At 41.2% G+C, this 57671-nt stretch carries 52 protein-coding genes, 2 tRNA genes and 1 other annotated feature (1 of these 55 running past the window's edge); of the genes, 25 read left to right on the top strand and 29 right to left on the bottom strand.

All coding sequences use genetic code 11. The annotated features are described in order from the left end of the window. Positions 1 to 320: 320 nt before the first annotated feature. Positions 321 to 980: a ribonuclease T gene (gene rnt / locus Xentx_RS06415; protein WP_074019443.1), complete on the top strand. Its 660-nt coding sequence runs from the start codon at positions 321 to 323 to the stop codon at positions 978 to 980. Between the two features lie 71 nt (positions 981 to 1051). Here the strand turns inward: rnt and Xentx_RS06420 are convergent, their stop codons facing one another. Continuing rightward, a complete protein-coding gene (locus Xentx_RS06420) occupies positions 1052 to 1426 on the bottom strand; it encodes a Grx4 family monothiol glutaredoxin (protein ID WP_074019444.1) in 375 nt (124 codons plus the stop codon). Between the two features lie 361 nt (positions 1427 to 1787). Between Xentx_RS06420 and sodB the strand changes: the two genes are divergently transcribed. Together sodB and purR are read left to right on the top strand one after the other, a co-directional pair. Further along, positions 1788 to 2366 (top strand): superoxide dismutase [Fe], encoded by a 579-nt coding sequence (gene sodB, locus Xentx_RS06425; protein ID WP_074019445.1) that lies wholly within the window; start codon positions 1788 to 1790, stop codon positions 2364 to 2366. Between the two features lie 493 nt (positions 2367 to 2859). After that, a complete protein-coding gene (gene purR, locus Xentx_RS06430; protein ID WP_074019446.1) occupies positions 2860 to 3885 on the top strand; it encodes an HTH-type transcriptional repressor PurR in 1026 nt (341 codons plus the stop codon). Positions 3886 to 3888: 3 nt separating this feature from the next. Here purR and punR read toward each other — a convergent pair whose 3' ends face one another. Beyond that, positions 3889 to 4797 carry a DNA-binding transcriptional activator PunR gene (gene punR, locus Xentx_RS06435; RefSeq protein ID WP_074019447.1) on the bottom strand — a complete coding sequence of 303 codons (909 nt, stop codon included), beginning with the start codon at positions 4795 to 4797 and terminating at the stop codon, positions 3889 to 3891. A gap of 123 nt (positions 4798 to 4920) precedes the next feature. Between punR and punC the strand changes: the two genes are divergently transcribed. After that, complete coding sequence (gene punC, locus Xentx_RS06440; RefSeq protein WP_074019448.1) at positions 4921 to 6102, top strand: purine nucleoside transporter PunC; 1182 nt, start codon at positions 4921 to 4923, stop codon at positions 6100 to 6102. Positions 6103 to 6419: 317 nt separating this feature from the next. Then, on the top strand, positions 6420 to 7571 hold the full coding sequence (gene cfa, locus Xentx_RS06445) for a cyclopropane fatty acyl phospholipid synthase (protein WP_074019449.1): 1152 nt from the start codon (positions 6420 to 6422) through the stop codon (positions 7569 to 7571). Between the two features lie 110 nt (positions 7572 to 7681). Here the strand turns inward: cfa and Xentx_RS06450 are convergent, their stop codons facing one another. Next, positions 7682 to 8326: a riboflavin synthase subunit alpha gene (locus Xentx_RS06450; protein WP_074019450.1), complete on the bottom strand. Its 645-nt coding sequence runs from the start codon at positions 8324 to 8326 to the stop codon at positions 7682 to 7684. Between the two features lie 323 nt (positions 8327 to 8649). Between Xentx_RS06450 and Xentx_RS06455 the strand changes: the two genes are divergently transcribed. From Xentx_RS06455 to Xentx_RS06465, 3 genes are all read left to right on the top strand, one after another. Then, positions 8650 to 10023 (top strand): MATE family efflux transporter, encoded by a 1374-nt coding sequence (locus tag Xentx_RS06455; protein ID WP_074019451.1) that lies wholly within the window; start codon positions 8650 to 8652, stop codon positions 10021 to 10023. A gap of 170 nt (positions 10024 to 10193) precedes the next feature. Continuing rightward, a tRNA-Val gene (locus Xentx_RS06460) sits at positions 10194 to 10270 on the top strand. A gap of 34 nt (positions 10271 to 10304) precedes the next feature. Then, a tRNA-Val gene (locus Xentx_RS06465) sits at positions 10305 to 10381 on the top strand. A 16-nt stretch (positions 10382 to 10397) separates the two neighbouring features. Here Xentx_RS06465 and Xentx_RS19335 read toward each other — a convergent pair. Beyond that, positions 10398 to 10550 carry a hypothetical protein gene (locus tag Xentx_RS19335; RefSeq protein ID WP_208607549.1) on the bottom strand — a complete coding sequence of 51 codons (153 nt, stop codon included), beginning with the start codon at positions 10548 to 10550 and terminating at the stop codon, positions 10398 to 10400. A 355-nt stretch (positions 10551 to 10905) separates the two neighbouring features. Here Xentx_RS19335 and pykF point away from each other — a divergent pair, with 355 nt between their 5' ends. Both pykF and Xentx_RS06480 read left to right on the top strand, forming a co-directional pair. Continuing rightward, positions 10906 to 12315: a pyruvate kinase PykF gene (gene pykF, locus Xentx_RS06475; RefSeq protein WP_074019452.1), complete on the top strand. Its 1410-nt coding sequence runs from the start codon at positions 10906 to 10908 to the stop codon at positions 12313 to 12315. 539 nt (positions 12316 to 12854) lie between these two features. Next, positions 12855 to 13091, top strand: a complete 237-nt coding sequence (locus Xentx_RS06480; RefSeq protein ID WP_047770169.1) for a major outer membrane lipoprotein — start codon at positions 12855 to 12857, stop codon at positions 13089 to 13091. Positions 13092 to 13162: 71 nt separating this feature from the next. Here Xentx_RS06480 and Xentx_RS06485 read toward each other — a convergent pair whose 3' ends face one another. From Xentx_RS06485 to ydiJ, 3 genes are all read right to left on the bottom strand, one after another. Then, positions 13163 to 14230, bottom strand: a complete 1068-nt coding sequence (locus tag Xentx_RS06485) for a L,D-transpeptidase family protein (protein ID WP_074019453.1) — start codon at positions 14228 to 14230, stop codon at positions 13163 to 13165. A 166-nt stretch (positions 14231 to 14396) separates the two neighbouring features. Next, positions 14397 to 14810, bottom strand: coding sequence for a hotdog fold thioesterase (locus Xentx_RS06490; RefSeq protein ID WP_074019454.1), 414 nt, complete (start codon positions 14808 to 14810; stop codon positions 14397 to 14399). Then, complete coding sequence (gene ydiJ / locus Xentx_RS06495) at positions 14807 to 17878, bottom strand: D-2-hydroxyglutarate dehydrogenase YdiJ (RefSeq protein ID WP_074019455.1); 3072 nt, start codon at positions 17876 to 17878, stop codon at positions 14807 to 14809. Before ydiJ ends, Xentx_RS06490 begins: the two co-directional genes overlap by 4 nt. Positions 17879 to 18092: 214 nt before the next feature. Here ydiJ and ydiK point away from each other — a divergent pair, with 214 nt between their 5' ends. Further along, positions 18093 to 19202 (top strand): AI-2E family transporter YdiK, encoded by a 1110-nt coding sequence (gene ydiK, locus Xentx_RS06500; RefSeq protein WP_074019456.1) that lies wholly within the window; start codon positions 18093 to 18095, stop codon positions 19200 to 19202. A 440-nt stretch (positions 19203 to 19642) separates the two neighbouring features. On the opposite strand, the gene ppsA is transcribed toward ydiK, so the two are convergent. Continuing rightward, positions 19643 to 22021, bottom strand: coding sequence for a phosphoenolpyruvate synthase (ppsA, locus tag Xentx_RS06505; RefSeq protein ID WP_074019457.1), 2379 nt, complete (start codon positions 22019 to 22021; stop codon positions 19643 to 19645). A 191-nt stretch (positions 22022 to 22212) separates the two neighbouring features. Between ppsA and ppsR the strand changes: the two genes are divergently transcribed. The 7 genes from ppsR (at position 22213) to Xentx_RS06540 (ending at position 30458) form a co-directional block, all read left to right on the top strand. Continuing rightward, positions 22213 to 23076, top strand: a complete 864-nt coding sequence (gene ppsR, locus Xentx_RS06510) for a posphoenolpyruvate synthetase regulatory kinase/phosphorylase PpsR (RefSeq protein ID WP_074019458.1) — start codon at positions 22213 to 22215, stop codon at positions 23074 to 23076. Positions 23077 to 23232: 156 nt separating this feature from the next. After that, a complete protein-coding gene (locus Xentx_RS06515; RefSeq protein ID WP_074019459.1) occupies positions 23233 to 24279 on the top strand; it encodes a 3-deoxy-7-phosphoheptulonate synthase in 1047 nt (348 codons plus the stop codon). A gap of 389 nt (positions 24280 to 24668) precedes the next feature. Then, positions 24669 to 26702: a TonB-dependent hemoglobin/transferrin/lactoferrin family receptor gene (locus Xentx_RS06520; RefSeq protein ID WP_074019460.1), complete on the top strand. Its 2034-nt coding sequence runs from the start codon at positions 24669 to 24671 to the stop codon at positions 26700 to 26702. 75 nt (positions 26703 to 26777) lie between these two features. Further along, positions 26778 to 27851: a hemin-degrading factor gene (locus Xentx_RS06525; protein ID WP_074019461.1), complete on the top strand. Its 1074-nt coding sequence runs from the start codon at positions 26778 to 26780 to the stop codon at positions 27849 to 27851. After that, complete coding sequence (locus Xentx_RS06530) at positions 27848 to 28666, top strand: heme/hemin ABC transporter substrate-binding protein (RefSeq protein ID WP_074019462.1); 819 nt, start codon at positions 27848 to 27850, stop codon at positions 28664 to 28666. Before Xentx_RS06525 ends, Xentx_RS06530 begins: the two co-directional genes overlap by 4 nt. Beyond that, positions 28663 to 29664, top strand: coding sequence for a FecCD family ABC transporter permease (locus Xentx_RS06535; RefSeq protein WP_074019463.1), 1002 nt, complete (start codon positions 28663 to 28665; stop codon positions 29662 to 29664). Before Xentx_RS06530 ends, Xentx_RS06535 begins: the two co-directional genes overlap by 4 nt. Continuing rightward, complete coding sequence (locus Xentx_RS06540) at positions 29664 to 30458, top strand: heme ABC transporter ATP-binding protein (protein ID WP_074019464.1); 795 nt, start codon at positions 29664 to 29666, stop codon at positions 30456 to 30458. The genes Xentx_RS06535 and Xentx_RS06540 overlap by 1 nt, the downstream gene beginning before the upstream one ends. Before the next feature lie 115 nt (positions 30459 to 30573). On the opposite strand, the gene Xentx_RS06545 is transcribed toward Xentx_RS06540, so the two are convergent. Then, entirely contained in the window at positions 30574 to 31206 is a 633-nt protein-coding gene (locus tag Xentx_RS06545) for a hypothetical protein (RefSeq protein ID WP_074019465.1), read from the bottom strand. A 244-nt stretch (positions 31207 to 31450) separates the two neighbouring features. Here Xentx_RS06545 and Xentx_RS06550 point away from each other — a divergent pair, with 244 nt between their 5' ends. Then, positions 31451 to 31846, top strand: coding sequence for a helix-turn-helix domain-containing protein (locus tag Xentx_RS06550; RefSeq protein WP_074019466.1), 396 nt, complete (start codon positions 31451 to 31453; stop codon positions 31844 to 31846). Between the two features lie 109 nt (positions 31847 to 31955). Here Xentx_RS06550 and lplA read toward each other — a convergent pair whose 3' ends face one another. From lplA to Xentx_RS06645, 19 genes are all read right to left on the bottom strand, one after another. After that, on the bottom strand, positions 31956 to 32972 hold the full coding sequence (gene lplA / locus Xentx_RS06555) for a lipoate--protein ligase (RefSeq protein WP_074019467.1): 1017 nt from the start codon (positions 32970 to 32972) through the stop codon (positions 31956 to 31958). Between the two features lie 74 nt (positions 32973 to 33046). Beyond that, positions 33047 to 33526, bottom strand: coding sequence for a C40 family peptidase (locus tag Xentx_RS06560; RefSeq protein WP_208607551.1), 480 nt, complete (start codon positions 33524 to 33526; stop codon positions 33047 to 33049). Between the two features lie 64 nt (positions 33527 to 33590). Further along, entirely contained in the window at positions 33591 to 33977 is a 387-nt protein-coding gene (arnF, locus tag Xentx_RS06565) for a 4-amino-4-deoxy-L-arabinose-phosphoundecaprenol flippase subunit ArnF (protein WP_074019468.1), read from the bottom strand. Beyond that, the gene (arnE, locus tag Xentx_RS06570; protein WP_074019469.1) at positions 33974 to 34324 is read right to left on the bottom strand and encodes a 4-amino-4-deoxy-L-arabinose-phosphoundecaprenol flippase subunit ArnE; all 351 of its coding nucleotides are present in this window, start codon (positions 34322 to 34324) and stop codon (positions 33974 to 33976) included. The genes arnF and arnE overlap by 4 nt, the downstream gene beginning before the upstream one ends. Further along, positions 34321 to 35982, bottom strand: a complete 1662-nt coding sequence (gene arnT / locus Xentx_RS06575) for a lipid IV(A) 4-amino-4-deoxy-L-arabinosyltransferase (RefSeq protein WP_074019470.1) — start codon at positions 35980 to 35982, stop codon at positions 34321 to 34323. The genes arnE and arnT overlap by 4 nt, the downstream gene beginning before the upstream one ends. Positions 35983 to 35987: 5 nt before the next feature. Continuing rightward, on the bottom strand, positions 35988 to 36881 hold the full coding sequence (gene arnD / locus Xentx_RS06580) for a 4-deoxy-4-formamido-L-arabinose-phosphoundecaprenol deformylase (protein ID WP_074019471.1): 894 nt from the start codon (positions 36879 to 36881) through the stop codon (positions 35988 to 35990). A 41-nt stretch (positions 36882 to 36922) separates the two neighbouring features. Then, positions 36923 to 38908 (bottom strand): bifunctional UDP-4-amino-4-deoxy-L-arabinose formyltransferase/UDP-glucuronic acid oxidase ArnA, encoded by a 1986-nt coding sequence (gene arnA, locus Xentx_RS06585; RefSeq protein ID WP_074019472.1) that lies wholly within the window; start codon positions 38906 to 38908, stop codon positions 36923 to 36925. Continuing rightward, positions 38908 to 39885 (bottom strand): undecaprenyl-phosphate 4-deoxy-4-formamido-L-arabinose transferase, encoded by a 978-nt coding sequence (gene arnC / locus Xentx_RS06590; RefSeq protein WP_074019473.1) that lies wholly within the window; start codon positions 39883 to 39885, stop codon positions 38908 to 38910. The genes arnA and arnC overlap by 1 nt, the downstream gene beginning before the upstream one ends. After that, positions 39886 to 41031: a UDP-4-amino-4-deoxy-L-arabinose aminotransferase gene (gene arnB / locus Xentx_RS06595; protein ID WP_074019474.1), complete on the bottom strand. Its 1146-nt coding sequence runs from the start codon at positions 41029 to 41031 to the stop codon at positions 39886 to 39888. It abuts the gene before it with no gap. 154 nt (positions 41032 to 41185) lie between these two features. Beyond that, entirely contained in the window at positions 41186 to 41953 is a 768-nt protein-coding gene (btuD, locus tag Xentx_RS06600; RefSeq protein WP_074019475.1) for a vitamin B12 ABC transporter ATP-binding protein BtuD, read from the bottom strand. 51 nt (positions 41954 to 42004) lie between these two features. Beyond that, entirely contained in the window at positions 42005 to 43000 is a 996-nt protein-coding gene (gene btuC, locus Xentx_RS06605) for a vitamin B12 ABC transporter permease BtuC (protein WP_083600896.1), read from the bottom strand. Between the two features lie 95 nt (positions 43001 to 43095). Continuing rightward, positions 43096 to 43392, bottom strand: coding sequence for an integration host factor subunit alpha (gene ihfA / locus Xentx_RS06610; RefSeq protein WP_038233943.1), 297 nt, complete (start codon positions 43390 to 43392; stop codon positions 43096 to 43098). A 4-nt stretch (positions 43393 to 43396) separates the two neighbouring features. Next, the gene (gene pheT / locus Xentx_RS06615; RefSeq protein WP_074019477.1) at positions 43397 to 45784 is read right to left on the bottom strand and encodes a phenylalanine--tRNA ligase subunit beta; all 2388 of its coding nucleotides are present in this window, start codon (positions 45782 to 45784) and stop codon (positions 43397 to 43399) included. 14 nt (positions 45785 to 45798) lie between these two features. After that, positions 45799 to 46782 carry a phenylalanine--tRNA ligase subunit alpha gene (gene pheS / locus Xentx_RS06620; protein WP_074019478.1) on the bottom strand — a complete coding sequence of 328 codons (984 nt, stop codon included), beginning with the start codon at positions 46780 to 46782 and terminating at the stop codon, positions 45799 to 45801. An 81-nt stretch (positions 46783 to 46863) separates the two neighbouring features. After that, positions 46864 to 46988, bottom strand: a sequence feature (Phe leader region). 131 nt (positions 46989 to 47119) lie between these two features. Next, positions 47120 to 47476: a 50S ribosomal protein L20 gene (gene rplT, locus Xentx_RS06625; RefSeq protein ID WP_010847342.1), complete on the bottom strand. Its 357-nt coding sequence runs from the start codon at positions 47474 to 47476 to the stop codon at positions 47120 to 47122. 42 nt (positions 47477 to 47518) lie between these two features. Continuing rightward, complete coding sequence (gene rpmI, locus Xentx_RS06630) at positions 47519 to 47716, bottom strand: 50S ribosomal protein L35 (RefSeq protein ID WP_006118955.1); 198 nt, start codon at positions 47714 to 47716, stop codon at positions 47519 to 47521. 94 nt (positions 47717 to 47810) lie between these two features. Further along, positions 47811 to 48350 carry a translation initiation factor IF-3 gene (gene infC / locus Xentx_RS06635; protein WP_074019479.1) on the bottom strand — a complete coding sequence of 180 codons (540 nt, stop codon included), beginning with the start codon at positions 48348 to 48350 and terminating at the stop codon, positions 47811 to 47813. Positions 48351 to 48353: 3 nt separating this feature from the next. After that, entirely contained in the window at positions 48354 to 50282 is a 1929-nt protein-coding gene (thrS, locus tag Xentx_RS06640; protein ID WP_074019480.1) for a threonine--tRNA ligase, read from the bottom strand. Positions 50283 to 50889: 607 nt separating this feature from the next. Continuing rightward, positions 50890 to 51567 (bottom strand): transglycosylase SLT domain-containing protein, encoded by a 678-nt coding sequence (locus Xentx_RS06645; protein WP_074019481.1) that lies wholly within the window; start codon positions 51565 to 51567, stop codon positions 50890 to 50892. 300 nt (positions 51568 to 51867) lie between these two features. On the opposite strand from Xentx_RS06645, the gene Xentx_RS06650 reads away from it, so the two are divergent. From Xentx_RS06650 to Xentx_RS06670, 5 genes are all read left to right on the top strand, one after another. Further along, positions 51868 to 52782, top strand: coding sequence for a metal ABC transporter substrate-binding protein (locus tag Xentx_RS06650; protein WP_074019482.1), 915 nt, complete (start codon positions 51868 to 51870; stop codon positions 52780 to 52782). Continuing rightward, on the top strand, positions 52779 to 53690 hold the full coding sequence (locus Xentx_RS06655; RefSeq protein ID WP_074019483.1) for a manganese/iron ABC transporter ATP-binding protein: 912 nt from the start codon (positions 52779 to 52781) through the stop codon (positions 53688 to 53690). The genes Xentx_RS06650 and Xentx_RS06655 overlap by 4 nt, the downstream gene beginning before the upstream one ends. Next, positions 53687 to 54562, top strand: coding sequence for a metal ABC transporter permease (locus tag Xentx_RS06660; protein WP_074019484.1), 876 nt, complete (start codon positions 53687 to 53689; stop codon positions 54560 to 54562). Before Xentx_RS06655 ends, Xentx_RS06660 begins: the two co-directional genes overlap by 4 nt. After that, a complete protein-coding gene (locus Xentx_RS06665; protein ID WP_074019485.1) occupies positions 54559 to 55455 on the top strand; it encodes a metal ABC transporter permease in 897 nt (298 codons plus the stop codon). The genes Xentx_RS06660 and Xentx_RS06665 overlap by 4 nt, the downstream gene beginning before the upstream one ends. A 132-nt stretch (positions 55456 to 55587) precedes the next feature. Continuing rightward, positions 55588 to 56451: a fructosamine kinase family protein gene (locus Xentx_RS06670; protein WP_074019486.1), complete on the top strand. Its 864-nt coding sequence runs from the start codon at positions 55588 to 55590 to the stop codon at positions 56449 to 56451. A gap of 154 nt (positions 56452 to 56605) precedes the next feature. Here Xentx_RS06670 and Xentx_RS06675 read toward each other — a convergent pair whose 3' ends face one another. Next, positions 56606 to 57163, bottom strand: coding sequence for a YniB family protein (locus tag Xentx_RS06675; RefSeq protein WP_074019487.1), 558 nt, complete (start codon positions 57161 to 57163; stop codon positions 56606 to 56608). A 207-nt stretch (positions 57164 to 57370) separates the two neighbouring features. Between Xentx_RS06675 and hxpB the strand changes: the two genes are divergently transcribed. Further along, positions 57371 to 57671, top strand: the 5' portion of a protein-coding gene (gene hxpB / locus Xentx_RS06680; RefSeq protein ID WP_074019488.1) for a hexitol phosphatase HxpB. It continues 368 nt past the right edge of the window; the window shows 301 of its 669 coding nt (coding positions 1-301); its start codon is at positions 57371 to 57373; its stop codon lies off the right edge, out of view.

Genomic DNA, 57671 nt, shown 5'->3' on the forward strand with positions numbered 1-57671 from the left:
TCTGGCAAGCATGAGTAACCCCGTTCCTCGCGTACGGATGTCCCGATGTATGTGGTTCAAAGCAAGTTGTTGTAATGTAATACGTTCTGGTTCAGACAGGGTGATATTCGATTTCATAAGAACAGGCAATAAGTCATCTGATTACCGATTATAACACCAATGCAGATAGTTTATCTGATCAACTTACTTAAATAAGGGCATATTGCCCTTTAATTCCCCTTCGGATAAGCATTACTTCTGCAAGACACACCAAATTTTGTCATAATATCCGCTATTACAGAATCAAAAACAGAATCCTAAAGCTAAGAACTGAAAATCAGATGTCTAATCAAAATGATCAAAATATGCTAAGTGGACGCTTTCGTGGCTACTACCCCGTTGTCATTGATGTCGAAACCGCTGGTTTTAATGCGCGCGCAGACGCTTTACTTGAAATTGCTGCAATTACTTTAAAAATGGATGAAGAGGGTTGGCTAACACCTGCCAATACACTGCATTTTCATATCGAGCCTTTTGAAGGAGCTAATCTTGATCCTGCCGCTCTCGCTTTCACTGGCATTGATCCTACGAACCCCTTGCGAGGCGCTGTCAGTGAATACACTGCCTTGCATGCAATTTTTAAAATGATCCGTAAAGGCATGAAAGACACGAATTGTAACCGTGCGATTATAGTCGCTCATAATGCCAATTTTGATCACAGTTTTGTTATGGCTGCTGCTGAACGTGCTGGTTTGAAACGCAATCCATTCCATCCATTCGCTACTTTTGATACCGCTGCACTCAGTGGCTTGGTTCTCGGTCAAACAATTCTTGCCAAAGCCTGCATCACAGCGGAAATTCCGTTTGACAGTAATCAGGCCCATAGCGCTCTTTATGATACTGATCGAACGGCTCTACTTTTCTGTGAACTGGTTAATCGCTGGAAACGACTAGGTGGTTGGCCGCTACCATCTACTGATAGCCCTAACTGCGAATCCTAAAAAAGCAAGCCCCATACCTGTCAAAATATGGGGCTATAAAAAGTAGCCATTATTCAGATGAATGACTGACCTTATTCCTGCTCACGATACTTATCGGCAGTCTCTTTGATCAGTGTTTGTAGTTCACCGCGTTGATACATCTCAACAAGAATGTCACAACCTCCCACCAACTCACCATCAACCCAAAGCTGAGGAAAAGTCGGCCAATTTGCATACTTAGGTAATTGAGCACGGATATCTGGATTTTGCAGAATATCCACATAAGCAAAACGTTCACCACAAGCTGATAAAGCCTGAACTGCCTGTGCAGAGAAACCACAGCTTGGCAGTTTTGGTGAACCTTTCATGTACAACAAAACTGGGTTTTCTCTGATCTGACGTTCGATTTTTTCAATAACTGCATCAGCCGTTGTATCAGTAATCGTGTTAGTGTTTGTATTAGTCATTTTTGCTTCCTTAAAAACTGCAAGCGCTATTTATTAGCATAAGATAAAGATTGATTCAGAATACCACTTTCTACGCTAATTTTTCTACCGTGAACTTTATATGGCAAATTTTTGCCATGACTTACAGCAAGTGATCATTAAATATTTTCACTCCAACTGACTGTATTCAATCCATGTTGAGTTCAGTTCTGCACCAGTTCGCAGCGTAATAGCATCTTTTTCCCTGTTATTTAGCAGAAAAGTTGTTAAGATAATTATCAAAATAGTAACACGATAATAAGCTTAAATTTGCCCTGCCCATGGTTAGTGTCTAAACCATGGTTTGCGGAGCCAAAAACCCGATATTAAAAAGGAGCATGCAATGTCTTTTGAATTACCAGCATTACCTTATGCCAAAGATGCCCTGGAACCACACATTTCTGCAGAAACCCTGGAATACCACTACGGCAAACATCACAACGCTTATGTTGTAAACCTGAATAATCTGATTAAAGATACTGAGTTTGCCGGAAAATCTCTGGAAGAAATTATCAAAACATCTGAAGGGGGTATCTTCAATAACGCAGCACAAGTTTGGAACCATACTTTCTACTGGCATAGCTTGTCACCAAATGGTGGTGGCGAACCAACCGGAAAAGTAGCAGACGCTATCAACACTGCCTTCGGCTCTTTTGCTGAATTCAAACAGCAATTCACTGACGCAGCCCTGAAAAACTTTGGTTCTGGTTGGACTTGGTTAGTCAAAAAAACTGATGGCACTCTGGCTATCGTTAACACCTCTAATGCCGCAACCTCATTGACTGGCGAAGATAAGCCAGTACTGACCGTTGATGTTTGGGAGCACGCATATTACATTGATTATCGCAATGCACGCCCTCAATATTTGGAGCACTTCTGGGCTCTGGTTAACTGGAAATTTGTTGAAGAAAATATGGCTTAATATCTTATATTAGCTTGAAATAATAAGGGCAGGTTTTCCTTCATTCGCACAATCTTGCATGCTGGAAAACCCGCCCTTAAAGTAAGTGGGCTATAAATTCTTCTTTTAGATCTTGGTCAACTCAGACAGAGGCTCCCCAGAAGAACAATCATGATTAATGCACTACCGGCGGCCAATAATCCCAATTTCAGATCTGTATCCATAGAACATCCTCAATGTGAAAATTAAGACACCTCAACACCATAAATTTTAGGCGATTATTTGTCATATTATCGAAAAATCATACCGCAACATTTAATCCATACTCTTTATAGCATCGATTATTACTTTCACTTTTGAGTTAGATCAGACAAAATTCAAAGTTTACCGCTAAATTATTGCCAACCATCACCCTGTATATAAATATATTGGTAAACGATTAACAAATAGCTATACCCGACGAGAAAGATAAAGGGTATATAAATTAGACCAGAAGGTCAGGAGTCCTTTTTTCATGGCAACGATTAAAGATGTGGCCAAACGCGCTGGTGTTTCGACCACAACCGTATCCCATGTTATCAATAAAACCCGTTTCGTCGCCGAAGATACAAAGGCCGCAGTTTGGGCTGCTATTAAAGAATTGAATTATTCTCCCAGTGCCGTTGCCCGCAGCTTGAAAGTTAACCACACCAAATCCATTGGATTGCTGGCAACATCAAGTGAGGCACCCTACTTTGCTGAGATCATAGAATCTGTTGAAAATAGCTGTTATAGCAAAGGTTATACACTGATTTTATGTAATTCTCATAACAACATTGACAAACAGAAAGCTTATCTCGCGATGCTGGCGCAAAAACGAGTAGATGGTTTGCTGGTAATGTGTTCAGAATACCCTGAGCAACTTTTGAGTATGTTGGAAGACTATCGTAATATTCCTATGGTAGTCATGGATTGGGGAGAATCCAGAGGCGATTTTACCGATGCAATTATTGATAATGCCTTTCATGGTGGTTACCTGGCTGGTCGTTATCTCATTGAACGCGGCCATCGTGATATTGCATCTATTCCTGGATCATTAGCAAGAAATACTGGAGGGGGGCGCCATCAGGGTTTCCTCAAAGCACTAAAAGAAGCCAATATCGCTATTCGGGATGAGTGGATTGTACAAGGTGATTTTGAACCTGAATCCGGTTATCAAGCCATGTACAAAATCCTGAATCAAAAACATCGTCCAACTGCTGTTTTTTGTGGTGGAGATGTCATGGCTATGGGAGCGATATGTGCAGCAGATGAGTTGGGATTGCGCGTTCCACAAGATATTTCAATCATCGGTTATGATAATATTCGCAATGCCCGCTATTTTACGCCAGCATTGACAACCATCCACCAACCCAAAGAGCGTTTAGGCCAAATGGCCTTTTCAATGTTACTGGACAGGATAGTCAATAAACGTGAGGATGCACAAACTATCGAAGTCCACCCACGCCTTGTTGAACGGCGCTCTGTTGCAGATGGACCTTTTATCGATTATCGCCGCTGACGGTTAATTTTCTTGCAGCCATTCGGCATTAAGCGTTTCGCTATCCCCCAGATAATCAAGTAACCAGCTTAATGCCGGTGAGTGGCTTTTTTGCGACCATGTCAAGCAGCATGGGCTGTCAGGCAATGGTTGTTCAAGCTCAAGTGTAATCAACTTGCCTTTACGGATCAGTGGTAGCGCACGGTGTTTGGGCACCATGCCTACACACAGTCCATCCATCAAGCAACTTAATCCAACATCCCAATCAGGAACAATTAATCTCCGCTGATTATCCAAAGCCCATGTATCACGCTTAGGTAAACTGCGCGAAGTGTCTTCGAGACATAAACTGGGATAAAGCCGCATTTGATCATCATTCAATTTTCCCGATATTGCTGCCAGTTCGTGTTCAGGGCTGGCTACACACAGCCAAGGCATGAACCCCATATCCCTGAAACTATATCGCTCACCAACAGGGGAAGCACGTGTCGCTCCGACGGCGACATCCACACGTCCATCCACCAGAGCATCCCATACGCCATTGAAAACTTCAGGATAGATAAGTAACTCAATATCTGGAAAATGGCGATAAAAATCCAAAATTAGCCGAAGCGTTCGCTCTGGCTTCACTACCTGATCAACCGCAATACTAAATTGTCCCCGCCAACCATTGGCAACTTGTTGGCACTGATGTCGAGTGTGATTCATTTTTTTGATAACAGAACGAGCTTCTTTGACAAAGATTGCCCCCGCATCTGTTAAATCGACATCACGATGACGACGTTCAAACAGAGGTACAGCCAGCCATTCTTCAAGCTGTTTTACCGTATAGCTGACAGCAGAGGGCACACGATGGAGTTCTGATGCAGCCGCACTGAAACTTCCTGTTCTGGCAACAGCATCAACAACTTCCAGAGAGTATTCAGACCACATATATCTTCCTTTCAATTTTTTTCACAGCATGGTGCAAATATTACCGTTTCACAAGTAAAAATCATGCTATATAGAATAAACCCAATATTTCCTTATCCATTACAAAACCAAGTTACTAACATAATGACAACAAATAAAAACTCCATTCCATTTATGTCTTATCTCGCAGGCTTAAGCATGTTAGGCTATTTAGCCATCGATATGTATCTGCCTGCTTTTGATGCAATGAAAGCAGAATTAGGAACATCAACTAATGCTATCAGTGCGAGCCTTAGCATTTTTCTTGCCGGATTTGCTTTTGCCCAACTTTTATGGGGTCAATTATCTGATCGTTTAGGCAGAAAACCTGTTCTTATTATCGGACTATCCCTGTTTTCCATTAGTTGTTTAGGTATGCTCTGGATAACGGGCCCTATCCAGTTACTGATATTGAGATTTATGCAAGCGGTTGGTGTTTGTTCTGCTGCGGTGACTTGGCAGGCTTTAGTCGTTGATAGATATGATGCAGAACGAACCAAACGTGTTTTTGCCATGATCATGCCTTTGGTTGCCCTTTCTCCTGCTCTTGCTCCTTTGCTAGGCGCATGGCTATTAACGCATAATGGTTGGAGAATCATTTTCCTTGTTTTAATGATCGTAACGATATTATTGTTAATACCAACATTTTTTCTGAACAATAAGCGTACTAATATCGAAACTCACGCTGATAAAAAAGCAGTTTCTTTCTTTACGTTATTAACTTCCCCAGTTTTTAGCGGAAATGTATTGATCTATGCATCTTGCAGTGCAGGTTTTTTTGCCTGGCTAACGGGTTCACCAACAATTTTGAAAGATATGGGTTATGATCCTACCGATATTGGCTTAAGTTATATTCCCCAAACTCTGGCATTTATGGTTGGCGGGTATGGTTGCCGTATCTTATTGGAAAAAGTGAAAAGTGAAACGGTATTCCCATTTCTGTTAGTGGGTTATGCTGTAAGCATGATCATGATTTATTTGCTCTCCGTATTAAGTGAACCTTCATTTATCGCCATCCTTATTCCTTTTTGTGTGATGGCGGCCATGAATGGTGCATCCTATCCAATTGCAGTAGCAAATGCTCTGTCTGTTTATCCTCAGGATAGTGGTAAAGCGGCCGCATTACAAAATGCCCTGCAATTGGGTCTCTGTTTTGTCGCGAGTATGATAGTCTCTGTATTTATGAAATACCCCCTTTTATCAACGACAACAATAATGACGCTTACTGTTATTCCAATGGCTGTCGGTTATTGGCTGCAAAAACAAGGTATTAAAAAAAGCCACTAAGCATAAATGCAACAATCTTCCAAAAAAATAATAGTTAAGAACATTATTATCTAAAGGTTGCACCATTATGTGACCTTTAGATGATTGTTTAAATACCATTTCACTAATATACTCATACGGTTTCATTATTCTAAAAATTCGGAATTTGAGGTATTTCAAGGCAGTGATGCGCTATTTAATTTCAGGATGAATAGGCAATATGTGCTTTTTAATACAATTTCTATATTATTTTCCAATAAACCTTCGAGGTTTTATATAATAAAAATCAGCTACAAAGTGACACCTCAAAATTCCATCACACAAATGTTGGAGAGTATATGAGTTCATCTTTCGTTGAAGGTAAAAAAACAATCACTAATCCTTGGCATAGGATCGCCCATGAATTGCTTCAGGAAGCTGATATTGATATCAATGGCAAGCGCCCTTTCGACATACGTGTTAAAAATCCTGACTTCTATAAGCGCGTATTGAAAGAAGGTTCCTTGGGTCTGGGTGAGAGTTATATGGATGGCTGGTGGGAATGTGATCGCCTTGATATTTTCTTTTACAAAGTATTACGGGCAGATTTAGAACATCGTATTCCTAAAAATGTTAAAGATATCTTCAAGATAATTATCTCTCGTATATTTAATTTACAATCTCCCAAACGGGCCTGGATTGTAGGTGAGGAACATTATAATTTAGGTAATGACCTTTTTACTCACATGCTTGATCCTCATATGCAATATTCTTGCGGTTATTGGAAAGATGCCAATACGCTGGAAGAAGCACAATCTCATAAGCTGCGCCTGATTTGCGAAAAATTACAGTTGTCTCCAGGCATGACTTTATTGGATATCGGTTGTGGATGGGGAGGTTTGGCAGCCTATGCGGCAAAAAATTACGGCGTATCTGTCACAGGAGTCACTATTTCAGCCGAGCAACAGAAATATGCACAGGAACGCTGCAAAGATTTAAATGTAAAAATTATCCTTGAAGATTACCGAAACCTTAACCTCCAGTTTGATCGCGTTGTATCCGTCGGCATGTTTGAGCACGTTGGCCCTAAAAATTATGACAATTATTTCAATATAGTGAAAAAGAATTTGAAATCAGATGGTTTGTTTCTTCTCCATACTATCGGTTCTAATATTGATAAATTAGGTTCCGATGCATGGATCAGCAAGTATATTTTTCCTAACGGCTGCTTACCCTCGATCGCTAAAATTGCCAATACAACCACTGGAAAATTTGTCATGGAAGATTGGCACAACTTTGGGGCTGATTATGACCGGACACTGATGGCATGGTATGAGAGATTTACTACCAGTTGGCATGAAATAGAGCATAATTACAGTCCGCGCTTTAAACGGATGTTTACTTATTATCTGAATGCTTGTGCAGGTGCATTCCGTGCAAGAGACATTCAGTTATGGCAGATAGTATTCAGTCCGCAGGGCATTGAAAAAGGATTGAGAGTACCTAGATAGTATTCCCCATAATACAACCCCCAGCTACAGAAATACCCTATTTCTGTAGCTTTTATATTTTATCGAATCGAGTTATTAAAATATCTACAGCACAATCTAGAAATATTTTTCTATTGTCCGTCAATCTGCAACAATAACTTTTCTTGTTCTTTCTGAGCCATAACCCGTTCAACGGTATTTACAATCGCTTGAGTTTGTGGATCAATTTCAATATTAACCTTTTCACCTAAACGTTTTTTTCCCAGAGTTGTGCGCGCCAATGTTTCTGGAATTAAATGAACACAAAAACGATTATTGACTACATCTCCAATTGTTAGGCTAATTCCGTCAATACCAACAAATCCTTTATGCAGAATATATTTCATTAATTGTTTATCGTGAATTCGAAACCATATTTCATGGTTATTTTCAGAAGTGAAGATCTTGGCGATTTCTGCTGTCGTAATAATATGACCAGACATCAAATGCCCACCAATTTCATCACCAAATTTAGCCGCCCTTTCTAGATTAACTAAATCACCTACCCTCAGTTCACCAAGGTTGGTTAGACGCAATGTTTCTTTCATTAAATCAAAACTGATTAAATCACCATCGATCTTAGTTACAGTCAGACAACAACCGTTGTGGGAAACAGAAGCGCCCGTTTCTATTCCGGATAATAATTCAGCCGGAAATTTAACAACATGAGTCCGAAAATGCATTTTTTCATCAATAGCAACTATCGGTGCTTTTCCCTGAACGATACCTGTAAACATGGGAACCTCTTTAATAATTTTATCTAGCGGATTAGTTTAACCCACTCACCACTTTTAAACACTATGCTGTTTAAACATCATTTTGTTTAAACATTACTCTGTTTAAATATCATTTTATTTAACACATTATTTTGATTGAGTTTAGTTTCAGTTGAGTGTTACTTCAATCATGTTGAGTATAAACATCGTGCAATGATTGGATTAATAAAATGAGTCCTATACAATATGGCAGCTTATAAGCGATATATTTTCCATTAACATCGTTTGCTCGCAAAGTATTTTTTATTTTTCTCGTTAATTTTCAATCAAAAAAGGTGTGGTACGTGCAGAAATATTTAAATGAAGCGCGTAGTTTGCTCGCTTTAGGGATCCCTGTTGTCATCGCACAGTTTTCACAAACTGCGATGGGTTTCGTCGATACCGTCATGGCTGGTAAAGCTAGTGCTGTTGAAATGTCAGCAGTTGCTGTTGGTACATCAATCTGGCTGCCAACCATTCTGTTTAGCCAAGGCTTATTATTCGCCTTAACACCAATCGTGGCACATATGAATGGCTCTGGCCAGAGAAAAAATGTTGCTGGCCAAATCCAGCAAGGGTTTTGGCTTGCAACCTTCCTCTCTATCTTGACCATCGCAATACTGTATAACAGCCGATTTATTATAGAAGCACAACATAATATCGATCCTGTATTGGCACAAAAAGCCACGGAATTTATCCATGCCATCATGTGGGGAGCGCCAGGTTATTTGTTTTATCAAGTTTTACGTGGTCAATGTGAAGGATTATCGAAAACCAAACCAGCAATGGTCATTGGCCTTGCCGGACTACTGGTCAATATTCCCGTTAACTATATTTTTATTTACGGTAAATTTGGTGCGCCTGCATTGGGTGGTGTAGGTTGTGGTGTTGCAACGGCAACCGTTTACTGGGTTATGTTCTTATTGTTGCTTATCTATGTGAAGCACTCGCCTTCCCAAAAAGATATCCAAACATTCAACAAATTTGCAGGCCCTGAATGGCATACGCAAAAACGTATTACACTGCTTGGCCTGCCTATCGCTTTAGCAATGTTCTTTGAGGTTACTCTGTTTGCTATCGTCTCATTGTTGGTTTCTCCACTCGGGGTTGTGGCCGTTGCAGGGCACCAAATATCACTCAACTTCAGCTCCATGATGTTTATGTTTCCGCTGTCATTGGGGATAGCTGCAACCATTCGCGTTGGCTACAACCTGGGCCAACAATCAACAGAAGGCGCTAAGATATCTGCATATACAAGTATTATTGTTGGCTTAATTATTGCCTGTGTGACAGCGACTTTCACGGTACTGTTTAGTGAACACATTGCGTTTATGTACAACGATAACCCTGAGGTCGTTCTTCTTGCCTCCCACTTGATGCTGTTTGCTGCTATTTACCAACTTTCCGATGCGGTTCAAGTCATTGGATCAGGGGTATTGCGCGGGTACAAAGATACACGTTCTATTTTCTTTATCACTTTTATTGCTTATTGGCTCTTAGGGCTGCCCAGTGGCTATATCCTGGCATTGACTGATTATGTAACTAAGCCGATGGGACCACAGGGTTTTTGGATTGGGTTCATTATCGGTTTAACCGCATCAGCATTCATGATGGGTTACCGTATTCTGTGGACACAAAAACAGCCAACCCATTATGTTCTGAAACGTTCTACTCGTTAAGTCAGAACACCTCAGTATCCTAATTTACCAATACAAGGGGAAAAAGTTGCGAATTCATGCTAAAAGATGTAAATGCGAGCAGTTGAACAAGAATTTGCATTTTTCCCCTTGCCAGAAAGCTCAGTGGCCGTTAATATTCGTCCCCGTTGTCAGCCACAGAATTTTAGATTGCGTCCGTAGCTCAGTTGGTTAGAGCACCACCTTGACATGGTGGGGGTCGGTGGTTCGAGTCCACTCGGACGCACCATATATTCGGTTGACAGAAAAAAGAATCTTGATGTGCGTCCGTAGCTCAGTTGGTTAGAGCACCACCTTGACATGGTGGGGGTCGGTGGTTCGAGTCCACTCGGACGCACCATGTATAACTTATCAACTCATACTTTCCTTATACTGTTTTTAATTTTTTCCAGTCTTTTCCATTCTATACTTTCTTTGCTCATGAACTGGATTGCTACCCAATCTACCTGTGTACTTAAAAATTCAATCATATCTTGTTTGCGCAACAACTCTCTGATTTCTTTAATCATGAACCATGGCTATCTCCTCTTTTCTGTATGGAAATCCTTTCAAGAGCTATTTTTTGATTCATTTCACAGAAATTAGTCTCTATAATACGCTTATGTCATAAGTTGAATGGTTTCAGCTAATTAATTTACCGAATCCAGAAAAAATTACAGATGATTGGTCGAACTAAATTCGTATACCTGCACATACTTAGCTTCACGCTGGAAAACCATTTGACGCTTACTGCTATCCATTTTTCTATTGCTAGCCGTTTTCCACTATGTTGCGCAACTCAAAACACCAGATGATGCTGGCATAAATGTTAATGGCTAACGATTTTCACTCTTTTAATCCATTAAAATTAGTAGATAGATTGTCATGAAAAAAACCAAAATTGTTTGTACTATCGGGCCAAAAACAGAATCCGAAGAGAAATTGACCGAACTGCTTAATGCTGGTATGAATGTGATGCGCCTAAACTTTTCTCACGGTGACTACGAAGAGCATGGCCAACGCATTAAAAACATTCGCGCGGTCGTAGCAAAAACTGGAAAAAAAGCAGCAATCTTACTGGATACTAAGGGCCCTGAAATCCGCACCATAAAACTGGAAGATGGCAACGACGTCTCTCTTACTGCGGGTCAAACCTTCACCTTTACAACAGATAAATCTGTTATTGGCAATCGAGATCGTGTCGCTGTGACCTATGCTGGACTGCCAGAAGATCTGAAACCAGGAAACACCGTATTGGTTGATGATGGTTTGATTGCCATGACAGTTAAAGAAACTACCGCGACCGAAGTCATCTGTGAAGTATTGAACAACGGTGACTTAGGTGAAAATAAAGGCGTTAACCTGCCAAATGTTTCCATCAACCTGCCTGCACTAGCAGAAAAAGATAAACAAGATTTGATCTTCGGTTGTGAACAAGGTGTGGATTTCGTTGCAGCGTCTTTTATCCGTAAGCGTTCTGATGTACTGGAAATCCGTGAACACCTGGAAGCTCATGGTGGCGAACACATCCAAATCATTTCAAAAATCGAAAATCAGGAAGGCTTGAATAACTTCGATGAAATTCTCGAAGCATCTGACGGCATCATGGTTGCCCGTGGCGATCTGGGTGTTGAAATCCCGGTAGAAGAAGTTATCTTCGCGCAAAAAATGATGATCGAAAAATGTAATGCAGCTCGTAAGGTTGTTATTACTGCCACCCAAATGCTGGATTCAATGATCAAAAACCCACGCCCTACCCGTGCTGAAGCCGGCGACGTCGCTAACGCTATTTTAGATGGTACAGATGCAGTGATGCTTTCTGGTGAAAGTGCGAAAGGAAAATATCCTGTTGAAGCCGTCTCTATCATGGCAACAATCTGTGAACGTACAGATCGCGTTATGAGCAGCAAAATTGAGCATACCAGGACTCAGAAATTGCGCGTTACCGAAGCCGTGTGCCGTGGTGCGGTTGAAATTGCAGAAAAATTGGAAGCGCCATTAATTGTTGTGGCAACATATGGTGGTAAGTCTGCAAGATCTATCCGCAAATATTTCCCTAATGCTCCAATCCTTGCGTTGACAACTAATGAAATCACTGCTCGCCAATTACTATTGATCAAAGGTGTTTCCACTCAGGTTGTCAAAGAAATCGCCTCTACCGATGATTTTTATCGTATTGGTAAAGAAGCGGCATTAGCAAGTGGTATAGCACATAAAGGGGATATCGTTGTCATGGTATCCGGTGCATTAGTACCAAGTGGTACTACAAACACTTCCTCTGTTCACGTTCTATAAGACTAAATAGGCCAACAACAGGCTGCCTAAACTTAGGCAATACTAAAATCATGAAAGAAGTCTGTATTTGTATTATGCAAATTGGGCTTCTTATTATATCTATGTGCACCATCATCATGGTGAACTTTACAATCTGTTATTTTTCTTTCAATTTGCTGCTCAATACAAAAATATTTCACTAGTTTCCCCATTTATGTTTGGGGTAAAGGATTTTTTATTTAACAATAATTCATGTTAATTTAACAATATTAATTCAATTATCTTTTTATCATTAAATTAATTAAACAAATAAGTGGTGCTATCGTTTATTATGGTGAAAAGATAAAAATGGAATAGACATCACTCAACAGTTAAGATTATTCTGGTTAAATCATTATTCGGCAATCCCTTATTGTCGATATCAAAAAAAGTTATTGGTTTATTTTGAAATAAAGAATGGTAAAAATTTTTTCATAGCAAAAATTTATTCTCTTTCTAAAATAGTTTGTGTAATACTTAGATGGCTACTTGGAGATTAACTTAATCTAGAGGGTAATGTGATGAATCGTACTAAAGTTGTATTTGGTGCAGTAATTCTGGCTTCTACTCTGTTAGCGGGTTGCTCAAGCGCAACTAAAGTTGAACAACTTGCCTCTCAGGTTCAAACTCTCGGTTCTAAAGTTGACCAGTTGAGCAGTGATCTCAGTTCTATTCGTTCTGATGTACAATCAGCCAGAGATGAAGCTGCTCGCGCGAATCAGCGCCTTGATAACCAAGTTCGTTCATACAAGAAATAATCTTTACAGTAGGGCAGTAAGTAGAAATTGTTGATAAAAAATGGCGTACCACCGTACGCCATTCCTATTTTTTAAGTTTCAGGTTGGGAAATCGGCCCTGGTTGATGTAATGGCGGTATCTTGGCAGGTTTAATTTCTGGGGTAATCGTTTCTTCCGTATCTTCAATTGGACCTAAAATCGCCTTTTCCGCTTGGCTATTGGTAGCCAGCCCTGTATTTACCTGTACTGGCATTCCTGAACGACGAATAATGGCTTGATCAACACGGAATTCATCTGTTTCACGATTATTAATGAACTTCACTAAGCCTTCAGAACGTGGGATAGGCATTATTTGCGGATCATCTGTCTCTTTATTAGAAAGCGGCTGATGAACTTCCACATAGCGCTTACCATCTGGCTCTATGGCATATTTCATCGGTTCATTAATAACTTGGACACGCGTTCCTCGTGGAACAGTCTGAAACAAGGCTTCGATATCATCAGGTCGCAAACGAATACACCCTGAACTGACACGCATACCAATGCCAAAATTCGCATTTGTACCATGGATCAGATATTCGCCACGCCCAGCGGCCAAACGTAGGGCAAAATCCCCCATTGGATTATCTGGACCTGCGGGTATTACGGCAGGCAAAATAATTCCCCGACTAGCATAATCCTTGCGAATATTAACGGTTGGTGTCCATGTCGGGTTTTTAATCAACTGACTGACTGACGTTGTCATAGTCGGCGTGTTGCGCCCAAGTTGACCGATTCCAATAGGATACACAACAACATAATTTTTTCCCTCTGGGTAATAATAAAGCCTAAGTTCGGCCAGATTGATAATAATCCCTTGACGAACAGTGTCTGGAAGCAGCATCTGTGATGGAATAATTAACTCAGTGCCAGGTTTAGGTAAATAAGGGTCAACACCAGGATTTGCTTCCAACATCGCCAGTAATCCTATTTGATATTTGGCGGCAATGGATTCTAACGGGCGCCCGTCATCAGGCACAATATAGGTAGAGTTTTTGCCAATCAGACGGCTATTAGCAGGAGGCAATGGATACTCGATAGCATGGGCGATATTAGTCAATCCACTTAACGACAACATGCCAATCAAGAACATGCCGATAACAGTTAAAAATCGCTTCATACGTGCTTCCTGAAAATGATACTTGAATGTTTGTGGTTAATTAATAGCCTATTTTGTAAAACTATTCTATCTCATTCGTAGTAATCAAAGAGGAGTCTATATTATCCGGCTGTTCCCGCCAGCCAAATACTGACAGGAACAAAAAACAACAAAACAGGTAGGATAGCTAAGATAAAACTGCCGTTGTCAGGCGAGATGTGCAACATAATTGTTGCTGATCATTGTAGATATCAATCTGCCAAACCTGATGTGAACGGCCAAGATGGACAGGTTTACAAACCCCTTTAACCATACCTTCACGAACAGATTTAAGGTGGTTAGCATTAATCTCTACTCCCACCACTTTCTGTTCGCCTTCAGAACAGAGATAACCTGCAATCGAACCGAGTGTTTCAGCCAATACCACAGATGCTCCACCATGCAAGATACCGAATGGCTGTTTAGTTCGTTGATCAACTGGCATTGTTCCTTCGATAAAATCATCGCCAAGTTGGGTAAATTCGATCCCTACATGTTTTACCATACACTCACCATTAAATTGATTAAGTGTATTTACATCTATATTACGTTTCCAAATCACGGCATTATCTCCAATAGGGCTTGTAATGGATGTTTAAGTAATTTTCCTTCTATGCGCTTCACCTGACTGCGACACGAATACCCTGTACTCAGGCAATGTTCTAAGGATAGATTTTTCAGGGCTGGAGCCCATGAAAGCTTGTAGATGCCAATGGATCTCTCCAGATTTTTCTTTTCATGACCATATGTACCCGCCATACCACAACACCCGACACTGACATGATTCAATTGATGACCAAAATGGCAGAAGATATCAGCCCACTGTTTACCGCTATTAGGCAATGCTGTCACTTCGGTACAATGTCCAAGTAGATACCAGTTATGTCTGGATATTGAATTATCGTTTTTCTCTTGTGACATTGTTTCCGGCAGAATGCTGGTTAGCCATTCATGTACCAACTGAACTTTAAAATTTCCCCTCCGCTTACCGAGAATAGCGTTGTATTCATCTCGGTAACACAGAACTAAAGCAGGATCGACACCTACCATAGGAATATTCAGGCGCGCTATCCGATTAAGGAAGTCAGCCGTTTTTCCCGCGGTTTTAGCAAATCGATTCAAGAACCCCTTGACATGCTGTGCTTTTCCATTGGGTGAAAATGGCAATAAGACCGGTTTATATCCCAACTTTTCTGCCAGCAAGACAAGATCGGTGACCACTTTCGCATCGTAATAACTTGTAAAAGGATCCTGGACAATAAGTACATGTTGGTCACGCTGTAGTGGTGATAAGCCTTCCAACTGTTCCAGCGTTGTCCTTGCAGCATAATGACCAGCAAGTTGCTGCTGCAATGTCGGAAAGGAGAGTAACGGCAGATCAGCCATGCCAATGGTATGCTGGCTGATTCTCTGTATCCAAGGTTGTTTCAGGAAAAAATTAAATACTCGCGGTGCTTTTGCCATCAATGGAGCACTGTGTTCAACATTAGCAACAATATGATCACGCAATGGGCGCAAGTAACGGCTGTGATACAACGCTAAGAAGCGTGAACGAAACGAAGGGACGTCGATCTTGATCGGACATTGTGTTGAACAAGCTTTACAGGCTAAACAACCTGACATTGCCTCTTTAACTTCATGTGAAAAATCATATTCGCCTCGCCACGCCTGCCAACTATGACGTGTCTTTTCAATCAGTCCCCGCAAACTGGGACGCGTTTGATCCAGTCCATGCTCCAGCAAATTGGGTTCAACCCCTTGTTCTGTTAAAAGCCGTAGCCATTCTCTCACCAAGGTCGCCCTGCCTTTGGGGGAATGTATGCGATGCTGGCTGATTTTCATTGATGGACACATTGGGCTTCTGACATCGAAATTGAAGCATAATCCATTACCATTACATTCCATCGCTCCGCGGAATGCATTCCTGACATTGACAGGAATGATGCGGTCGTAAGTCCCACGCTTGGCTGCATCAACTTTCATCATTGGGGCATCGACTCCAATTGGTGGACAGATTTTCCCCGGGTTTAGCCGATTGAGAGGATCAAACGCCGCTTTTATTCGGCGCAGTTCGTTATACAAGACCTCACCAAAAAAGGCAGGGCTATATTCTGCCCGAAAACCTTTCCCGTGTTCTCCCCATAACAAACCACCATATTTGGCCGTCAAATGAACAACTTCATCAGAAATCTGTTTCATCAAGATTTCCTGTTGAGGATCACACATATCTAACGCAGGACGCACGTGCAAAACACCTGCATCTACATGTCCAAACATGCCGTAATTCAGTTTGTGATTATCCAAAAGCTGACGAAATTCAGCGATATAATCGGCAAGATGTTGAGGAGGAACACAGGTATCTTCGACAAATGGAATAGGTTTAGCTGGACCTTTACTGTTGCCTAACAGTCCGACGGATTTTTTCCGCATGGCATAAATGCGCTCAATATCCCTTAAATCATGGCATATCTGATAGCCAATAATGCCTGCCTGATTTTTTTCCATCAATTCATCAAGGCGTAAGCAAAGCTCCTGCAAATGCTTATCAATTTTCTGTTCATCATTGCCACTGAATTCGACAATATTCAGCCCTTGCATATCCTTATCAGGCACATCAGTAATCAATTCTTTCACTGAATGCCAGATGATATCTTCACGCGCCAGATTGAGTACCTTCGAATCTACCGTCTCAACTGAGAGCGCCTTGGCTTCTACCATAAAGGGGGCATTACGCAGGGCAGAATCAAAGGAGTTATATTTGACATTTACCAGTCGTCTGACTTTAGGTAACGGCGTGATATCCAGTGTCGCCTCAGTAATGAAGGCCAGAGTACCTTCAGAACCTGTCAAAATACGGGTGAGATCAAAAGACTGCATATCGTCGCTAAATACATGGCGCAAATCATATCCCGTCAGGAATCGATTGAGTTTAGGGAATTTATCAATGATTAATTTCCGTTGTTCACGGCAACGTTCCAATACTGTTTTATAAACACGACCAGCTATACTCTCTTCTTGGGCAATCGATTCCGCCAATGCTGTGCTCATAGGACGGGTATCTAACATTTCCCCTCCCAATAAAACAGCACGTACACCCAGTACATGATCCGAGGTTTTACCATAAACCAACGATCCCTGACCAGAAGCATCCGTATTGATCATACCGCCCAACGTAGCACGATTACTGGTTGAAAGTTCTGGGGAGAAAAAATAACCGAAAGGTTTTAGATATTGATTAAGCTGATCTTTGATAACACCAGCTTCTACCCTCACCCACCCTTGCTCTGGGTTGATTTCCAGAATACGATTCATATAACGGGACATGTCCACCACAATACCATTGTTAAGTGATTGCCCATTCGTGCCAGTTCCCCCGCCGCGTGGGGTAAATGTCAGAGCCTTAAAACGCTCCTCTTCTGCTATTCTTGTTAGCAATACAACATCGGCACTGGAACGAGGAAATACAACTGCTTGTGGCAACAATTGATAAATACTGTTGTCTGTCGCCATGGTCAGCCTATCGGCATAGCTACTGGCGGTGTCTCCAGTAAAGCCAGCTTCTTTCAGTGCAGTCAAATAGTCCTGTGCCAGTTCACTGACATGGGGGGCTTGTGATATACGTGGGATCATTGGCTAATTGCCCCTTATTCTAATAAATATCCACATTGCTTTATCTGTATACTATCTTGGATAACGTAACTCAGACAATTTTCTGGTTTCTGAGCAGGCAGGTTTTCAACCATATCACAATATTTATCGATTTTGAGCAATCAGTGAAATAACGTTATATTTAATTACCGTTGTTACTGCCAACACTCTTTTTAATTACTTGAGAAATGATTTCATGGAAAAATCACAATCACGCCCAGATCTACCTAAGCTGTTATTTGCTCTATTCTTCATTTTATTGCTCATTACCACCAGCTTTTGGGTCTTAAGTCCCTTTATTTTAGGATTTATTTGGTCAGGAATGGTGGTTATCGCAACTTGGCCATTATTGGAAATATTACAACAACGATTATGGGGAAAACGCTGGATTGCGGTTTCTATCATGACATTACTATTAGTTCTGTTGTTTGTTATCCCTATTGCATTACTTGTCAACAGCTTAGTAGAAAACAGCGCTCCATTGATTGAATGGGCAAAATCTCCTTCCTCTTTCCAACTTCCACAGTTGGAGTGGCTCAATCGGATACCTGTCATTGGCGAAGATTTATATCTTAAATGGCAGGATTTGATTGCTGATGGTAGTAACATGCTTCTCAACAAAATTCCTCCTTACATCGGTAAAACAGCAACCTGGTTTTTTACCCAGGCCGCTAATGCAGGGCGTTTTCTTTTTCATCTGGTACTGATGGTAATGTTCAGTGTATTACTTTATTGGAAAGGTGATCAGGTTATGCTGAGTATCCGCCATTTTGCTATCCGGCTGGCAGATCAACGAGGTGATGCCGTAGTATTGCTGGCTGCCCGATCCATCCGAGCCGTCGCTCTTGGTGTGGTTGTAACAGCATTGGTTCAAGCCATTGCAGGCGGAATTGGGCTGACAATTGCCGGCATTCCGTATCCAATGATATTGACAGTACTGATGTTTGTATGCTGTGTTGCCCAGCTTGGGCCTCTGCTTGTTCTCGTTCCATCTATCGCATGGCTTTATTGGACGGGAGAAACAACCTGGGGAACCATTTTAATTATCTGGAGCCTGGTATTAACCACAATGGATGGTGTCCTGCGCCCTTTTTTGATCCGTCTTGGTGCTGATTTGCCTATGGTATTAATTCTTACTGGTGTAATCGGTGGGATCCTTTCATTGGGTGTCATTGGACTATTTATTGGGCCTGTTGTACTGGCTGTTTCTTACAGCTTACTATTGGCATGGATGAATGAAATTCCTAAACCCGAAGAAAAAATGACAGATATAAAAAAACATTTTGGGAAAAAGCACATCAAATAATCAAATCATTGCGCGAAAAAAATAATATTTTCGCGCAATTATAAAACTGGTGAATATATCAGTCAAATTCCACTCAAAATACAAAGTTATTTTTCGAAAAAAATAAGCCCTACTAAGAAAATTGTTGCAAAAAAGTTATTTTTACAAAGTTCCTTTTCTAATCTCTATTTATTAAGAGGATTCTTAATGAATAAACTCACCTATTAAATTAGTATTCACTTCATCGAAACAAATGTTTCCCAGAGTATTGCTACCTCAGCCTATAACGCCATAGGCTAGGTTCAATGAAGTAATATATATTGCTGTGTGTAGTCTTTGCCTGTCAGCCCATGATAGGCTTTTTTTTTGTATTCAAAAAATCATGTGACATAAAATATAAAAGCCTGAAAGTATATTAACAGGCTTTTATATTTAAATTAAATTCGATTAGTTATTTCCAGCTAATTGTTTTCAGCCAAAGCAATCCAAGTTTTCACAACTGTATCAGGATTCAATGATAAACTGTCAATTCCTTCCTTCATTAACCACTGAGCAAAATCCTCATGATCCGAAGGTCCTTGTCCACAGATACCAACATATTTTCCTTGCCGTTTAGCTGATTGAATTGCCATAGAAAGCAATTGTTTCACCGCTTCATTACGTTCATCGAATAATTCGGATACTACACCAGAATCGCGATCTAATCCCAAAGCTAATTGCGTCATATCATTTGAACCAATTGAGAAGCCGTCAAAATATTCAAGGAATTGATCTGCTAACAACGCATTCGATGGAATTTCACACATCATGATAACTTTCAAGCCATTCTCACCACGCCTCAAACCTTGAGATGCCAATTCCGCTATCACCGCTTCCGCCTGAGCAACGGTACGCACAAACGGGATCATCACTTCAACATTAGTTAACCCCATCACATTACGTACCCGCTTGATCGCCTCACACTCCAAAGCAAAACATTGACGGAAACTGTCAGAAACGTAGCGCCCTGCCCCACGGAAACCCAGCATTGGGTTTTCTTCATGTGGCTCATACGTGTCTCCACCCACTAAGTTCGCATATTCATTGGATTTGAAATCTGATAAGCGAACAATCACACGCTTAGGCCAAAATGCTGCCGCAAGCGTTGCAATCCCTTCCGTCAATTTTCCTACATAAAACTCAATCGGATCATCATAACCAACCATCAACGATTTAATTTGCTCTTGCAGCTCAGGAGATTGTTTAGAGTATTCAAGCAGGGCTCGAGGATGCACACCGATCATTCGGTTAATAATAAACTCCAGTCGAGCCAAACCAACCCCTTCATTTGGTAAACAGGCGAAATCAAATGCGCGATCAGGATTACCCACATTCATCATGATTTTCACATCCAATTCCGGCAATTTATCAATTTGGGAACTCTGAATGCTAAAGTCTAATTTATTCTGATAAACGTACCCCGTATCACCTTCTGAACAAGAAACTGTTACCTGTTGGCCTTCTTGCAAACGTTCAGTCGCATCGCCACAACCAACAACAGCAGGAATACCCAGTTCACGCGCAATAATAGCAGCATGGCAGGTACGTCCACCACGATTAGTAACAATAGCGGCTGCTCTTTTCATGATCGGTTCCCAATCCGGATCAGTCATATCAGTGACCAATACATCCCCCACTTGAATGCGATCCATCTCACTAAGATTGTGGATAACCTTGACTGTTCCAACACCAATACGATGCCCAATTGCCCGACCTTCTATCAATACATTGCCTTGCTCATTGAGTTGATAACGTTCCATTACTTGCCGATTTGATCGGACAGTTTCAGGACGAGCCTGAACAATATATAACTTGCCATTGTGTCCATCTTTCGCCCACTCGATATCCATCGGACGACCATAATGTTTCTCAATCAGCAAAGCCTGTCTGGCCAGCTCTTCCACTTCACTGTCAACTAAAGAGAAACGATTGCGCAATTCCTCTGATACAGTTTCTGTACGCACTTGCTTACCATGCTCTTTACTATCTGCATAAACCATGCGGATTTTTTTAGAGCCAAGATTACGGCGCACTATTGCAGGGCGATTGTTATTCAATGTCGGTTTATGGACATAAAATTCATCAGGGTTTACTGCCCCCTGTACAACCATCTCTCCTAAACCATAAGCTGATGTAATGAATACAACCTGATCAAAACCTGATTCAGTATCGATCGTAAACATCACTCCAGACGAAGCCAAATCAGAACGCACCATGCGCTGTATACCGGCAGAAAGTGCAACACCGCGGTGGTCATAACCCTGATGGACACGGTAAGAAATGGCACGATCATTAAAAAGTGATGCAAAGACATGCTTGATAGCCACCATCACCGCATCAATACCTTGCACATTCAAAAAAGTTTCTTGCTGTCCAGCAAAAGAAGCATCTGGCATATCTTCCGCTGTTGCAGAAGAGCGCACGGCGAAAGAGGCATCAGGCTCGCCTTCAGACAATTGCAGATAGGCATCACGAATATCTTTTTCAAGTTGAGCTGTAAATGGCGTATCAATCACCCACTGACGGATCTGCGCACCAGCTTTAGCCAATTGATTAACATCATCAACATTGGTTTCATCCAGCAATTGATAAATACGCTGGTTCACACCACTTTGTTCCAGAAAATCATTAAATGCCTGGGCAGTTGTAGCAAAACCATTAGGAACAGACACGCCAAGTTCAGCCAGATTGGTGATCATCTCGCCAAGTGAGGCGTTTTTACCACCAACCCGATTAACATCATTCATGCCTAATTGGTTATACCAGAGCACATTGCTTGAGGTGAGGCCACTATTGGACATTAGAAACTATCCTTTTTTTACATTCGGAGATACAAATCGGAAAATTAAAGCTGCACTTCACAGCGGAAAATAGCCTAGCACATTGTCTTGCCAGATATAGAAAGGTGAATCGATCAACCCAACAATATTATTTTTTTACGGGTATAATTTGGAAAAAACCCTAAGGGCATAACAATAAAAGAAGAGAGACAATGATAGAAATCCATCCCCCTCAAACAGCAGAAAATGAAATACTAGAACGCAGCGTATTTTTTATTTCCGATGGAACAGCGATCACGGCAGAAGTATTAGGCCATGCCGTGTTATCCCAATTTCCAATTACTATTACTTCCTATACGTTACCTTTCGTGACGAGCAAAACCAGGGCAGAGGAAGTCAGAGAGCAAATAAACACGATATATCAGCAAACCCAAATCAAGCCATTAGTTTTCTATTCCATCATTTCGGATGAAGTTAAAAGCATTATTACCTGTAGTAATGGATTTTGTCAGGATATTGTTCAAACATTAGTTGCACCATTACAGCAAGAAATTGGCCTGGAACCAAAACCAGAATTACACCGAACTCACGGCTTATCCAGAAAAAATCTGGGGCAATATGATGCGCGCATTGCTGCCATTGATTACACTCTCGCCCATGATGATGGTATTTCATTACGTAACCTTGATCAGGCTCAAGTTATTATTCTTGGCGTATCTCGGTGTGGGAAAACACCAACCAGCCTCTATCTTGCCATGCAATTTGGTATTCAAGCTGCAAACTATCCTTTTACCGCAGATGATATGGATAATTTGCAGTTACCTGCCGCTTTAAAATCCTTTCAGCATAAATTATTTGGCCTAACTATTAGCCCTGAAAGGCTTGCTGCTATCCGTGAAGAGCGGCGTGAAAATAGTCGTTATGCTTCATTACGACAATGTCGGGTCGAAATTGCTGAAGTCGAGGCTTTATTCCGAAAAAACAAAATCAATTATCTGAATACTACTAATTATTCTGTCGAAGAGATTTCAGCCAAAATTATTGATAGCATGGGATTAAAACGCCGTATGTTCTGATTTCAGAACATAACATGTTTAACAATATTTATTCACAACACTTTCTCGCGCGAATATCATGATTGTCTGTTGAATTTACTGGGGGTGCGTTATTGTGATTCCCCAGTCATTCCAAACTCTGTCTCAATATGAAGTAAAATCCGAGAAAGAAAGTATATGTATAAAACAGATGAGTTAAGAACCCACCGCATTGATAGCCTGATCACACCTAAAACACTTTTAGAACAATATCCTATATCAGACAAAACATTACAAAATGTGACATTGTCACGAAAGCGTATTGAATCCATCCTAACAGGTGAGGAGCAACGTCTATTGGTCATTATTGGCCCTTGCTCCATTCATGATGTTGATGCAGCCCTTGATTATGCCTCTCGTTTACGCACCCTGCGCAAAAAATACCAGCAAAATCTAGAAATCGTGATGCGAACCTATTTCGAGAAACCGAGAACAGTTGTTGGCTGGAAAGGCTTAATTTCAGATCCCATGTTAGACGGCTCTTGCCAGGTTAATAAAGGGATCTCCCTTGCCCGTAAACTATTAATTGATATCAATGAATTAGGCGTCCCGACTGCTACAGAATTTCTAGATATGGTCACTGGCCAATACATTGCCGATTTAATTAGTTGGGGAGCAATCGGCGCCAGAACAACAGAGAGCCAAATTCACAGGGAAATGGCTTCTGCCTTGTCATGTCCAGTTGGTTTTAAAAACGGGACGGATGGCAATACACTTATCGCTATTGATGCAATACGTGCGGCACGAGCCAAACATATGTTTTTGTCCCCAGATAAAAACGGTCAGATGACTATTTATCAAACCAATGGAAACCCCTATGGACATATTATTATGCGTGGTGGGAAAAAACCGAATTACAGTGCTGAAGATATTGCAGCAACCTGCCACAAATTACGTGAATTCCACCTACCTGAACGTCTAATTGTGGATTGCAGCCACGCTAATTGCCAGAAAATTCATCATCGTCAATTGGATATAGCAAAAAATATCGGTGAACAAATCCAATCAGGCTCAACAGCTATTGCTGGTGTTATGGCTGAAAGCTTTTTAGTCGAAGGAACCCAAAAAGTTATCAAGGGAGGAGCTTTGACATACGGACAATCTATTACCGATCCATGCCTTGGCTGGCAGGATACGGAAGAATTTATCAATATTCTTGGCGAAGCCATGAGAAATCGTTCCTGAATCCTTTCCTTATTTTGGCTCCTACCGACTGTCGGGGCCAATCATCCAAAGAAATAATTATTTAAAATCAAAAATTTAAAAAGAAATTTCAGGTACAGAAAAAATAGCTTGAAGTTAACCATCATTGAAACGATAATTATTCTCAATATCAGAATAATTACCGTTCACGTTTATTTATGGGAAAATTAGCACATCGTCAACATGGCTACATAAGTCGCCTGCAACAGCAGATTCTTCCTGATCTACCCAACGATTCTATAAAGATCAATTGCATTTATGATCAACTCTGACGCAATAAAAAATATAACAAAATCACTGCTGAATAACAGTGATATATCAGTTAATTGTGTTCATAGGAACACGCTATTTCACCATGGAAATTGACTTGCATGACTTTAATTAAATCACCAAATCTAAAACTGTCTACATTAAGTGTATTCATCTTCGCGAGTTTATCTTCTGCGAATGCCACAACAGTACCTTCGGAAACAGTACATTCCAAAAAAGGTAAATCATCCAAAGATACTGTAACTGTCTATGCCACTGGCAACCAACGTGACAGCTTTGAAGCCCCGATGATGGTTACAGTCATTGAAGGCAATTCTGCTAGCAATCAGGTTGCAGGCAACGCAAATGATTTACTGCGCAATATTCCGGGAATTGATGTCGCTGGCGTGGGTCGTACCAATGGGCAAGATATCAGCATTCGGGGTTATACCCAAAAAGGGGTTCTGACACTTGTTGATGGTATTCGGCAAGGGAATAATACCGGACACCTCAATGGCGTATTCCTCGATCCCGCTTTGATTAAACAAGTTGAAGTTGTCCGTGGCCCATCAGCACTACTTTACGGCAGTGGTGCTCTGGGTGGTGTTATTGCCTATCAAACAGTAGATGCTACTGATTTATTGGAAGAAGGCAAAAATACTGGTTTTCGTGTCTTTAGCCGTGCAGGTAGCGGTGACCACAGTCTGGGATTTGGGGGAGCTGCATTCGGTAAAACAGAACAGCTTGACGGATTAGTTGCATTTGGCACCCGTGATGTGGGCAATATCCGCTTCGGAAAGGGTATAACAGAAAATAACGATGAAACCATTGGTAACGCATTGGTAAAAGGCTCTTGGAAAATAGACGACAACCAAAAGCTCAGCGGCAACTTACGCTATTACCGTAATGAGGCACATGAGCCTCAAAATCCACAAACCATCTATGGCAAGAGAAACGAACGATTAGACCGCACCACAACACAACGTAATGCTCAATTGTCTTATCAATTAAATCCTGCAGAATATAGCTGGTTAAATGCCAAAGTAGATATTTATTATTCCGATATAAATATTAATAACAGAAGCAAAGACAAGGGCTTTGAAGGCCGTAAACAAGAAACTTATGGTATAAAACTTGAAAATAGATCCCATTTTGGAACCACTGCCTTTGCAACACACCAATTTACCTATGGTGGTGAAACCTATAAACAAAAACAAAAGCCAAGTAGCAGCATTGTAGAAGGTTTTCCCAACGCCGATATCCGTTTTGCATCTGGTTGGATTCAAGATGAAATGACCCTGCGTGATTTACCTGTTTCATTTATTGTGGGTACACGTTACGACAATTACAAAGCCACAAATAGCAAATATGATGATATCAGTGCCGATAAGTGGTCATCAAAAGGCGCTATTAGTATTACCCCCACAGATTGGTCAATGTTATTTGCTTCTTATTCCCAAGCATTCCGTTCCCCGACTATGGGCGAAATGTATAATGATTCCAGACATTTTCCTGGAAACTATTGGAAACCCAATCCAAATCTACGCCCTGAAAGTAATGAAACTCAGGAATATGGCTTCGGACTACGTTTCGATGATGTTTTAGCCAACAATGATGGTCTGAAATTGAAAGCCAGTTATTTTGATACTAAAGCAAAAGATTACATCACATCCACCATAGGAAAAGACTTCACACAATCAATTAACATTCCAAAAGCCAAAATTTGGGGTTGGGATATTTCTATGACGTATGATTCCGATTGGTTCTCCTGGAACCTTGCTTACAATCGAACTACGGGTAAGAACGAAAAAACTGGGGCATCTATAGGAGCACTGACTCCTGATACCCTAACCAGCACTTTGGATATTCCATTATCTGACACAGATTTTTCTATTGGATGGGTCGGTAAATTTACTCAGCATACCCAAGTTAAAGGGATATATGGCACCAATAAGGATGAATACGCTCGCAAGGTTTCTCAATACGCAGGTTATGGCGTCAATGACTTCTACGTTAGCTATCATGGCACTGGAACATTAAAAGGTCTAACTACCTCCGTTGTACTGGGTAACGCTTTTGATAAAACCTACTATTCATCGCTGGGAGCACCACAGCATGGTCGTAATGCAAAACTGTTTGTAAGCTACCAGTGGTAAAAGAACAAACAGATTATTATCTCGATTTCAGAACAAAATTGTTTTTAAACACCGTTTTTTAAGGAGCTAGCAACTGTGAATCAGTCACTTTATGAACGTTACCTACAAGCCAAGGCAGAAAACAAAGCTAAATATGCACGCGATCTGGCTGCTTACCTTAACGTCAGCGAAGGAGAGTTATTGCATAGCCGTGTCGGTATCGACGCAAAACGTTTGAATATTGACGCTCCTACCCTGCTTCAAGAACTGGCAGCAGTTGGCGAAACCAAGGCGATTACCCGTAATGACTTCGCAGTTCATGAGCATATTGGACGCTACGAAAATACCAAATTTAGCCCACATGTTGGTTTGATCCTTAATCCGCGTGAGCTTGACTTACGTCTATTCTTCGACCACTGGAGCAGCATTTTCTCTTTGGTTGAACCCGCAAAGAATGGTGTGCGTCACAGCATTCAATTCTTTGACCGCCAAGGCGATGCGTTGCATAAAGTCTATGCCACCAGCAACACCGATATGGCTGAATGGGATGCACTGATCGAAAAATATCAGACTAGTGAAAATCCAACACTGGAAATCAAACCGGAAGAAGTGCCTGAACATGCAGAAGTTACGGAACAACTGAAAGCGCAGCTAGATGAGGAATGGCGTGCCATGACTGACGTTCATCAATTCTTCATTATGATGAAACGTCACAATCTTAACCGCCAGCAAATTTTCAATGCAGTTAAAGATGATTTGGCTTATCGTGTGGATAATTCAGCACTCACTCAAATTGTGGAAGTTGCCTATAAAGACCAAAACGAAATCATGATCTTTGTCGGAAACCGTGGTTGTGTCCAGATTTTTACGGGTAAATTGGAACGTCTGATGCCTTATCAGGCAGAAAATTCTACCCAGAAATGGCTCAACATTTTCAATCACAATTTCACTCTGCACCTGATTGAAAGTGCCATCGCAGAAAGCTGGGTGACCCGTAAACCAACCGATTGTGGCTTCGTCACCAGCCTTGAGTTGTTTGATGCCAATGGCAACCAAATCGCACAATTATACGGCCAACGCACTGAAGGCACTTCTGAACAAACTCAATGGCGTGAACAAATTGCTGCTTTACCTAAACTGCAACCAGAACAGGAAACTTGTGTAGCATGAAAAAATGGCTTCTAACATTTATGCTTGCCATCTCTTTCAATGTGTTCTCTGCTGAACGCATTGTTACCATTGGTGGCGATGTGTCTGAAATTGTTTTTGCACTTGGCGAAGGACAGCACGTTGTCGCAAGGGACAGTACCAGCCAAAATCCCAAGGAACTGCTCTCTTTACCCGATATCGGGTATATGAGGATGCTGAACTCAGAAGGGATCCTATCCATGCGTCCATCACTAGTGATTGCAAGTGAGTCGGCTCAACCTTCCCTGGCACTCAAGCAAGTCGAAGATTCCGGTGTAAAAGTTATTAAAGTGACCAGCGAAACCTCGTTAGAAGCCATTCCTGCAAAAATCAGGACCGTCGCCAAGGCGGTCAATCAGGAAAAACGTGGCGAAGCATTGATTGACCAATATCGGCAGCAACTCGCAGATATCACCACGTCAAATATTTCCACCAAAGTCGTCTTTGTCATGAGTCATGGTGGCATCATGCCAATGGCGGCTGGTCAGAAAACCGCAGCCGATCAAATTATTCGTGCCATTGGTGCAAAAAATGCGATGCAAGGCTTCCAAGGATATCGTCCTTTATCACAAGAAGGTGTTATTGCCAGCAAGCCGGACTTACTGCTAGTCAGTACCGAAGGGCTAAAGACGTTGGGTGGGATGGATAAAATTTGGCAGCTTCCTGGGTTAAATTTCACACCCGCAGGAAAGAAAAAACAGGTCGTGGTTGTTGATGAAATGGGCCTGCTTGGATTTGGTCTGCAAACACCTGCTGTGATGAAACAAGTCCGTGATGCCGCGGAGAAAGTGCAATGAGCCATTCCCGCTCCCCCAGTCTCGGTGTAATAGTACTGAGTTTGTTGTTATTCCTGCTGGCCATTAGCTCAGCAAATATGGGGGCATTGCCACTCTCTTTTAAAACACTGTGGAAATCCTCTTTGGATGATCCACAGTGGCAAATCTGGTTAAATATTCGGTTACCACGTATTTTGCTGGCGATCCTCATTGGAGGAGCATTGGCTATATCTGGTGCCGTAATGCAAGGATTATTTCGTAACCCTCTGGCCGATCCTGGATTATTAGGGATCAGTAGTGGTTCAGCACTTACCGTCGCAATGTTTATTGTATTGCCTTTCGCTTTACCTGCCAGCATTGCGTTGTACGGACATATTATCGCAGCGTTTATTGGCAGTTTATTGGTATCATCCCTGATATTCATCCTCAATAAATATAACCACGGCAACCTGTCAAAGCTACTCCTTGCAGGCATTGCCATTAATGCATTATGTTCGTCATTTATTGGTGTATTGAGTTATATCAGTAACGACCAACAATTACGCCAATTTTCCATTTGGATGATGGGTTCACTCAGTCAAATAGAATGGCCAACACTAGCTATTGCTGCATCACTCATTATTCCTGTTTGTATATTGACAATCAGTCAATCACGTAAACTCAATTTGCTACAACTGGGAGATGAAGAAGCGCACTATTTAGGCATTAATGTCCAACGCACCAAATATCAATTATTGCTATTAAGTGCCTTATTAGTTGGATGTGCCGTTGCTTTGACCGGTGTCATTGGTTTTATTGGTTTAGTTATCCCGCATCTTGCCAGACAGCGATTTGGGGGAGATCATACTTGGCTACTGCCGATATCTGCCTTGGGTGGTGCATGTCTTCTGTTAAAAGCCGACACATTAGCCAGAACATTAGTTTCTCCTGCTGAAATGCCAGTGGGCCTTATCACTGGTTTGATTGGTGCTCCCTATTTTTTATGGCTCATTCTTAAGCCATCAAGAAACCGTTCATAATGGAACCGATCATGTCAAATAATTTACTTGAAGCGCAAAATTTAAATTATTTCATCGGGCAGCGCCAGATAATCAAGGATGTTTCCCTTTCCCTGCGCCAAGGGGAAATTGTGGCAATTATTGGCCCAAACGGGGCAGGAAAATCAACTCTGTTACGTCTATTAACTGGCTATATCCTACCCAGTTCAGGAGATTGTTTGTTAAAAGGAATTCCCATTTCCCGCTGGCCAACTCAGCAGTTAGCTCGTATTCGAGCAGTCATGCGGCAATATAGCGCCCTCACTTTTCCTTTTAGCGTAGAAGAAGTCATCGCTATGGGACGTGTTCCCCATGAAAATACCCACAAAAGAACCGCCATTGATGAAGCGATTGCATTGACAGAGTGTGAAGAGCTGAGAAACAGAAATTATCAGAAATTATCTGGAGGGGAACAACAACGGGTTCAACTGGCAAGAGTTTTGGCTCAACTTTGGCACCCTGAACCTACCGAATCTTGTCTGTTTTTGGATGAACCCACGTCAGCATTGGATCTTTATCACCAGCAACATACATTGCGATTAGTTCACCACCTGACACGAAAACATCCCATTGCTGTCTGTTGTGTACTGCATGATTTGAATCTGGCATCACTTTATGCCGATAAGATTATTTTGTTGCATAAAGGCCGATTAGTAGCATCCGGCATTCCACAAGATGTACTGCGTGACGATATTCTTAAGCAATGGTATCAAGCCGATTTGGGCGTTATGCAGCATCCCGAAACTCATCAGCCACAGATCTATCTCCGACAATAAAAGGTTAGTGTTTATTTCCTTTTAATTAATGGGATGCAGATAAAAAGGCAAATTTTGCTGTAATTGGCGAAATTTGCCTAAAATAAGTAAAAATTAAGTTCAAAACAGCTTGAAATTAATTAATATTTTTAGAAATACGTTGTTTGCGGGCTGAAGGCAAATACCAAAGTGTAGCAATAAAACATAGGGCATAACCCAACATTTCACAGCCTTCTTCCACCATATTTTTAACCGTCCGGTTAAAATGTTCATCCATCAATCCCTGCCACAGCGCCCCCATACCAAATAAACGGGAAAACACCAGTACACACAACAGGCCACAAGCCATCATAGAATAACTTTGGTGGCGTGTGAAATAGACGAGTCCAGAGAGAGTTTTCTGCCCATTTTTGTAAGCATACCCAATACAGACTAAAGCAAGTGGAATGGCAAACCATGACCATGCACCATGAAAGAAGAGATTATCAAAATAGATATCTAATTCTCTAATCAGAAGACAACTGAAAAAACCAGCCATTAATACCAATGACGGACGCAATTTTACATTTTTCTTTACTTCATAAAACAGCAAAGCAGCAATAATCAGCAACGTTAACTCCTGAAAAATCTCAGTCAGTGAGTCTTCACGCACACCATTTTTCAGGTAATTAACATCCAAAAAGAGTAAACCTGTGACTCCTGCTATCACTAATGCGTAGAAAATAAAAAAAACCAGCTTTCTGGTTAAATAGATAATATCCGATTGCATTACATCCTCGTTTATAATTAATAATGCGGGGCATAATACCAGTTACACTAAAATCTGATGAACATCTGGTGCGGTGGGTTATTTGATAAGCGAAAAAATAAACCATCTTTCACAGTTATTAACCTGAAACAGCACATTTTGCGTATACGATAAAAAAGAAATTCTTAAAATGGCTCACATAATAACGTAACCAACTATTTATCAGTATATTTTTAGCAAAACCCCACCCATGTGGAAGGTAAACATGTTAGAAAATGTTATCAACGATATTGTAAGATGGTTAGAAAGCCAACTTCAACAAACTGAAGGTATCAAAATAGATGCTATAGCCCATAAAAGTGGTTACTCAAAATGGCATTTACAACGAATCTTTAAAGAGTTGAAAGGCTGTACGTTAGGTCAATATGTACGTCGTCGTCGTCTCCATGAAGCGGCCAGATCTTTGTGTGAAGGCAATTTGCCAATTCTTGCCATTGCTCTTCAATATGGTTTTAGCTCTCAAGCCACATTTACCCGAATATTTAAAAAACATTTTAATACTACGCCCGCTAAATTCCGGGAAAATGGACATCTGCCTGAGTTCAAGACGTTTTTGTATTGTGAAGAATATATCCCGAAGTATAAATATTGCACAGAATAAGTACAAAATAACCTGCCCATGCTTCAGATCTATATTTATATTAAATATCACCCTTTATGGTCAACTTCCCTGTTGTCGCCATTTTTTCATTTCACTGAACGTTGTTCAATTACTTTAATTCATTAACCAGCCAGTAGTACAATTGCTGCAATTCTCTATCCAGAGGGGAATATTGCTCACTAATTTTCCGGATCACTTGTCCAACCGCTTCTGGCTGATACAGCACTCCAATTAATTTTTCAGACAATAATTCAAGCGGAGAGGGTTCCAAACTGTCCGTGAACACTTGACAACGGCTAATCACACCGTGTTCAACATCAACATGTAATTCAACCCCTCCCCAATGGAATCGTGTATCCAATACATGGCTAAATGCAGGAGCCTGACCAAAATTCCACTCCCAGCTACTTTGTTTGGCAAAAATATCACTAAATCCGGGTAAATCAGGCAAAGCCTGGGGGGAAATCACTTCCGCTTTGGCTGTCTTACCGAAGTATGCGAAAAATGCGTCGATGATCCCCTGACAAACTATTTCATGTGTGAGACCAGGCAATAACTCAGCTAAATTCATAACTCTGGAACGAACTGAAGTGATACCTTTCGTCTGTAACTTTTTAAGATCTGGATTAAGATAATTAGCAAGCCGATTTAAGTCCGCATTAATCAACAAAGTTCCGTGATGAAAGCCTCTGTCTTTTGTTTCCTTATATGCAGAGCCAGAAATTTTACGCTCCCCTTCTGGGGAAGATAAAACCAAGTCATTGCGACCAGAAGCTGTCACATGAATTCCTGCTTTCTTCAAACCTTCCAGGATGATTTGTGTGGAAATTGTTTTGTTATATTCAGGCTTACCTGCCATAAAAGTAAAACATGTATTACCCAAATCATGAAAAACCGCGCCACCTCCACTGCTCCGCCGAGCCAGTTTTATTCCATCTTGCTCCATTTTTCGCGTGTTACACTCTTTCCATGGATTCTGAGCACGCCCCACCACAACAGTATCGGCATTACGCCATAAAAACAAAACGTGCTGATTTGAAGGCATTTGTCGAAAAATACCCTCTTCAACAGCAAGGTTAAACCAGGGATCATGAGAATCGGAAAGCAAAAGACGTAATGAGGACATTTTTGACTCCGACAAAAAGAACAGAATTTTAAGATATCATAAAGCTCTGCCGGAACAATAAGATGGAAATGACGTTAAATCCTACGAGCTTGCCAAAAAACACGACGCCAATACACATTATCAAGAGAAGAACGCATTACACCCTTACTTGTGGACGCATGAATAAACTCATTGTTAGTATCATAAATACCTACATGCAACTCACTTTTTCCACTACCTGTTTTGAAAAAAACCAGATCTCCTGGCATCAGATCATCTTTACTGATCCGTGTGCCTATTTGTATTTGTTCACTTGTTGTGCGAGGAAGCTGAATATTAAAACGATCAGAAAAAGTCCGGTACACAAAACCGGAACAATCGATACCACGCCTATCTATTCCACCATAGCGATAGGGCGTATTCTGCCATCGTTCAAGTTGATCTTTTAACTGAGCAATAACCATTATCGGATCAGAGAGAGCTACCTTCAGTGGAGACGAGTTAGGCTTGGAAACAGGATTGGTACAACCAATGAGAAAGAAACTTAATAATAAGCATAGATGCCTTATTCTGATTACTATCCGCTTTCCCTCAATCATTATTTTTCCTCAATCACCACATAGAAACGGCAAACTTTAACTATTTTGTTTCTGGTTTGCTGATTAACCAAACGCCCAATAAGATGAAAAAAACGCCCAACGTTTTTAACAGTGAGATAGTTTCACTAAACCAAGGTAATAAAGCCACCATTAAATAAACAAAAGCATAACTCAAGCTAATAATAGGGTACGCTTTATTCAATGGCAGATATTTCAATGTGAAAAACCAACATAACATGGATAATATATAACCTGACAATCCTGCCATAATCATCAGCAAAGGATTGTGATTTACCCAAAGCCAGTTGATATCCAGCCAGTGTATTGATAACGAAAGTTCCGGTAGATGAGCAACTCCCCACTTCAATAACAATTGCGCTACAGTGATCAGCAAGACACTGGCCATCCCCCAAAGATAACCTTTCATTGACTCAAACTCATCAATAAGATCCCGAACATAATGGCAAAAATCCCCATCCAGTGCTTTAACCCCACCTTTTCCTGATACAAAAATTGCCCAATCAAAGTCACTATGACAAAATTCATACTAAGCATAGGGTAAGCAATGCTCAGTGGAAAAAATTGCAATAATCGCAACCAAAATATCATTCCTATACCCAACAGAAGAATAGCACTGGACAGCCATATCACCATAGATACCACTTTATGTGGGGTATCTTTTTTCTGCCAACAACTAACCGCCTGCTTCTGGCATAATTGCCCCGCACAAGTCAGTAAACTAACTAAAATTAATAATATTACATTGCTGCTCATGGTTGTTTCTTGTAAATCACAAGCACGAATCTATGATTACGACGCACAAAATCCGGTTCCGGTAATTCAGATAATTCACCTTCTGAGGGTAATAGGAAAACAACAGCGACTTGACCTTTTTTGCGTGTTTTCGCCAACCATACAGGAAACTCTTTCTCTGTGAGATATCGATATCGACTGTCAGGATAACCAAGCCCATATTCTAATTCCCCTAGACGATCAAACAGGTAAATATCACTACGTTTTAATTCCCACGCAATCGCCGAACCAACTCCAACCGATTGGGTCAAAATATATTGACTGTCAGCTAACTCTTTTTTGTTTTGTTGAATAAAGTGCTGAGGAAGTTTGGAATTGATTGTCTTGTCAGGCAATGCACTACCTATAGATAAGCTGAGCATAATTGAACAAGCAGCAGCCCATAACCAATATTTACCATCGCGAATAAAACAAAAATAACCAATCCCCCCCCAAACGCCAAAGGCAATAATCCCCATAATCCATTTCAACCATTCATCGGGCTGATAAAGTGGGGGGGTCTTTAAGGTTTCCATAGCAAAAAGGACTGAAATGGCGAGTAATCCGATAAAAACATTCATCAATCCATTTATTTTCAACGCCTTCATGTTGCCATTTTTGACACAATCGACACCGTATTTTGCCATCATCAATGCTAAAGGGCCTATAAAGGGTAAAACGTATGTTGGCAATTTTCCTTTTGCGATGCTAAAAAATATAATCGGAACAAAAAACCAACAAAACAGGAAAAACATTTCCGGGTGATTTCTTTTTTCTTTCCAACTTTTGATTAAAGCACCTGGCAGTAATCCTAACCATGGGATAACCCCTAAAATTAATACAGGTAAGTAATACCAAATAGGCGCAATATGCTGAGCTTTTTCAGAAGCAAAACGCTGTATATGCTCTACCCAAAAGAAATAATGCCAATAATCAGGCTCACGCACAGTAATCGCGATCACCCACGGAATGCTGATCAAAACAGCAAAAATTATGGCAAGAGGCCCAAAACGAACCATTTTCCAAAAGCGTTTCTGGTATATCGTAATGGGTATCATAGTAATCACAGGGAGTGCCAATGCCAGAAATCCTTTTGTCATAAAAGCCATACCACAGGCCACCCCCAGAACAGACCACGCCAAAATTTGTTCTCGGATTGCTACAGCCTTAAGCGCCCAATAACAGCTCACAATCCCTGCTGTAACCCATAAAGAAAACATAGGATCAAGGACACTGTAAGTACCAATGGAAAAAACAATAAACATGGAAATATAAATCAGGCTGGAAACGAAAGCAGTCTGGCGACATTGCCACATCATCATTGCCAAACGATAGAGAAGAAATGCGCTGATTAAGATACTGAACACAGAGCCAAAACGAACAGCAAAATTACTGTCTCCAAAAACCCACTGGCTAATGTTGTTGATCCAATATCCTGCTACTGGCTTTTCAAAATAGCGAATATCCAAGAAGTAAGGTACTATCCAATCCCCACGTTGTAGCATTTCCCGACTAATTTCAGCATACCGGGTTTCATCCGGCTGCCATAATAGACGACTATTCAGAGGCAATAAGTAAGTAAGAACAAAAAAAAGAGCCATCAGAGCGGCTCCTGCTTTACTCGTCCGAGTGTTCAACATCTGAGTTATACCTCTTGTTGGCAACCTAACCAGCCTTCACGACCAGGAAAACACGAACGAACAATTTTCCCAACCGGGAGCGTCTCCCTATTTTCTGGTAACAAATGGCTTAATTTACAGAACTGAATATTTTGTTGATGGAGCATATCCAGCAATGCCTCAAACTGTTCAGATTTCGACATACCTTCGACTTCGGTATGGATCGTATAAACAGGAACCCCATGATCACTTTTAATCGCTTCAAGGATAAAGTGATTAAAATTTGCATCGCTGACTTGTGTTCCAACAACTTCATCATAGGTAGGTAATGTGACAGGAATTTGTACAGTTCCCATTTTTCCATCAGGCAAAAGTGGCCTGAATGGATGTGTTCCGCGGCAATCGCTATTATAATCAAAACCAAAACGCTGTTTAACAGCTAGAACACGTTCATCGGCTCGCCAACCCGCAACTGCTGAGCATGTAACGGCTTTCCCTGTTGCCTTTTTCAAAGCATCAACACCTAACTTCACTTGTTCTGTTAATTCATTTTCCGACCAACGCCCTACTTTTGCCTGCCAACCTTGATGATCCCATGCATGTAAGCCAACTTCATGGCCTGCATCCATTGTTTGCTTCATTAAATGCCCTAAATCTTTTGCGATTTTTTTCCCCGGCCAAGCTGTACCAGCCAACAAAATATCCAGACCATAGAGAGACACTGCATTTGATCTCAGCATCTTCCAGAGAAACTTCGGACGCAACAAGCGCCATAAATGACGCCCCATATTATCCGGCCCAACACTAAAGAAAAAGCTGGCTTGAATATGGTGCTTTTGTAAAACTTCAAGCAATCGTGGTACGCCTTCCTTAGTGCCTTGATAAGTGTCCACATCAATTCTCAAACCAACTTTTTTCATTACGCTATTCCCACTCTCTTCCTCGTTTTCCAATTGACTTTTTAGTTTTTCCCTTTGGATTCTTCAACTGCTCCACGCAGAAAGAAATCCAATGTTTCATCAATGGTTTGCTTCATATCAATAGTGGGTTTCCAACCTAACAGACGCTCTGCGTTTTTAATACTGGGTTTGCGGTGTGCAACATCCTGATAACCTTTCCCATAATAACTACTGCTTTCAATCTTCTTGAATCCAGCAAATGGGGGAAAGTGCCCTCGCAATGCATGTTTCTCAAAGCTATCTAATAGCATTTCAGCCAACTGGCGAATGCTCGCTTCATTTGTTGGATTACCGATATTGATTATTTGGCTATCGCATAACCCATCCCTGTTTTCGATGATCCTAAACAGTGCTTCAATACCATCATGGATATCAGTGAAACAGCGTTTTTGCTCTCCCCCATCCACCAGTTTAATCGGAGAACCTTCCACCAAATTCAAAATTAATTGGGTAATGGCTCTTGAACTACCAATACGCGCTGAATTTAGGTTATCCAGCCTTGGCCCCATCCAGTTAAATGGACGGAATAAGGTAAATTTAAGGCTCTCTTGTGCACCATATGCCCAAATGACTCGATCAAGTAATTGTTTTGAAACTGAATAGATCCAACGCTGTTTATTAATAGGCCCAACAATCAGACGTGAAGTATCTTCATCAAATTCTTTATCATCACACATACCGTAAACTTCGGATGTGGATGGGAAAATAATCCGTTTATTGTACTTAACACAATAACGAACAATTTTAAGGTTCTCTTCAAAATCCAGTTCAAAAACTCGCAAAGGATTACGGGTATATTCAATCGGTGTTGCAATTGCCACTAATGGCAGGATGACATCACATTTTTTGATGTGATATTCAATCCATTCGGTATGAATGCTGATATCACCTTCGATGAAGTGAAAGCGAGGATTGCCAATAAATCGTTCAATTGCGGAAGAGCCAATGTCCATCCCGTAAATGTCATAATTGCCATCACTCAACAATCGTTCAGTCAGGTGATTACCAATAAACCCATTGACTCCCAAAATGAGTACACGCTTACGACGACTGACTTGGGTTGTCGCTCTGGAGCCAACATGAGCTCCAGCCACAATGCCTATCTCAAGAGCTAATCGATTACCTTGAACATAAAGCCCTGACTCACCTTGGCCGCTAATAATTTCTAGTGCACCATCACCACAAGCAACCACAAATGGATCAACCGAGATTATGGTTCCTGGGTGTTTTCCGTGGAATTGATTAAGTGGCCGTGAACGCCAAATCGTAATCTTACGCTCACCGAGAAAAGTAAATGCCCCTGGATATGGCTCTGTCACTGCCCTAACTAGGTTATTAATCTCTTTGGCAGACCTATTCCATACTATTTCACCATCTTCGGCGGTACGGCGGCCAAAATAAGTTACCTGACTTTCATCCTGTGGAACTGATGGATAATAACCTGATTTTATTTGAGGCAGAATGAAATCCAATAATTGAACCGACGCTTCTCGTATTTTTCCATGAACTATCAAGGAAGTATCATTTTCAGCAATCTGTACAACCTGTTGCGCGATAATATCTCCCGCATCCGGCTTTTCCAGCATTTTATGTAATGTTACACCGGTTTCTGTCTCACCATTGAGTACTGCCCAATTAACCGGAGCACGACCACGGTATTTCGGTAGCAAGGAACCATGAAGGTTAAATGAGCCTTTTTCAGCCAGTGACAGAATTTCCTGGCTAAGCATATTGCGATAATAAAAAGAGAAAATAACATCCGGTTTCATCTCACGAATGCGTTCAACCCAAAGCGGGTGATTCACATTTTCTGGCGCAAATACGGGTAAGCCTAAATCAGCGCCGATACGTGCAACAGAAGAGAAAAAATGATTTTCATTTGGATGATCTGTGTGAGTAAATACAGCCTGAACATCAAAACCAGCTTCTACTAATGCATTAAGTCCGACACAACCAATATCGTGATAGGCAAAAATAACTGCTTTCATTAGCTTTCTTCCTGATTGTCGTTAGTCTTCTTAACTCCGACCACTTTTTGAATAAAATAGCGCGGGCGAGCACGAACATCGTTATATATTCGACCAATGTATTCACCCAATAGTCCCATGGCGACGAACTGTGCTCCAATAAACATGAAAAGAATAGCAAACAGGGTAAACACCCCTTCAGCAGCCCACATTGAGCCAAACACAAAGCGTAGAACAATCAATAATACCGCCAATAAGAAACCTACTATGGCAATGATACTTCCCGCTACACTTAATAACCGCAACGGTGCAGTTGTTAAGCACGTCAGAAGGTCATACATCAGATTTATCAGTTTCATAAAACTGTATTTGGAGTTCCCAAACTCACGCTCTGCATGGGCTACATCAATTTCTATTGTTCTGCGTGCAAAAGTGTTGGCAAGAATGGGAATAAACGTACTGCGTTCATGGCATTGAAGCATCGCGCATATAATGTGACGTCGATAGGCGCGCAACATACAACCATAATCCCCCATTGAACGCCCCGTCGCCTTGGTTATCATCGCATTGATTATTTTAGAAGCAGCTTTACGAAACCAAGAATCCTGACGATGAATACGACGTGTACCCACGACGTCATATCCTTCTTCTGCCGTTTTAACTAAACGGGGGATTTCTTCTGGCGGGTTTTGTAAATCAGCATCAAGTGTAATAACCAGATCACCGTCAGCTTGATGGAAACCAGCCATAATTGCTGAATGTTGTCCATAATTACGGTTAAGCAAAATAGCAATCACATGATTTTCTGGAGATTCAGCCGCCTGAGTTAAGATCTCGGCAGAGTTATCATGGCTGCCATCATCAACCAAAATTACTTCGTATTTCTGTTCTAATTTTTGGCACGCTGCGAGAGTTCTTTCCAGTAACTGGGGTAAACTTTCTTCTTCGTTGTAAACAGGAATAACGACTGAAACTTTTTTGATCTTCTCAAATGTCACTTAATTACGCTCCGAAAGAATTTCAGTTATCACATCCACGACACGATCTACATCGTCATTGCTCATATCTGGGAAAAGAGGCAATGAACAAAGTGTTGACGAATTCCACTCAGATGCAGGCAGGGAAAGTTGTGGATAACGCTCACGATAATATTTTTGTGTGTGCGCAGCTCTGAAATGCAAACCTGTACCAATATTTCTGTCCCTTAAACGCGTCATAAAAGTATCGCGGTCAATACCACAGATACTTTTGTCGACGCGTACCATAAAAAGATGATGAGAATGCAAATGCGCATATTCGGGAACTTTCAGCATTAGCAATGGTGAATCAATAAGAGCATCAGAATAGCGAGCCACCAACTCCCGCCGACGTTCATTCATTGATGCCAGTTTGCCTAGTTGCACAACTGCCATCGCCGCATGAATATCTGATAGGTTGTATTTAAAACCCGGCTCAATCACTTCCGCTTGAGGTTTCCTACCCTGAATTTGTCTATCAAAAGCATCGACAGCTAAGCCATGAAATTTTAAACAACGGATCCGTTGGGCAAGCTCATCATCATCTGTAACGAACATGCCACCTTCTGCGCAGGTCATGTTTTTAATAGCATGAAAAGAAAAGATTGCGGTCCCCTGCTCTCCGACCCATTCATTTTTATAACGGGTGCCGACAGCATGGGCTGCATCTTCAATCAGGGGAATATCTGCTTTTTGAGCGACAGCGCGAAGGGCGTCAAGGTCACAAGGCGCTCCCGCATAATGGACGGGTATAATTGCCTTGGTTTTGGGGGTAATCGCTTTTTTGATTGTTTCTGCACTGACCATCAATGTATCACGGTCAACATCAACCATGACAGGCTCAGCGCCTAACAAACAAATGATATTGATGGTGGAGACCCAAGTTTGGGAAGGAGTAATGACTTCATCACCTGGACCTATGCCTAATGCCAACAAAGCCAAATGCATTCCCGCCGTAGCGGAACATAGAGCAATAGCATGTTTGCATCCAAACATAAGAGAAAAATCTTGTTCTAACTGATGGTTCTGTGGGCCTGTCGTAATCCAACCTGAGTGTAAAACTTTCTCTATCGCTTCTATCTCTTCTCTGCCAATTGCAGGACGAGAAAATGGCAAAAAACTATCCATAACCGCCTTGTGCCTTGTATATCCTAATTGTTTTATAATCGATCAATTTTAGCTGATGATTTTTTAACAAAACATCAACGTAAAACAAATTATGGTCAACCAAACACCAAAAGCAGATAGCAAGCAATGATTATGGTGGATTTATTTACGGGAACTACACGTGGCTGACCCTCCATAATTTATAGCCGGCATTTCTGATATGTCCAATATTTGCCTCAAAAACTTCTGATAAATTTCGTTCTGTCATTACATTCTGTGGTATACCTGATACTAACAATCTTCCATGCAAGAGCAACCATACTTCTGTCGCTTGTTCATATGTGTGGTTAAGATCATGACTACTCAATAATACCGTCCCCCCCGATGCACAAAATCTTTTTGTTAACTTATCTAAAATGGCTTGTTGGGTGATATCAAGATTATTTGTCGGCTCATCAAGTAAGAGTAAACTCCCATCAGGATTAAGATCCGGCCATATCTGAAAAAACGTGCCTGCCAACCTGACACGCTGCCACTCTCCGCCGGAGAGTTGACCAATTGACGAACAAAGCAATGGCAGGAGCTTCATTTGCTGGCAAAGTTCATACAACACATGTTCACTTTGAGCTAATGGGGCACATTCAGGGCGGAACATATCTAGATATTGAAAAACCGGCATGATAGGAATAGAAGAAGATTGGGAGAACCAGGCCCGGCGCCTTGCCAACTCGTGCTGACGGTAATCCTGCAAATTCCGACCATGCAAGCGAATAGTACCGCTATAAGATAAAATACCCGCGATTGCTGCAAGCAATGTACTTTTCCCTGAACCATTTAATCCAACCAGATGAATTTGTTTCCCTGCCGTAACAGACTCAGACAATGAACTCAATCTATTGTTAACATTAACACTCTCCAGTTCCAAAATCGGCTGACCGATCATGTTATTACCCTCATCTCCTTATCTGCATTAACAATGCAAAAATGGTATTTCTTAATAGTGATGTGTTCTCACTAAAAGCCATATAAAAATTGGAGATCCTAAAGTTACTGTGACAACCCCTATCGGCACTTCTGCATGAGATAATGACAAACGGGAAACTAAATCTGCCAACAGTAAACCACTGCCTCCGGCCAATGCACTGGCCGGAAGTAATGTCTTATGATCAGTCAAACCAATCAATCTTAAGATATGGGGAATAACCAAGCCGATAAAACTGATCGCTCCCGCAAGGGCAACACTCAAACCAACTAATAATCCGATTACCGATACAAACACATTACGCCATTTATGGTGAGACACACCCAGTTGCCGAGCCTGTAACTCCCCAAGAGAGAGGTAATTCAAAATGTTGCCTTTGCTGCTTAACCATAAGATAGCGGGAAGCAATACAACAATCAGCCATTTTTGGCGCCAATCAACACCACTGAAACTTCCCATCATCCAATACATCAATTGCCGGAGATCTAAACTGGTACTGAAATAGACCATCCATGTCATCAAGGCGCCAAAGATCACACCAAAAGCAACACCAATCAATAACAGACGGGTATTAGTCACTTGATGTTTTCTGGAAAATCCCAGCAAAATTGCAGTCATGAAAAATGCCCCAAATACCGCTCCAACACTTAATAACCACAATGGTGCAATACCATGAAAGATAAGTATTAAACATACCACTACAACACCAGCACCATTACTGATCCCAAGTAATCCAGGCTCCGCCAACGGGTTTTCGAACAGAGCTTGCATAATTGCTCCTGACAGGGCTAAGCTCGCACCAACCACCATAACGGCAATCGCCCTGGGTAATCTCAACTGCCAAATAAATAATTGGGCAGGTTCCGACAGCCATTGATCAGGCCAAAACCAGATTTCACCAGCGCATAATGACAACATGAACAGAATAACGAATAAGACAGACAAAACCGCCACCACCCGATGGTTGCGTTTTCTCTGATAGGTGATCAACTCATAAACAGAGTACATGTGTGAGGCCATGTTAGAAAATAAGTGCTCTTTTCACTGAGCAAATAAATATAGAAGATAAGAAAAAGACCGCAAAATGCGGCCTTTTTATGTAGTTATTCTTTGGGTAACGCTTTTTCCACTCGGTTTTTCAATTTTTGACCAGGGCGAAAAGTGACAACACGGCGAGCCGTAATCGGAATATCTTCACCTGTTTTTGGATTACGGCCTGGACGTTGATTTTTGTCTCGCAAATCAAAGTTGCCGAATCCAGATAATTTCACTTGCTCCCCATTCTCCAAAGAACGACGAACTTCTTCAAAGAACATTTCTACCAGATCTTTAGCGTCACGCTTGCTAATACCCAGTTTTTCAAACAGATTTTCTGACATTTCAGCTTTAGTAAGCGCCATAAGTTCAGTCCCTCAAGGATGCTTGGAATCGCTGTTCTAATGCAGCAACGCATTTGTTGACAGTCGCAGCAATTTCTTCTTCTTCCAGTGTACGCATGGTATCCTGCAAGATTAAGCTAATAGCAAGGCTCTTGTAGCCTTCCGCGACACCTTTACCACAATACACGTCAAATAAGTTTATGCCAACTATATGATTTACGCCAACTTTCTTACATTCAGCCAGAATATCTTCTGCGGCTACATTTTCAGGCACAACGATGGCGATATCGCGGCGGTTAGATGGGAAGCGAGAAACTTCCTTCATCTCAGGGATCACGCGGTCTACCAGACCAGTCCATAATAACTCGAATACCACGGTACGGCCGTTTAAGTCAAGTTTACGCTCCAGTTCTGGATGAACAACACCGATATAACCAATGTAATTATTTTCCAGATAAATCCCAGCACTTTGCCCAGGATGTAAAGCAGGATGTTCTTCTGCCTTAAAGGAAATGTTAGATAGTTTACCTGTCAGTTCTAAAACAGATTCTAAATCACCCTTCAAATCAAAGAAATCAACTGCTTGTTTTTCAATCGACCAGTGCTCTTCGAACCGGTTTCCTGCAATAACACCACCGAGCATTAATTCCTGACGAATACCATGTTCGGCATTTGCATCCGGCACAAAACGCAACCCTGTTTCAAATAAACGAACACGGTTTTGTTGACGGTTTTGGTTATAGGCGACAGTGGTCAATAATCCTGTCAACAAGGACAAACGCATTGCAGACATATCCGCCGAAATCGGATTAGGCAAGATCAACGCTTGTTCCTGTGGGTGAAGATATTTCTGAACCTTAGGATCAACGAAGCTGTAAGTAATTACTTCTTGATAACCTCTGTCCACCAACATTGTTTTAACCCGTTTCAATGGCAAATCAGCTTCACGATGTGAAGTCATAATCAGATCTGCACGCACTGGTACGTCAGGAATGTTGTTATAACCGTAAATACGGGCGACCTCTTCAACAAGATCTTCCTCGATTTGCATATCAAAACGCCAGCTAGGTGCAACAGCTTGCCAGCTACCATTCTGGACTGTTACCTGGCAGCCTAAACGCGTCAGAATATCGGTTACTTGTTCATCAGTAATATGATGACCAATCAAACGATCCAGTTTATTACGATTAAGCGTAATCGTTGCTGATTTTGGTAAGTGAGATTCGCTAGTAACATCAACGATTTCTCCTGCTTCTCCCCCACAAATGTCAATCAACAACTGAGTGGCATATTCCATTGCTTTATGCTGAAGCTGTGGATCAACACCACGTTCAAAACGGTGAGAAGCATCGGTATGCAAACCATAACGGCGAGCACGGCCAATAATCGCCAGTGGCGCAAAGAATGCACATTCTAGCAGAATATGCTGTGTTTCTGCATTAACACCAGAATATTCTCCACCGAAAATACCAGCCATAGCAACTGGTTGTTTTGCATCAGAAATGATAAGTGTTTCAGTAGAAAGTTCGGTTTCATTACCATTCAGCAGAGTGAGTTTTTCACCTTGCTCAGCGAAGCGAACAATAATTGAACCATTCAAACGTTCTAAGTCGAACGCATGCAATGGCTGGCCTAATTCGAGTAAAACATAGTTGGTGATGTCAACAACCGGATCAATGGAACGAACACCTCCACGACGCAGTTTTTCGCGTATCCACAATGGGGTGGTTGCCTTGACGTTCACATTCTTGATCACGCGCCCCAAATAGCGTGGGCAGGCTTCAGGAGCGTCAACACGAATAGGGAATGTTGCATCTGTAGTTGGTTTAACCGCTTCAATTTTCGGCTCTGTCATGGACAATTTATTGATAACCGCAACGTCACGGGCAACCCCCATGATGCTCAGGCAGTCAGCACGGTTTGGTGTAATGCTGATCTCAATCGCGTGATCATCTAATTTCATGTAATCACGCAGATCAACACCAATTGGAGCATCTGCTGGCAACTCAATAATGCCATCCTGATCGTCGGCAATACCTAGTTCAGAAAACGAACACAACATGCCTTCTGATGTCTCGCCTCGTAATTTCGCTGGTTTAATTTTAAAATCACCTGGTAGCACAGCACCAACTGTAGCAACAGCGACACGAAGCCCTTGACGGCAATTAGGTGCACCACAGACAATGTCCAACAGACGTTCGCCGCCGACATTAACTTTTGTGACACGCAATTTATCTGCATTTGGATGTTGTCCACACTCAACAACTTCACCAACAAATACACCGTGGAATTGACCTGCCACTTTTTCAACACCATCAACTTCCAAACCAGCCATGGTGATTTGATCAGACAATGCTTCACTATTAATGGCTGGGTTTGTCCACTCGCGTAACCAGAGTTCACTGAATTTCATGTGATATACCCGCCTTATTTAAATTGTTTGAGGAAACGCAAATCATTTTCGAAGAATGCCCGCAAATCTGTAACACCATAACGCAGCATGGTCAGACGCTCCATTCCCATGCCAAAGGCAAAACCAGAATAAATTTCAGGATCGATACCAACATTGCGCAATACGTTAGGGTGCACCATGCCGCAACCCAAAACTTCTAACCATTTCCCATTTTTGCCCATCACATCAACTTCTGCGGAAGGTTCTGTAAATGGAAAATAAGAAGGACGGAAACGTACCTGCATATCTTCTTCAAAGAAGTTATTCAAAAAGTCATGCAATGTACCTTTCAGGTTAGTAAAGCTGATATTTTTATCAACAATCAACCCTTCTACCTGATGGAACATTGGGGTATGTGTCTGATCGTAATCATTACGGTACACACGCCCTGGCGCAATGATACGGATTGGTGGCTGACGTTCTTTCATGGTACGGATTTGTACCCCAGAAGTTTGGGTACGCAGCAAACGCGTCGCATCAAACCAAAAAGTATCATGATCAGCACGCGCAGGATGGTGTGCAGGAATATTCAGAGCATCAAAGTTATGATAGTCATCTTCGATTTCTGGGCCAGATTCAACAGAAAAGCCCAACTCACCAAAGAAAGTTTCAATACGTTCAATCGTGCGGGTAACAGGGTGCAAACCACCATTTTCCATACGACGGCCAGGCAATGAAACATCGATTTTTTCTGCCACTAAACGTGCATTCAAAATATCAGCTTCCAGCTTTACCTTACGCGCATTCAAGGCTTCTTGAACTTCTTGTTTTGCCTGATTAATAACAGCCCCTGCCGCTGGACGTTCTTCAGCTGGTAAGTCACGCAGCGATGACATCTGGAGGGTTAAATGGCCTTTTTTTCCCAGGTATTCAACTCGCACCAAATCCAACGCGGCAACATCCTGGGCTCCTTCCACGGCTGCTTTTGCATTTGCAACCAGCTCAGTAAGATGTGACATCGTTTTCCTCTTCCTTTGGCCTGATGGCCCTTTAGTTGTTATTGACTATGTCCTCATGTTATTGACTAATGAGGACATAAAAATAAAAAAGCCTCCACACTGGAGGCTCAGGCGCTATTTTTCGTTTCTTTTCTTACGCGCGAAGCCCCCTGATCTCAGGTGTTAAAGTAAAAAAAGAAACGAAAAAAGGCTAACTTTATCATTTGCGTTCTTTCTCCTGTACCCTTCTTGTATTCACCAATCGCAATCTGAACCACAATACTAGTCTGATCCCAGATATTATCTAATCTTTTGGAAAAAAGTAAAAGAGGGAGCAAGCTCCCTCTTTTAACCTGACTTATGCCAGAGCGCCCTTCGCTTTTTCAACCAGAGCAGCGAATGCTACTTTGTCGAATACAGCGATGTCAGCCAAGATCTTACGGTCGATTTCAATCGAAGCCTTTTTCAGGCCGTTGATGAAACGGCTGTAAGACATGCCGTTCTGACGTGCAGCAGCGTTGATACGTGCAATCCACAATTGACGGAATTGACGTTTACGCTGACGGCGGTCACGGTAAGCGTACTGACCAGCTTTGATAACAGCCTGGAAAGCAACACGATAAACGCGCGAACGAGCACCGTAGTAACCTTTCGCTTGTTTCAGAATTTTTTTGTGACGTGCACGGGCAATAACACCACGTTTTACGCGAGCCATATACTTCTCCTATCGTCTCTGAGTTCTAATCTAAAAAATTGCTTATGCGTACGGCAGACAAGCAACAACCAGGCCCAGATCACCTTTGGAGACCATGCCTTTTGGACGTAAATGACGTTTACGCTTAGTTGATTTTTTAGTCAGAATGTGACGAAGGTTAGCGTGCTTACGCTTGAAACCGCCGCTTGCGGTTTTTTTAAAGCGTTTAGCTGCGCCGCGTACTGTTTTAATCTTTGGCATTTTAATATCCACTTCGCATTGTTAATTACAACGAACTAGTAAGGCGAATAGACCCCAGCCAGAATTAACTGGAGCCCATTACTTGTTTGCCTGACTATTTCTTCTTAGGAGCGAGCACCATGATCATCTGGCGGCCTTCAACCTTCGTTGGGAAGGATTCAACCACTGCCAGTTCACTCAGATCGTCACGGATACGGTTAAGCATCTCAATACCAATCTGCTGGTGTGCCATTTCACGCCCACGGAAACGCAGGGTGATTTTGGCTTTATCGCCATCTTCCAGAAAACGAATCAGGTTGCGTAGTTTGACCTGATAGTCGCCTTCATCTGTACCAGGACGGAATTTAATTTCCTTAACCTGAATAACCTTTTGTTTCTTTTTCTGTTCTTTGACTGACTTACTCTTCTCATAGAGGAACTTGCCGTAATCCATAATACGACAAACCGGCGGTTCGGCATTTGGGCTGATTTCAACTAAATCAACACCAGCTTCCTCAGCTTTTTCGAGAGCTTCTCTCAGACTGACAATACCAATCTGTTCGCCATCTAATCCAGTTAAACGAACTTCAGAGGCGCGAATCTCTTCATTAATGCGATTTGGGCGCGCCGGTTGAATTCTTTTTCCGCCTTTAATACCTTATTCCTCCAATTGGTGAAGATTACGACTGCGTATTTCTGTCAGCAGTTTTTCTGTAAACTCACTGATCTCAATGCTACCTAAATCTTTGCCGCGGCGAGTACGAACAGATACTTTTCCTGACTCGACCTCTTTATCACCACAAACAAGCATATAAGGTACACGACGCAGAGTGTGTTCACGGATTTTAAAACCAATCTTCTCGTTTCTCAAGTCTGCTTTTGCACGAATGCCTGCATCTTGAAGTTTTTTAACCAATTCCTGTACATAATCTGACTGGCCATCAGTAATATTCATAACGACAACCTGCTGAGGTGCCAACCATGTTGGGAAAAACCCAGCATACTCTTCTGTCAGGATACCAATAAACCGTTCCAGCGATCCCAGAACCGCGCGGTGAATCATGACAGGAATCTTACGTTCGTTATTTTCACCTACATATGACGCGTTCAGGCGTGCCGGTAGTGAAAAATCGAGTTGCACAGTACCACATTGCCACGCACGATCCAAACAATCATATAGAGTAAATTCAATTTTAGGGCCATAAAATGCCCCTTCACCCGGCTGGTATTCAAATTCAATGTCGTTTCGGGTTAATGCTTCAGCAAGATCCGCTTCTGCTTCATCCCACTGTTTTTCCGTACCAATACGTTTTTCTGGGCGAGTTGATAATTTAACAACAATCTTCTCAAAGCCAAATGTGCCATACACATCGTAAATCATTTTGATACAGCTACTGACTTCTTGAAGGATTTGATCTTCAGTACAGAAGATATGTGCATCATCTTGAGTAAAGCCACGTACACGCATCAAACCATGTAACGCGCCTGATGGTTCGTTACGATGACAGCTACCAAATTCAGCCATACGCAACGGCAAGTCACGATAGGATTTCAACCCTTGGTTAAAAATCTGAACATGACCAGGGCAGTTCATCGGTTTTACACAATATTCACGGTTTTCCGATGAAGTTGTGAACATATTTTCTTTATAGTTTTCCCAGTGCCCTGTTTTTTCCCACAGAATACGGTCCATCATAAATGGGCCTTTTACTTCCTGGTATTGGTACTCTTTGAGCTTCATGCGAACGAAAGTTTCTAATTCACGGAAAATTGTCCAGCCATCATTGTGCCAAAACGCCATACCTGGTGCTTCTTCCTGCATATGATACAGGTCAAGCTGCTTACCAATTTTACGATGATCGCGTTTTGCTGCTTCTTCCAAACGCTGTAAATAGGCATTAAGCTGTTTTTTATCAGCCCATGCAGTACCATAAATACGCTGCAACATTTTGTTGTCACTATTGCCACGCCAGTATGCCCCTGCAACTTTTTGCAGTTTAAAGTGATGGCAGAAACGCATATTAGGAACATGCGGTCCACGGCACATATCAACGTATTCTTCATGGTGATACAAACCTGGACGATCATCGCGACTAATATTTTCATCCAAAATCTGGATCTTATACTCTTCACCACGAGCCGCAAATGTGTCACGCGCTTCTTGCCAGCCAACCCTTTTCTTGATGACATCGTAGTCTTTTTTAGCAAGTTCCAGCATACGTTTTTCAAGCAGTTCGATATCTTCCTGCGTCAAAGAGCGGTCTAAATCAACGTCATAGTAGAAACCATTGTCAATAACAGGACCGATAGCCATTTTCGTATCAGGCCACAACTGTTTAATTGCATGACCCAACAAATGTGCACATGAATGACGGATAATTTCCAAACCTTCTTCATTTTTGCTGGTGATAATAGCAAGATTGGCATCAGTCTCGATTAATTCACAAGCATCAACCAATTCACCATTAACACGGCCAGCGATACATGCTTTTGCCAAACCAGCACCGATATCACGAGCCACATCCATTACGGAAACAGCATGCTCAAATTGACGTTGACTACCGTCAGGAAGAGTAATTACAGGCATTTAAAAATCCTTATATACAGTGGTGACCCGCACGAAAGATCACTTGTATTAAATCAAATTTATTATTAATCAGCACATTAGAAACAAATCCTTGCTTCACTCCGCAAGAGGTGTACAGATTTAAGGTCACATTTTCAAAATGTATCCGGTACATTTGCCCCAATTCGCCCGACATACTAGCACACAGAGTAGGTGTTAAAATAGCTCTGTGGGAATATATTTAAACTATCTCTATGCAATTACACCACTTAATGGAAATTTAAAATTGCAATAATTAATAAGTAAAAAAACCGTATCTACCTACTATATTAAGTATTCTTTAATATAGAGACAGCCTAATATAATTATAAATAACAATCAGTTTTTATGATTTTATTTTTCCAATAATTACCATTAAAAATCTTTCTTCTGGTTTATCTGGAGCATAGAGAACATTTTTATGCCTCTTCCTTAAATAAGAGGTGAATGTTAGTCACCTATAAAATGCCCCTTACATCCAATTAGTTCAATTTATTTTTATCGTCTAATAATTATCTTTATTGAACAGACCATTTTATTCAAAAAACAGGCCATCAGGTTTATTCTAATGAAAATTCACAGATTACAATTATTGAATATCCAAAGCACGATAAGCATTTTTAACTTTCCATAAATAACGTGGAGCCTGTGGTGCAGGGTGATTATTTTGGACATATTGATAAAACTCATTCGGTGTCATTCTATTAATTTTATTAATTGCCAAAGTCCGGTTTGCATCAAACGTTCGCAGCAATGCCCCTGCACCATTTACATAAGCAACTATCGTTGCATAGTACAGTGTTTCTGGATTGGAGATACCTTCCAAATGCTGTTGTTTCAAAATGCTAATATAGGCAGTACCAAGGTCAATGTTAGTTTCAGGATCTTTCAATTCACGCGTGGTTGGCTGTCCTGATTTTCCTTTTACTCTGTAAGCATCTCGCCCAGCCGTAGATGCCTTAATCTGCATTAGTCCAACTGCATTCGATTTACTAACAACCTCTGGGCGAAAACCTGATTCCACCTGAATAATCGCTTTGATAAGCGTTTCATCAACACCATAACGTCTTGCGGCTTGCGCAATCAAACCATCAAATGGAGTGGGTTTAAACCTATTTGTCAATTTACGAGTATCAAAAGCAGCCTTATTGCCATCAAGCATACGTTTTGCCGTTGCTTGTCTACTAATGTCTGATTGATGTACTTGTTGGTTAGCACATCCTGACAATAACAATGCCACCGCAATGTAACGGAGTTTTAATTTCACGCTGCTTCCTCTAAATAAAATTAATCCTATAAAGGATATATAATTTTACCGATAAGCCAAAAATATTTTTCTATCACTTATCAAAATCAAAATAAATTCCTTTATTACCAGTGAGTAGATGTAGACAACATACTGGTTTTTTGTTCGCATGAAGCTTGTCGTTGCCATATCAATCAGTAAAAATTTAAGAGGCGTCTACGAATCTATCACCAATTTCGTTCGCTATCACCTTGACTTTACATAAATGATACTGATAATCATTATCAATAATTATATGTACAACAAGTAAGGTTTACCATAATGAATAAAAAACGTTCTCTCTCTACTTTTCCGATAGTTAATCTGATCCTTGTTCTATTCACAATGGTGTTATTCAGCCAGCAAGCTCATGCAGACAAAAAATTCAGAGTGGTTACAACATTTACTATTATTCAAGATATGGCTCAAAATGTTGCAGGAGACGCAGCAATTGTCGAGTCAATCACTAAAGCTGGTGCAGAAATCCATGATTATCAGCCCACTCCCAAAGATATCATCAAAGCACAGCGTGCAGACCTTATCCTCTGGAATGGCTTAAATTTAGAACGCTGGTTCGAACGCTTCTTTGAAAACATGCAAGACATACCTACTGCAGTTATAACCGAAGGTATTACTCCTCTACCGATTCGTGAAGGTCCTTACAATAAAAATCCTAACCCTCATGCCTGGATGTCGCCAAAGAATGCGCTGATCTATATAGAAAATATCCGTAAAGCTTTTGTCAAATATGATCCTGAGAATGCCGAAATTTATAATCGTAATGCTAAAGCTTATGCAGAAAAAATGGCTCAATTAGATGCGCCTCTTAGAGAGCGTCTTTCTCGTATTCCTGAAGAACAACGCTGGCTGGTAACCAGTGAAGGCGCTTTCAGCTATCTCACACAAGATTATGGCTTCAAAGAAGTTTACTTGTGGCCAATCAATGCTGAAGAACAAGGTTCCCCACAACAAGTTCGCCGTGTCATTGATACAGTAAGGGTCAATAAGATCCCTGTTGTCTTCAGTGAAAGCACTGTTTCAGATAAACCAGCAAGGCAAGTCAGTAAAGAAACGGGAGCAAGTTACGGTGGGGTACTTTATGTAGACTCCCTTTCCACTCAAAAAGGACCGGTTCCAACTTATATTGATCTACTTAACACTACTGTAGACACTATCGCAAAAGGATTTAATCAATGAATCGTTCATCATTAAACCACCAATCGTTATTTGAGCATCCTCATTTAATTGTGGATAACGCCACTGTCACTTACAACAATGGGCATACTGCTATTTATGAGGCCAGTTTTGACATTACTGGCGGCACAATTTGTGCGCTGGTAGGTATGAATGGCAGTGGTAAATCCACTTTATTCAAAACAATCATGGGATTAGTAACACCTTCACAAGGAAAAGTGACTCTCAACAAACAACCTATCAGAGCCGCATTAAAACAAAATATCATCGCATATGTTCCTCAAACTGAGGATGTAGATTGGAATTTTCCGGTTCTGGTTTCCGATGTCGTAATGATGGGACGCTATGGAAAAATGGGATTTTTGCGCCGTCCCAGCAAACGTGATCATGAAATTGTCAATAAAGCCCTTGAACGTGTCGGACTGACAGAATTGCGTGATCGCCAAATTGGTGAGCTTTCTGGTGGTCAGAAAAAACGAGCATTTTTAGCCCGTGCATTAGCTCAAGAAGGGAAAGTTTTGCTATTGGATGAGCCTTTTACTGGAGTAGATGTTAAAACAGAAAATGCCATCATTGACTTACTTCGTAACTTACGTGAAGAAGGGCATTTGGTCTTAGTATCAACGCATAACCTTGGCAGTGTACCTGAATTTTGTGATCACGTTATTTTGATCAACCGGACAGTGCTTGCAAGTGGCCAAACTGAAAACACATTTACTCAAAAAAATCTGGAAATTACCTTCGGTGGTGTCTTGCGTCATATTAATCTTTCCGCTCCTGAGCTACATAAAGATGATGATCCACGTTCATTGACAGTCATCACCGATGATGAGCGTGCTGCCGTCTTTTATGGGCATACTCATCATATTCCACCACGGCAAAACCCCAAACAAAAGGAAAATCAACCATGATGGAACTGCTTTTACAACCATTCAATTACAACTACATGGTGAAAGCCATGTGGGTAAGTGCCATTGTTGGAGCTGTTTGTGCTTTCTTATCTGCTTATCTGATGCTAAAAGGTTGGTCACTGATGGGTGACGCCCTCTCCCACTCTGTTGTGCCCGGTGTGGCAGGTGCATATGCTCTCGGTTTACCTTATGCAGGTGGTGCTTTTTTTACAGGGATGCTCGCTGCATTATCAATGACATTGGTGCGTCATATTACTCGGCTACGTGAAGATGCTGTGATAGGTTTTATATTCTCCACTTTTTTTGCCGTCGGATTATTGATCGTTTCTTTAAACCCTACATCCGTGAATGTACAAACCATTATTTTAGGCAATATTCTGGGAATTGCTGATGAAGATGTTTTACAAGTTGAAATCATTATTGCAGTTTCCTTCATTACCTTAATGGTACTTTGGAAAGATCTATTGGTTGTCTTCTTTGATGAAACCCATGCTCGCTCTATTGGATTATCACCGTTACGATTGAAAATCATTTTCTTCACTTTATTAAGTGCTTGTACTGTTGCTGCATTACAGACAGTAGGCGCTATCTTGGTTATCGCAATGGTTGTAACGCCTGGTGCAACTGCCTATTTATTAACAGATAGATTTAAACATTTGTTGATTATTGCCGTCGCCATTGGTTCACTCACAAGTGGTTTCGGTGCATATGTGAGCTATTTCCTCAATGGTGCAACTGGTGGAGTTATTGTCACCATGCAAACAGTGATTTTCTTACTTGCGTTCTTTTTTGCCCCTAAACATGGCATGTTGGCCTCTCGCAGACGAGCCAGAAAGGAATCTCTAGCATTGATTCAGGAACAACGCCCATGAACACATTTATTGAATTAATTACTGAACCTTTCATGCATGAGTTTATGCGACGAGCCATCTATGCTGCCATGATGGTAGGAGCTGTTTGTGCTGTACTTTCCTGTTACTTGGTATTAAAAGGTTGGTCATTAATGGGAGATGCTATTTCCCATGCGGTTTTGCCAGGTATCGTGCTCGCTTTTGTAGCGGGCATACCACTTGCAATAGGTGCTTTCCTTTCCGGTATATCTTGTGCATTCGCTACAGGGTATCTAAAAGAACATAGCCGAATCAAAGAAGATACCGTCATGGGGATTGTTTTCTCAGGTATGTTTGCATTTGGGTTAGTACTATTTACTCGTATAGATACGGATCAACACCTGACACATATTTTATTCGGCAGCATACTCGGTATTACCCAGCATGAATTACTCCAAACACTTTGCATTGCAGGGATCACACTAGCTATTATGTTGCTAAAAAGAAAAGATTTTATGCTCTACTGCTTCGATCCTAATCAAGCACGAGTAGTTGGCCTTCCCGTAAAACTTCTCCATTACGGGTTATTATCGCTGTTGGCCCTAACAATTGTCGCATCGTTGCAGGCCGTCGGTATCATCTTGGTTATCGCGATGTTAATCTCCCCCGGCATTATTGCTTTTATACTTTGCCGGAGTTTTGATCGTATGCTGATTGTGGCAATGGTTGCTTCTATATCATCCAGCGTACTTGGCACAATCATTAGCTTCCATATTGATGGTGAAACAGGCCCCTGTATCGTAATCATTCAGGCAATTTTCTTCACTATTGCACTCATTTATGACCAAATAAAACTCGCTTACAAGAAGGCAAACAAGGGAACGCTTGAAAAAATTTCGTCCCAAAATGCATCAATTCCAGAAAAATCAAATTAAAAAATAATAGAGTGCCATATCAAATTTGAGATATGGCCTTATTAATTCCTATTAAAATTCCTTTTATCCTGTTCAAATGTTACATCTGTCTGTAATATAAGCATAGCAATTGTCAACTTAATGAGGTGAAGCATGTGGCAAACAGTGAACCGTCTATTAAGTGAGCATTTTGGCAACGCTGAAATTCACGATAAAGAGGAATTGGTAGGCGGAGATATTCACCGTGCCTGGCATATTAAATATGGTGAACAACATATCTTTATCAAATCCAACGTGAAAGAAATGCTGCCAATTTTTAAAGCAGAAGCAGAACAACTGGAATTACTGGCTCGTAGCAAAACAACCCGTGTTCCCGATGTTTATGGTGTAGGCCACGACCGCAACTATAGCTTCCTATTACTGGAACATTTGCCTATAAAACCATTTAACGCGCATAGCGCGTATCTTTTTGGTCAACATCTTGCAAAGCTACATCAATGGAGTGAACAACCTAAATTTGGTTTTGATTTTGATAACATGCTAGCAACCACCATACAACCTAACGGATGGCAAAAGCGCTGGGATCATTTCTATGCCGAAAAACGCATCGGATGGCAGTTGCAACTTGCTGCTGATAAAGGAATAGTATTTGGAAATATTAGCCAAATTGTTCAAATAATCAGTGACAAACTCCGTCACCACCACCCCCAACCCTCTCTCCTGCATGGTGATCTATGGCCTATGAACTGTGCATCGTTGAACGATAGTTGTGCTGTCACTTTTGATCCTGCCTGCTATTGGGGAGATCGCGAATGTGATCTGGCGATGTTGCCACTTTACCCAGATCTTCCTTTACAAATATTTGATGGTTACCAGAGTGTCTGGCCATTGCCTAAAGATTTCCTTGAACGTCAACCTATTTACCAACTTTACCATTTATTAAACAAATGTAATCTTTTCGGCGGAGAGAATTTTATTTTAGTACAAAATATGATTGATAATCTTTTATCTGAATAGACACGGAATAACCTGATTAATATCACATTTAATTACTGATAATTACCCAATTAATCAAAAAAATAAAATTCATTATATTAAAGATATAAATTTATTTTAGACCAAGCGCTGCATAGAGCATCTTTGTGCTGTTATTAGCTATCAATTAATCTCATTACCATCCTAAAATTTTAAATAAGAAGTAAGCAATTGCACCGATAATAATTGGTGATATGTAAAGGATAAAAATCTGGCTGAATAAAGAGTGACGGGGGAACTCAATTTTAGCCGCTAATTGTTCCTTGGTTATTCCACTTTCTTGCGCGTGTTCAAAGATCATTTGATCTTCAATACGTTCTTTGATGAACTTAAATTGACGATACATTCTCAAACCAGACGCACTCATTGCCAATCCCACAAACATCAGAATATATATGACAATAAAACTGGTATTTTCCCCTGTAATCCCAGCAATACGATCAGGTGTTGGAGAATGTTTCCAGAAAAAATCCAAAAATGGTGTATTGAATTTAATCATTTCTGTCATCATCTGAAGAAAATCATTCAATACCGCGTTAACACCACCACTTCCAATACCATCACCTTTAACTCCGTGTTGCCATGCGGCTAGATTAATCATTGAGACAAAAGTCGACAACAGGGAGGGGACAAAAATAATCCAGCCCAAGATTCGCTTAGCGATAGCAACATATCTAGCTTGTTGATACGTCATTACATTCTCCATTGGCATAAATAATTTTATTTTTTACTCAATGATAGCTCATAAAGAACCAACTTTAATCCTATTTATGGAGTCATTATCTTACCTTACTGATGAAATTATCTCTTTCTTTGCTATCACTCATAACGAGATTTAATTTATTGAAATTGTTACAATCAAACCTCTTTAATCACTGTTATCATCGCGGAGAGATTTGAGATGTCATTTTGTTTATCTATAGAAGCCGCCGTTTTTGATATGGATGGTTTACTGATTGATTCTGAACCTTATTGGGAGCAAGGAGAAAAAAGCGTATTCAGTGAATTAGGACTAGATTTAAATTTAGCAAAAAACCTACCTGACACATTGGGATTACGGATAGATCAAGTTGTTGAGCTATGGTATCAAGCATCACCTTGGCAAGGTACTTCCAAAAGTGAAGTTGAGCAACGTATCATCAATTATGTAGTTCAATCAGTTGAAAAAAACCGTCCCTTGCTACCCGGAGTAGAACATGCTT

The sequence above is a fragment of the Xenorhabdus thuongxuanensis genome (genome assembly GCF_001908095.1).
In the GTDB taxonomy this organism is placed as follows: domain Bacteria; phylum Pseudomonadota; class Gammaproteobacteria; order Enterobacterales; family Enterobacteriaceae; genus Xenorhabdus; species Xenorhabdus thuongxuanensis.

Coding starts and splice junctions, on each gene's coding strand:
- arnE (WP_074019469.1), bottom strand. CDS start 34,324: ATGAGCAGCAATGTAATATTATTAATTTTAGTTAGTTTACTGACTTGT.
- rplT (WP_010847342.1), bottom strand. CDS start 47,476: ATGGCTCGCGTAAAACGTGGTGTTATTGCCCGTGCACGTCACAAAAAA.
- arnT (WP_074019470.1), bottom strand. CDS start 35,982: ATGTTGAACACTCGGACGAGTAAAGCAGGAGCCGCTCTGATGGCTCTT.
- ihfA (WP_038233943.1), bottom strand. CDS start 43,392: ATGGCGCTTACTAAAGCTGAAATGTCAGAAAATCTGTTTGAAAAACTG.
- Xentx_RS06665 (WP_074019485.1), top strand. CDS start 54,559: ATGAACACATTTATTGAATTAATTACTGAACCTTTCATGCATGAGTTT.
- Xentx_RS06655 (WP_074019483.1), top strand. CDS start 52,779: ATGAATCGTTCATCATTAAACCACCAATCGTTATTTGAGCATCCTCAT.
- Xentx_RS06535 (WP_074019463.1), top strand. CDS start 28,663: ATGAGCCATTCCCGCTCCCCCAGTCTCGGTGTAATAGTACTGAGTTTG.
- Xentx_RS06480 (WP_047770169.1), top strand. CDS start 12,855: ATGAATCGTACTAAAGTTGTATTTGGTGCAGTAATTCTGGCTTCTACT.
- Xentx_RS06550 (WP_074019466.1), top strand. CDS start 31,451: ATGTTAGAAAATGTTATCAACGATATTGTAAGATGGTTAGAAAGCCAA.
- Xentx_RS06485 (WP_074019453.1), bottom strand. CDS start 14,230: ATGAAGCGATTTTTAACTGTTATCGGCATGTTCTTGATTGGCATGTTG.
- rpmI (WP_006118955.1), bottom strand. CDS start 47,716: ATGCCAAAGATTAAAACAGTACGCGGCGCAGCTAAACGCTTTAAAAAA.
- Xentx_RS06660 (WP_074019484.1), top strand. CDS start 53,687: ATGATGGAACTGCTTTTACAACCATTCAATTACAACTACATGGTGAAA.
- pheS (WP_074019478.1), bottom strand. CDS start 46,782: ATGTCACATCTTACTGAGCTGGTTGCAAATGCAAAAGCAGCCGTGGAA.
- Xentx_RS06675 (WP_074019487.1), bottom strand. CDS start 57,163: ATGACGTATCAACAAGCTAGATATGTTGCTATCGCTAAGCGAATCTTG.
- btuC (WP_083600896.1), bottom strand. CDS start 43,000: ATGTACTCTGTTTATGAGTTGATCACCTATCAGAGAAAACGCAACCAT.
- punR (WP_074019447.1), bottom strand. CDS start 4,797: ATGTGGTCTGAATACTCTCTGGAAGTTGTTGATGCTGTTGCCAGAACA.
- btuD (WP_074019475.1), bottom strand. CDS start 41,953: ATGATCGGTCAGCCGATTTTGGAACTGGAGAGTGTTAATGTTAACAAT.
- Xentx_RS06450 (WP_074019450.1), bottom strand. CDS start 8,326: ATGTTTACAGGTATCGTTCAGGGAAAAGCACCGATAGTTGCTATTGAT.
- Xentx_RS06650 (WP_074019482.1), top strand. CDS start 51,868: ATGAATAAAAAACGTTCTCTCTCTACTTTTCCGATAGTTAATCTGATC.
- arnF (WP_074019468.1), bottom strand. CDS start 33,977: ATGAAAGGTTATCTTTGGGGGATGGCCAGTGTCTTGCTGATCACTGTA.
- Xentx_RS06670 (WP_074019486.1), top strand. CDS start 55,588: ATGTGGCAAACAGTGAACCGTCTATTAAGTGAGCATTTTGGCAACGCT.
- Xentx_RS06545 (WP_074019465.1), bottom strand. CDS start 31,206: ATGCAATCGGATATTATCTATTTAACCAGAAAGCTGGTTTTTTTTATT.
- sodB (WP_074019445.1), top strand. CDS start 1,788: ATGTCTTTTGAATTACCAGCATTACCTTATGCCAAAGATGCCCTGGAA.
- thrS (WP_074019480.1), bottom strand. CDS start 50,282: ATGCCTGTAATTACTCTTCCTGACGGTAGTCAACGTCAATTTGAGCAT.
- ppsA (WP_074019457.1), bottom strand. CDS start 22,021: ATGTCCAATAGTGGCCTCACCTCAAGCAATGTGCTCTGGTATAACCAA.
- Xentx_RS06530 (WP_074019462.1), top strand. CDS start 27,848: ATGAAAAAATGGCTTCTAACATTTATGCTTGCCATCTCTTTCAATGTG.
- ydiJ (WP_074019455.1), bottom strand. CDS start 17,878: ATGATCCCACGTATATCACAAGCCCCCCATGTCAGTGAACTGGCACAG.
- Xentx_RS06515 (WP_074019459.1), top strand. CDS start 23,233: ATGTATAAAACAGATGAGTTAAGAACCCACCGCATTGATAGCCTGATC.
- arnD (WP_074019471.1), bottom strand. CDS start 36,881: ATGAAAAAAGTTGGTTTGAGAATTGATGTGGACACTTATCAAGGCACT.
- Xentx_RS06420 (WP_074019444.1), bottom strand. CDS start 1,426: ATGACTAATACAAACACTAACACGATTACTGATACAACGGCTGATGCA.
- pykF (WP_074019452.1), top strand. CDS start 10,906: ATGAAAAAAACCAAAATTGTTTGTACTATCGGGCCAAAAACAGAATCC.
- Xentx_RS06520 (WP_074019460.1), top strand. CDS start 24,669: ATGACTTTAATTAAATCACCAAATCTAAAACTGTCTACATTAAGTGTA.
- ydiK (WP_074019456.1), top strand. CDS start 18,093: ATGGAAAAATCACAATCACGCCCAGATCTACCTAAGCTGTTATTTGCT.
- arnB (WP_074019474.1), bottom strand. CDS start 41,031: ATGGATAGTTTTTTGCCATTTTCTCGTCCTGCAATTGGCAGAGAAGAG.
- Xentx_RS06540 (WP_074019464.1), top strand. CDS start 29,664: ATGGAACCGATCATGTCAAATAATTTACTTGAAGCGCAAAATTTAAAT.
- arnA (WP_074019472.1), bottom strand. CDS start 38,908: ATGAAAGCAGTTATTTTTGCCTATCACGATATTGGTTGTGTCGGACTT.
- ppsR (WP_074019458.1), top strand. CDS start 22,213: ATGATAGAAATCCATCCCCCTCAAACAGCAGAAAATGAAATACTAGAA.
- pheT (WP_074019477.1), bottom strand. CDS start 45,784: ATGAAATTCAGTGAACTCTGGTTACGCGAGTGGACAAACCCAGCCATT.
- Xentx_RS19335 (WP_208607549.1), bottom strand. CDS start 10,550: ATGATTAAAGAAATCAGAGAGTTGTTGCGCAAACAAGATATGATTGAA.
- lplA (WP_074019467.1), bottom strand. CDS start 32,972: ATGTCCTCATTACGTCTTTTGCTTTCCGATTCTCATGATCCCTGGTTT.
- punC (WP_074019448.1), top strand. CDS start 4,921: ATGACAACAAATAAAAACTCCATTCCATTTATGTCTTATCTCGCAGGC.
- purR (WP_074019446.1), top strand. CDS start 2,860: ATGGCAACGATTAAAGATGTGGCCAAACGCGCTGGTGTTTCGACCACA.
- cfa (WP_074019449.1), top strand. CDS start 6,420: ATGAGTTCATCTTTCGTTGAAGGTAAAAAAACAATCACTAATCCTTGG.
- rnt (WP_074019443.1), top strand. CDS start 321: ATGTCTAATCAAAATGATCAAAATATGCTAAGTGGACGCTTTCGTGGC.